This window comes from Anaerosporobacter faecicola, assembly GCF_012070565.1.
Classification (GTDB): Bacteria; Bacillota; Clostridia; order Lachnospirales; family Lachnospiraceae; genus Anaerosporobacter; species Anaerosporobacter faecicola.
This window is the reverse complement of the sequence record NZ_JAAQRO010000046.1, coordinates 57,672-106,026: the sequence shown is the minus strand read 5'-3', so window position 1 is coordinate 106,026 and position 48,355 is coordinate 57,672. Positions and strand designations below refer to the sequence as shown.

The 48,355-nt window shown below is 35.2% G+C and carries 36 protein-coding genes (1 of these 36 running past the window's edge); 8 read left to right on the top strand and 28 right to left on the bottom strand.

Features of this window, described 5'->3' with window-relative positions; genetic code table 11:
- Positions 1 to 52: 52 nt before the first annotated feature.
- From HBB17_RS18520 to HBB17_RS18505, 4 genes are all read right to left on the bottom strand, one after another.
- Positions 53 to 190 carry a hypothetical protein gene (locus HBB17_RS18520; RefSeq protein WP_167955289.1) on the bottom strand — a complete coding sequence of 46 codons (138 nt, stop codon included), beginning with the start codon at positions 188 to 190 and terminating at the stop codon, positions 53 to 55.
- Between the two features lie 529 nt (positions 191 to 719).
- Entirely contained in the window at positions 720 to 1,427 is a 708-nt protein-coding gene (locus tag HBB17_RS18515) for a CvpA family protein (protein WP_167958978.1), read from the bottom strand.
- Positions 1,427 to 2,617, bottom strand: coding sequence for a DUF5711 family protein (locus HBB17_RS18510; protein WP_167958977.1), 1,191 nt, complete (start codon positions 2,615 to 2,617; stop codon positions 1,427 to 1,429). The genes HBB17_RS18515 and HBB17_RS18510 overlap by 1 nt, the downstream gene beginning before the upstream one ends.
- Before the next feature lie 262 nt (positions 2,618 to 2,879).
- Positions 2,880 to 4,223 carry a LysM peptidoglycan-binding domain-containing protein gene (locus HBB17_RS18505; RefSeq protein WP_167958976.1) on the bottom strand — a complete coding sequence of 448 codons (1,344 nt, stop codon included), beginning with the start codon at positions 4,221 to 4,223 and terminating at the stop codon, positions 2,880 to 2,882.
- Positions 4,224 to 4,506: 283 nt separating this feature from the next.
- Between HBB17_RS18505 and yyaC the strand changes: the two genes are divergently transcribed.
- Positions 4,507 to 5,076 carry a spore protease YyaC gene (gene yyaC / locus HBB17_RS18500; RefSeq protein ID WP_238483801.1) on the top strand — a complete coding sequence of 190 codons (570 nt, stop codon included), beginning with the start codon at positions 4,507 to 4,509 and terminating at the stop codon, positions 5,074 to 5,076.
- Positions 5,077 to 5,597: 521 nt separating this feature from the next.
- Here yyaC and HBB17_RS18495 read toward each other — a convergent pair.
- Positions 5,598 to 6,854, bottom strand: a complete 1,257-nt coding sequence (locus HBB17_RS18495) for a hypothetical protein (RefSeq protein WP_167958975.1) — start codon at positions 6,852 to 6,854, stop codon at positions 5,598 to 5,600.
- Between the two features lie 370 nt (positions 6,855 to 7,224).
- Between HBB17_RS18495 and HBB17_RS18490 the strand changes: the two genes are divergently transcribed.
- From HBB17_RS18490 to HBB17_RS18480, 3 genes are all read left to right on the top strand, one after another.
- Positions 7,225 to 7,593: a zinc ribbon domain-containing protein gene (locus tag HBB17_RS18490; protein WP_167958974.1), complete on the top strand. Its 369-nt coding sequence runs from the start codon at positions 7,225 to 7,227 to the stop codon at positions 7,591 to 7,593.
- A 176-nt stretch (positions 7,594 to 7,769) separates the two neighbouring features.
- A complete protein-coding gene (gltX, locus tag HBB17_RS18485; RefSeq protein WP_167958973.1) occupies positions 7,770 to 9,239 on the top strand; it encodes a glutamate--tRNA ligase in 1,470 nt (489 codons plus the stop codon).
- A 171-nt stretch (positions 9,240 to 9,410) separates the two neighbouring features.
- A complete protein-coding gene (locus HBB17_RS18480) occupies positions 9,411 to 11,414 on the top strand; it encodes an ATP-dependent helicase (protein ID WP_167958972.1) in 2,004 nt (667 codons plus the stop codon).
- A gap of 63 nt (positions 11,415 to 11,477) precedes the next feature.
- On the opposite strand, the gene HBB17_RS18475 is transcribed toward HBB17_RS18480, so the two are convergent.
- The 12 genes from HBB17_RS18475 to HBB17_RS18420 all read right to left on the bottom strand — a co-directional run bounded on the left by HBB17_RS18475 (position 11,478) and on the right by HBB17_RS18420 (position 24,164).
- On the bottom strand, positions 11,478 to 13,301 hold the full coding sequence (locus HBB17_RS18475) for a DUF6382 domain-containing protein (protein WP_167958971.1): 1,824 nt from the start codon (positions 13,299 to 13,301) through the stop codon (positions 11,478 to 11,480).
- 2 nt (positions 13,302 to 13,303) lie between these two features.
- Positions 13,304 to 13,891: a TadE/TadG family type IV pilus assembly protein gene (locus tag HBB17_RS18470; RefSeq protein ID WP_167958970.1), complete on the bottom strand. Its 588-nt coding sequence runs from the start codon at positions 13,889 to 13,891 to the stop codon at positions 13,304 to 13,306.
- Positions 13,881 to 14,309, bottom strand: coding sequence for a prepilin peptidase (locus tag HBB17_RS18465; RefSeq protein WP_167958969.1), 429 nt, complete (start codon positions 14,307 to 14,309; stop codon positions 13,881 to 13,883). The genes HBB17_RS18470 and HBB17_RS18465 overlap by 11 nt, the downstream gene beginning before the upstream one ends.
- A 59-nt stretch (positions 14,310 to 14,368) precedes the next feature.
- The gene (locus HBB17_RS18460) at positions 14,369 to 15,277 is read right to left on the bottom strand and encodes a TadE family protein (protein ID WP_167958968.1); all 909 of its coding nucleotides are present in this window, start codon (positions 15,275 to 15,277) and stop codon (positions 14,369 to 14,371) included.
- 264 nt (positions 15,278 to 15,541) lie between these two features.
- Positions 15,542 to 18,121: a DUF5702 domain-containing protein gene (locus HBB17_RS18455; protein WP_167958967.1), complete on the bottom strand. Its 2,580-nt coding sequence runs from the start codon at positions 18,119 to 18,121 to the stop codon at positions 15,542 to 15,544.
- Entirely contained in the window at positions 18,111 to 18,305 is a 195-nt protein-coding gene (locus HBB17_RS18450; protein ID WP_238483800.1) for a Flp1 family type IVb pilin, read from the bottom strand. The genes HBB17_RS18455 and HBB17_RS18450 overlap by 11 nt, the downstream gene beginning before the upstream one ends.
- 17 nt (positions 18,306 to 18,322) lie before the next feature.
- Entirely contained in the window at positions 18,323 to 19,774 is a 1,452-nt protein-coding gene (locus tag HBB17_RS18445) for a hypothetical protein (protein WP_167958966.1), read from the bottom strand.
- 39 nt (positions 19,775 to 19,813) lie between these two features.
- A complete protein-coding gene (locus HBB17_RS18440; RefSeq protein WP_167958965.1) occupies positions 19,814 to 20,530 on the bottom strand; it encodes a type II secretion system F family protein in 717 nt (238 codons plus the stop codon).
- A gap of 64 nt (positions 20,531 to 20,594) precedes the next feature.
- Positions 20,595 to 21,920: a CpaF family protein gene (locus HBB17_RS18435; RefSeq protein WP_167958964.1), complete on the bottom strand. Its 1,326-nt coding sequence runs from the start codon at positions 21,918 to 21,920 to the stop codon at positions 20,595 to 20,597.
- A gap of 68 nt (positions 21,921 to 21,988) precedes the next feature.
- Positions 21,989 to 22,999 (bottom strand): hypothetical protein, encoded by a 1,011-nt coding sequence (locus HBB17_RS18430; protein WP_167958963.1) that lies wholly within the window; start codon positions 22,997 to 22,999, stop codon positions 21,989 to 21,991.
- A complete protein-coding gene (locus HBB17_RS20805) occupies positions 22,986 to 23,483 on the bottom strand; it encodes an A24 family peptidase (protein WP_408609355.1) in 498 nt (165 codons plus the stop codon). The genes HBB17_RS18430 and HBB17_RS20805 overlap by 14 nt, the downstream gene beginning before the upstream one ends.
- 405 nt (positions 23,484 to 23,888) lie before the next feature.
- Entirely contained in the window at positions 23,889 to 24,164 is a 276-nt protein-coding gene (locus HBB17_RS18420; protein WP_167958961.1) for a pro-sigmaK processing inhibitor BofA family protein, read from the bottom strand.
- 149 nt (positions 24,165 to 24,313) lie between these two features.
- On the opposite strand from HBB17_RS18420, the gene HBB17_RS18415 reads away from it, so the two are divergent.
- Positions 24,314 to 24,544, top strand: a complete 231-nt coding sequence (locus tag HBB17_RS18415) for a YaaL family protein (RefSeq protein WP_167958960.1) — start codon at positions 24,314 to 24,316, stop codon at positions 24,542 to 24,544.
- A gap of 177 nt (positions 24,545 to 24,721) precedes the next feature.
- On the opposite strand, the gene HBB17_RS18410 is transcribed toward HBB17_RS18415, so the two are convergent.
- The 6 genes from HBB17_RS18410 to malQ all read right to left on the bottom strand — a co-directional run bounded on the left by HBB17_RS18410 (position 24,722) and on the right by malQ (position 34,452).
- On the bottom strand, positions 24,722 to 26,506 hold the full coding sequence (locus tag HBB17_RS18410; RefSeq protein ID WP_167958959.1) for an alpha-amylase family glycosyl hydrolase: 1,785 nt from the start codon (positions 26,504 to 26,506) through the stop codon (positions 24,722 to 24,724).
- 192 nt (positions 26,507 to 26,698) lie between these two features.
- Entirely contained in the window at positions 26,699 to 27,562 is an 864-nt protein-coding gene (locus HBB17_RS18405) for a sugar ABC transporter permease (RefSeq protein WP_167958958.1), read from the bottom strand.
- Positions 27,562 to 28,938 carry a carbohydrate ABC transporter permease gene (locus tag HBB17_RS18400; RefSeq protein ID WP_238483799.1) on the bottom strand — a complete coding sequence of 459 codons (1,377 nt, stop codon included), beginning with the start codon at positions 28,936 to 28,938 and terminating at the stop codon, positions 27,562 to 27,564. Before HBB17_RS18400 ends, HBB17_RS18405 begins: the two co-directional genes overlap by 1 nt.
- A gap of 103 nt (positions 28,939 to 29,041) precedes the next feature.
- On the bottom strand, positions 29,042 to 30,394 hold the full coding sequence (locus HBB17_RS18395; RefSeq protein ID WP_167958957.1) for an extracellular solute-binding protein: 1,353 nt from the start codon (positions 30,392 to 30,394) through the stop codon (positions 29,042 to 29,044).
- Between the two features lie 157 nt (positions 30,395 to 30,551).
- Positions 30,552 to 32,891 carry a glycogen/starch/alpha-glucan phosphorylase gene (locus tag HBB17_RS18390; protein WP_167958956.1) on the bottom strand — a complete coding sequence of 780 codons (2,340 nt, stop codon included), beginning with the start codon at positions 32,889 to 32,891 and terminating at the stop codon, positions 30,552 to 30,554.
- A 61-nt stretch (positions 32,892 to 32,952) separates the two neighbouring features.
- Complete coding sequence (gene malQ, locus HBB17_RS18385; RefSeq protein ID WP_167958955.1) at positions 32,953 to 34,452, bottom strand: 4-alpha-glucanotransferase; 1,500 nt, start codon at positions 34,450 to 34,452, stop codon at positions 32,953 to 32,955.
- A gap of 542 nt (positions 34,453 to 34,994) precedes the next feature.
- Here malQ and HBB17_RS18380 point away from each other — a divergent pair.
- Complete coding sequence (locus HBB17_RS18380) at positions 34,995 to 36,071, top strand: LacI family DNA-binding transcriptional regulator (RefSeq protein ID WP_167958954.1); 1,077 nt, start codon at positions 34,995 to 34,997, stop codon at positions 36,069 to 36,071.
- Positions 36,072 to 36,193: 122 nt separating this feature from the next.
- On the opposite strand, the gene HBB17_RS18375 is transcribed toward HBB17_RS18380, so the two are convergent.
- The 4 genes from HBB17_RS18375 to HBB17_RS18360 all read right to left on the bottom strand — a co-directional run bounded on the left by HBB17_RS18375 (position 36,194) and on the right by HBB17_RS18360 (position 44,384).
- Positions 36,194 to 39,571 carry a DUF6240 domain-containing protein gene (locus HBB17_RS18375; RefSeq protein ID WP_167958953.1) on the bottom strand — a complete coding sequence of 1,126 codons (3,378 nt, stop codon included), beginning with the start codon at positions 39,569 to 39,571 and terminating at the stop codon, positions 36,194 to 36,196.
- 391 nt (positions 39,572 to 39,962) lie between these two features.
- Positions 39,963 to 42,179, bottom strand: coding sequence for a 1,4-alpha-glucan branching protein GlgB (glgB, locus tag HBB17_RS18370; RefSeq protein WP_238483798.1), 2,217 nt, complete (start codon positions 42,177 to 42,179; stop codon positions 39,963 to 39,965).
- An 83-nt stretch (positions 42,180 to 42,262) separates the two neighbouring features.
- Positions 42,263 to 43,648 (bottom strand): alpha-amylase family glycosyl hydrolase, encoded by a 1,386-nt coding sequence (locus tag HBB17_RS18365; RefSeq protein ID WP_167958952.1) that lies wholly within the window; start codon positions 43,646 to 43,648, stop codon positions 42,263 to 42,265.
- A 139-nt stretch (positions 43,649 to 43,787) separates the two neighbouring features.
- Positions 43,788 to 44,384: a TetR/AcrR family transcriptional regulator gene (locus HBB17_RS18360; RefSeq protein ID WP_167958951.1), complete on the bottom strand. Its 597-nt coding sequence runs from the start codon at positions 44,382 to 44,384 to the stop codon at positions 43,788 to 43,790.
- Between the two features lie 258 nt (positions 44,385 to 44,642).
- On the opposite strand from HBB17_RS18360, the gene HBB17_RS18355 reads away from it, so the two are divergent.
- Positions 44,643 to 45,005: an ArsR/SmtB family transcription factor gene (locus HBB17_RS18355; protein WP_167958950.1), complete on the top strand. Its 363-nt coding sequence runs from the start codon at positions 44,643 to 44,645 to the stop codon at positions 45,003 to 45,005.
- Positions 45,006 to 45,054: 49 nt separating this feature from the next.
- Positions 45,055 to 47,598, top strand: coding sequence for a heavy metal translocating P-type ATPase (locus tag HBB17_RS18350; protein ID WP_167958949.1), 2,544 nt, complete (start codon positions 45,055 to 45,057; stop codon positions 47,596 to 47,598).
- Positions 47,599 to 47,955: 357 nt separating this feature from the next.
- Here HBB17_RS18350 and HBB17_RS18345 read toward each other — a convergent pair whose 3' ends face one another.
- Positions 47,956 to 48,355, bottom strand: partial view of an NUDIX domain-containing protein gene (locus HBB17_RS18345; protein WP_167958948.1) — the 3' portion only. Its footprint extends 326 nt past the window's final position; 400 of the gene's 726 nt are visible here — the last part of the coding sequence; its start codon lies off the right edge, out of view; its stop codon occupies positions 47,956 to 47,958.

The window sequence follows — 48,355 nt, the reverse complement described above, 5'->3', positions numbered from 1 at the left end:
TCATCCTGAGCCAGGATCAAACTCTCATGTTTAAGTTTATTAAACAATTTGTTTAATCTTTTTCAGAATCAACTAACCAAACTGGCTTATTGTTTCCGTTTGTCTTTCGACATTTGGGTGTATCTTCTGTTATCTCTAACTTCCGATACGGTTTGTTCTTTATAAGAACTGAAAATCTTTTTGTGTTCATCTAAGTCAACGACTTGTGAACACTGGAATTTTCAAGGTTGTTTCACTGTTCAGTTTTCAATGTCCTCGCTGTACAAGCGCTTTGGCGTGTCAGCAAAATAGATTATAGCACTATACATATTTTATGTCAACAACTTTTTTTATCTTTTTTTATTTTTTTAAATTATTCTAATTATTTATTTAATTTACACTCTATATACTTTTGTATGTATGAACTTACTTCACTTGTTTTTCATGCTCTTTTTTATATTCTGCTTTATATTCTGCTTTGTGTTTCCTTTTTGGTTCTTACATAGTTCTTATACGGTTCTTGTATATTTTTTTAATAACTTCCTGTAAAAACAAAAAACAACCAAAAGAAATGTTAAGAAGAACGCTTCCTAGATCGCATTCTTTATTTCATTCCTTTTCGTTGTTTTTTAAGTTAAAACACAATTTTTATAGCATCGTATAATATGGTACATCAAGTTAATAATATTTATGAAGGTATTTTCCCCATCACCTACTTGTAAATCCCCCTATTTGTTACACTAAAATAACACCTTCGCCATATTGGTTACACAGCGCAACAAAAGATTATTGTTATACAAACTACTAAGAAATCTGCTTTCTTGGATTAGTTCAAACATGTTTTGCGCAGCCTGTGTACTACTGAATGCAGTCAGTATGATACATAAAAGCCAGATAACGAGTAATCCTTCAAAAACACCTACTAATAACCCTGCTGTTTTATTTAATCCATTAATAATTGGTAACTTACTAATAATATTAAGTGCTCCACATATAATAATAAGAATTACTGTAATTACTACATATGTAATCAAGAATGAAATTGCATTAATAACCAATGTTGCAATGTATCCATTTACATATTCCTTAAATGTATCTACATGAAGTGCCTTATATACTTCTGAATTGTTTTTATTTTCTTTCAGATTCTTTTTTATGGATTCTGGTAAGGAAAGTTTATCAATTGCTTCTGTCTGTTCAGATACTGTCGTCTTCTCTTTCTCTTCTACTTTTAGATTTACAACTTCCTCTACTCGATCATAGATGTAGTTATAAAACTTCTCATTTTCACGTAAAGTCTTACTAACATAAGGACTTACAGCGGATGATACAACGATTGCAATAATAATAGAAAATATGGAGAATACCGTTTTTATAAAACCTGTTTTTCTACCCTTATATGCAAACGCTGCTAAAACTGCAGCTACTGCGATTACTAACCAATTCACTATTTTTTCTCCTCCACTAGTTTGATATGATTAATATTCTTATCATCAATTATGATATATTCATCTTTGTTATTATATGGCATGATACTTACAATCGGATATTTTAAAGTCGTCTTTAATTTTACATTTCCATTCACTTCAATAATCCGTAATTCTGTTTCTGATTGAAAGATAATATCTTTTCCTGACATTTGAACAGATTGATAACCAAATGTAATATCTTTTTTAAGTACATTTTTCCCTTTTCGATTATATACGTACAATTGTCTTCCTGTTTCATCTGTACTTGAGCTGTCCTTTGTAATAAATCCAAAATAAGAACTTGTATAGAACATACTCTCAATCTCTTCTTCATATGTTTTACTTGTAATCATACTTGGTACTTCGTACATTTCATATAAGAAGAATCCTTTTTCGGAACATAATAATACCGTGTTGGAGTCTAAGAATGTAATATCATGTACCACGGACTGTTGGTCTTTAATAATTCCAACAAATTGATCTTGGTAGTTAGCTCCTACTTGTGTAAAGTTATAAAAGCCGACATCGGTCTCTAATACCCCATTCTCTATTCGTACGTAGGAACATGCCATCTTCTTTGCATCTATAGACAAACCAACATCTACCGGGTATCCATTGGTCTGTACAGAAGTTTGCTTTTGCACAAGCTCTGTTCCCGTTGTTGAGTCATATAAGAGAACTTGGTTGTAATCTTCTCCTTCCACTGTTACGCATAATACCCCTTGATGAGATACTGCAACATCAATGATTGGTAATGTAGTAGTCAGGTTGTATGTGGTTCCCTTACTATTGAATGTATATGCTTGCTTACCTCCAATATCTGCAACTGCTACGTATTTTTCGCAAACAACTACTTTTGGATTTTTCACATCGTAGGACGCATTCCATAAAACTTTTCCATCGGCTGATATTGCAGATATTCCATCTCTACTATACTTGAGTAATTTATGATCATAACTCATATATTGAACCGTATTGCTATCTTCTCGTTGTGTTGTATGTATAGTCTTGTAAGCATTGTAATTCTTTGTAAAATACTTATTTACAAAGTAAAAGCCTACTGCTAAAACGAAAATACAAACAAATGTTATGATGATAGCCTTACGTTGTTTATATCGTTTTAATTTTTTCTCATATCCAGAGTCTTCCTCTTTCTCGATTTTCTTCACTTCTCATCTCCATGTATCTATACGTCAATAGCACATGGCTCCTTTCCTAGTTTCTTTCTGCATTATACCTTATTTTGTCTATATAAGCAATATACGTCCTCATTGAAACGTTTTTCTTTTCCTTGAAAAAACAGCAAATACTACAAAAGAGTTGTTTCATTAAACGGGAAACATCCTAAATCCCATTCCTATGATCAACTCTTTTTGTAAATGTTTATATATCTATTGCAAGGTATTATTTCGTTACCTTTTGACTCTTTCCTCATTTATATGCTGGAATAATAATTTCCTGTCCCTCGTAGATCAAATCTTCATCTTCAATATTATTTGCATCCCGTATAGCTTCAACGCCTTTAATGGTACCATACATCTTGGTACTTATAGAGACTAAGGTTTCTCCCTTTTTCACGGTATATTTTTTTGTTGATGCCATTGTCTCTTTGGTTTTCGTTGTTGTTTCTTTTTTTGTATCTCCTGACTCTTTTTTTGTATCTGATTTCGTCGTCTCTTCTTCTGAATCCTCTTTCTGGGTATCATTCTCTTCTTTTTGGTCTTCTTGGTCTTCTTGGTCTTCATCATCATCCGAGTCAGTTTCCGTATCTTCTTTTGACTTTGCTGCTTCATTCTCTTCAATCATAGCTTGTACATCTGCGTTATCCGAATTGATATTCTGCATTTCTTGTGAACCATCGGTCTCACCAATTGTTGATGGTACTGTTTCCACTTGTGTGATTTTTGATGATTCAGCTGTTACTTCCTCTGCCTTCTCATCCTCTTGGATATTTGTAGCGGCATCTGATAAGACAGCGACTGCGTCCTCCGTGTCCTTCATTTTATCATAATTGCTAACCATGGTGGCTCCTATAACTAATACAACTACTGCCAGTAGTGAACTTGCAGTGTATACAAGTGGCATCATGCTCTTATCTTTATTGGTTTCCGCCTTTGCTTCTATTAGTTTACGTATTCTTTGTGTTGCTAAATCTTCATAGCCCTCATCAGTACTCGTATGGTCTTTATTTTCTACCATATAATTTTGCATTTCTTCATTACGATCATAATAGATGTAATATCCACTTTGGCGTTTTAATTTTCCCTTATCATAGAAATAAAATGCCTCTTCTTTCTCATTCGCATCATAAACTAATAAGGTCTTGTCCTGTCCTGAAAAATTATCTAAATGCATTTTTGTTATATGCTCGTCCAGATCAAATGGACCATCTTTTTTCGTAATATACCAACCAACAATCTCCACATTAGAGAAATATTTTTTTATACAATCATAGATTTCAGACCACACTTCATTAGAAAACATTGTATCATTGCCCGAATCCGATGATTCGATGATTTCTACTGCACCATTAATAAAGATATGCCTGCTTCCTTCAGATTTTATGTACTGTCCCAATAATACGGCCTTTCGCTCTCCTGTTGTTGCTTTTTCTGCTAACTGCTTGATATAAGTCATTACGTAATCTTCTGCATATATTTTTTTTGACATATCTACTTGTCCAATTTGTCTTATATTTTTAGGCATTTTGAATGCACTGCTGCCTTTTTCCTCTTTTGCATCCATTTCCTCACTACTATATATGCTCTGTATCATACCGAACTTCCTTTCCTTATTCGAACATTCCATAACTGTTTTTACGGTATCTTAGCATATCTTTAAAGCTATTTTTGTCAAAACACTAACCTGACAATCTATAACTTTTTTCTATAGAATTACAAATAGATTTCATTTTCTAATGTTTCTTATAAATTCCTTGAAGTATATAGTGGACAAGCAATGTTTTTTGTTGTATTTTGCGTTCAAAAGTTTGTCTATTTTTTCTGTCAACTGGTAATACTTTCTTTATACAAAGACTATATATGGTGGTGAATTTTATTTGATTACACAACAAAAAAGCAAAAAGAAAGTATACTATTTTAATTCAGCAGATGGTTATTGTGCCTATCAGTTTAGTCAGGCCTTAAGTGAACTGATTCGTTCTATAGACAAAACAAGTCGGGAAATCGTATTCTTATGTATTGGATCTGACCGTGCAACCGGTGATTCTCTTGGACCAATCATTGGATATAAATTATCGGAACTTAAATATAAAAATTACACGATTTATGGAACCCTTGATGAACCCGTTCATGCTAAAAACCTGAAAGAGACAATCACCAAGATTAAAACACTTCATAGAAACTCCATTATCATTGCAATTGATGCTTCACTGGGAAAGAGTAACCATGTAGGATTTATTACCTTAGGAGAGGGGCCCCTTAAACCAGGTGCAGGTGTTGCAAAAGATCTTCCCGCAGTTGGAGATGTATTTATTACGGGTATTGTTAACTTCTCTGGTCTACTCGATAATATGCTGCTTCAAACAACCCGATTAAATGTGGTAATGAAACTAGCAGATTGTATTTGTCTTGGAATTCGTTTTTGTCTACCTTTACGGACTAATTAAACAGTCGGTATCGCTTAGATCTTCAAGTAACAGACTACCGGAACCTCAAAAAGGAAGCATTGTAAAAGGACGAACTTATTTCTCCTTTTACAATGCCCCTTTTTTGTACTATCCTTATGCACTATATTTATGTACTATAATATTTTAAAAAAAGTTGTATTCCAAACAGTATATTGCTGCTTGGATACAACTTTTATTTAATCTACTGGAACTTCGCAGTTCAATTGTTGCCAAAAACCTATCACATAAAGGCGTTTTCAGCAATTAATATATCGAAACGCCTATGGAAATGTGCATATTTTTCATATGTCGAGGTTTCTGGCATTCATCAAAAAAGTGCAACTGTTTGACGAGCTTGCGAGGAGTTTTGCACTTTTTAATGGCTTTTTGCCAGAAAAGTCGATATTAGAAAAATAGCACATTGGAATCGAAGTGGAGATATATTAATTGCTGAAAATGCCTTAGGATAACCCTTCAGGGCAGCAATTGAACTGCGAAATTTGAGTAATCTACATTTTTTGCTACATATTTATGCTCTGGTTATGGTATTGCTTTAAAGCTTCAGAAATGACCATACCTTCTTTTCCATCCATTATTTTAATTAATTTATCTAACTTGTCCAAGTTCATAAACTCTTTTCCCAAATACGTTTCATAGGTAGAAGCTAATTGCATCTCTAATTCTTTTACCTTGTTGGAGTAATCTTTACATAACTCATGGACTTCTTCATGCTTTTGTTGTAGATTGGTTAGCTCAGGTTTATTCTTCTCCCAGATTTCTTTTGATATAATCTCTTTTGATGTGGTCTCAAATTCCTCCAATGCTTCCTTCTTCTTACTTGCAATTCGTTCCATAGTTTCTTCTAGTTCTTTAATCTCTTTGTTGAATTTCTCCAATCCGTAATTGCTTTCATCTTGATCCTTTTGCACCATCTTCTTAATTCGGCGCATTTCTTTATCATTCTTGTTCATCTTTCCACGAAGTTCTTTTACCTTCTGGTAGATCTCATGATAACGATTCTTAAGCAATGTATTAATTGTTATATATAAAGCACCAAATAGTACAATTATGATACAATAGATAAATCCAATTGCAATTGCATTCTTTGTATGAAAAACAAACCGGTAAACAATCGTTGGTAACAAAAAGAATGCAATCGCAACAACAAGCAAATCGATTCCAATGTCCGCTAATCCCTTTGGATAATAAAGCGCATGAAACAATCGCAGTTGCAATATCTTAGGAATCTCTCCTGTCTTCATTATATGCTTACTATCCTCTAGTAATTGTGCATTTTCTCTGCGAAGATCCGCTGTCTCATCCATAATTCGTTCGGAAACTTTTTTATTTTTCTTTTTTTCACGTCTCGAACGTACTTTTTTTACATCTGCTTTCGTATTATCCAATTGAGAATCAAAGGTAGAACTAACTTCTGCTTTTCTTTTCTTAATCACACTCTCTACTTCTTCGCCAATAGTTCGTTCCTTTACAACAATAATACGTTCTAAATCTTCATCCTCCGCTTCTAACTGCTTTACATTAGCCTTATAAATTTGCAAATCATTCAAGTGATTTTGAAGATCAATTAATTTATCAATACCAGAAGATAAGATATTCATATCCTCGTAAGACCATTTAACATCTTGGATTTGCAGATTTTGTTCCTGCATCCTCTCTATATTACGATCATCTGAAATGTTTTGTTGTGTATTCATCATTAACTGAGGTGATTGTTTTTCCTGTACAGTCTTCTCATCTTGTCGTGTATCATTTTCCATTTTGTCGCCTCCTTACTTCTTACGTTTAATACTAGATCGCAATTTTTATATGTTTATCATTATAAGCTTCCTTCCTATTGTTTGCAAGTATCTCTAGGGTATTCCTAACCTTCCTTATTGTGTATTCTATTTAAGTATACGGAAAGTGTCTAATACAACTATAGAAGTTATGTAGTCTAGATAAAATTGGGGAACCACAAAATGAGGTTAGAGCATTTATGAAAAAGTTTTCACCTGTATCACGAAGATTAACACTGTGGTTTACTTTCCTTGATATTATGCTATAATTACTAGATATTAAGGTATTGTAAACAATAATTATAAAAACTTGTGCCTTGGCAATATATCGATTCAAAGAAAGGATATTATCATGATCATATGCAAAGTATGTGGACGCCACATAGAAAATGACAATGCTAATTTTTGCGAAAATTGCGGGGAGTCCCTGCGAGAGCATTCCAGTTTTGAGTACCAAGAACCTGTTAAACCTGCCGTACAAAATACAATAGAAGGTGCTAGCAATGAAATCCCTTTCCGTACTTTTATGGGTGTATTATTACTTCAGTTAATTCCTGGTGTTGGATGGCTGATCTATGCAATCGTCCTTGTTACCTGGTTGTTAGGAAATCAATATAGCCAAACACATAAGAACTTTGCTAAGGCTTCTTTGATTATGTCCTTAATCTCCCTCGTCGGCGCAGTATTTCTTGTGTCCTCCGGGTATTTTCCTCTTTCATAATCATAGCATTCATATCGATGCAATCTAGCACTTATATATAAGGAATACACCCTTGTAAATTATACCTCTTCTAGAGTATAATAAAACTATTGTAAAAAGTTCTGGATTACGATCCGATTCGAATCGATTGCGAATCGTTAAACCAAATTTAGAAACTTAATTATAGGAGTGAAATTATGAGTAAAATAAGAACACGTTTTGCACCTAGCCCAACCGGAAGGATGCATGTAGGTAATTTAAGAACGGCATTATATGCTTATTTAATAACAAAACACGAAGATGGTGAATTCCTTCTTCGTATTGAAGATACAGACCAGGAACGTTATGTTGAAGGTGCTCTTGATATCATCTATCATACCCTTCAAAAAACTGGTTTAATTCATGATGAAGGACCTGACAAAGATGGTGGTTGCGGACCATATGTACAAAGTGAACGTCAAGCACAAGGTTTATACCTTGAATATGCCAAAAAGTTAGTTGAAAAAGGGGAAGCATACTACTGCTTCTGTACCAAAGAACGTCTAGAAAGTTTAAAAAGTGTTGTATCCAATGAAGATGGCAAGGAAATCGTACAATATGACAAACATTGTCTTCACCTTTCAAAAGAAGAAGTAGAAGCAAATCTTGCTGCTGGTATGCCATATGTTATTCGTCAAAACAATCCTACAGAAGGAACGACATCTTTCCATGATGTAATCTTTGGTGATATAACCGTTGATAATTCAGAATTAGATGATATGATCCTAATCAAATCCGATGGTTATCCAACTTACAACTTTGCAAATGTTGTTGATGATCACTTAATGAATATTACACATGTTGTTCGTGGTAATGAATACTTATCTTCTACACCAAAATACAACCGTTTATACGAGGCATTTGGTTGGGAGATTCCTGTATATGTTCATTGTCCAATCATAACCAATGAAGAACACAAGAAATTAAGTAAACGTAGTGGTCATTCTTCTTTTGAAGATTTATTGGAACAAGGATTTGTAACAGAAGCCATCGTTAATTACGTTGCTTTACTTGGCTGGAGCCCTTCATCCAATGAAGAGATCTTTACCTTAGATGAATTAGTAAAAGAATTTGATTACCACCATATTAATAAATCCCCTGCTGTATTTGACATGGGTAAATTAAAATGGATGAATGGGGAATACATTAAGAAGATGGATTTTGATGCATATTATAAGTTAGCGCTTCCATACATCAAAGAAGTCATCACAAAGGACTACGATCTTCCATATATCGCTGAATTAGTAAAATCCAGAATAGAAACATTCTTAGATATCAAGGATCACATTGATTTCTTAGAAGAGTTGCCTGATTATGATATTGCTATGTATACGCACAAGAAAATGAAAACAAATTCTGAGAATTCCAAAGATGTTTTAGTTGAAATGTTACCAATCTTAGAAGCACATACTGATTATACCGTTGCTTCTCTTGAGACTGTAATCATGAACTATATTCAAGAAAAAGGTATTAAGAATGGACAAGGCTTATGGCCTCTTAGAACTGCTGTTTCCGGTAAACAATCCACTCCAGGTGGTGCTTACGAAATCATGCAGATTCTTGGAAAAGAAGAATCACTTAGAAGAATCCGTATTGGTATTGAAAAACTTACGGCTGCATTACAATAGATAAATAGGGTGTCATAAGTTGCGATACTTGTGACACCCTACTTTTCAATCATTGTTTTTCGTGTTGTATGTTGTCGTTCTACACATTATGCACGATGTCGGATCTAAGTGGCTTCAACGTTTATATTAATTAATGTTACTACTACGTTATAGAAAGGATCTTATCTATTTATGAAGTTTAATGCTTCTCAATTATCGGCGATTCAGCATAAGAATGGACCTATGCTCGTCCTTGCCGGACCTGGGTCAGGTAAAACAGCTGTTATTACCAAACGAACCCAATATCTGATTGAAGAATGCGGCATCAATCCATTAAACATCCTAGTCATTACATTTACAAAGGCAGCCGCTTCTGAGATGAAAACTCGTTTTCATCATCTTATGAAACAGGTACATGCGCCTGTATGTTTTGGTACTTTTCATTCCATTTTTTTCACCATACTAAAATATGCCTATAACTATTCTTCTGCCAATATCATATCCGAAGAGGCTCGTCTTACTTTTATTCGTTCTCTAATCACTCACTTGAATATAGAAATCGATGATGAAAAAGAATTTACTACCAGTATATTAAATGAGATCAGTCTCGTTAAAGGTGATATGCTTTCTTTAGATCACTATTACTCTATTAATTGTTCGGAAGATATCTTTAAAAAGATCTATACGGCTTATGAGAATAAACTTCGACAGGAAAATCTAATTGACTTTGATGATATGTTAGTTTTCTGCTATGAACTTCTAAAAGAACGTCCTGACATTCTAGCTCTTTGGCAGAAAAAATTTCAATACATCTTAATTGACGAATTTCAGGATATCAATCGGGTACAGTATGAAATCATCAAGATGCTTAGTCTTCCGCAGAACAATCTATTCATTGTAGGAGATGATGATCAATCCATCTACCGTTTTCGTGGGGCAAAACCTGAGATTATGCTAAATTTTGAAAATGATTATCCTATTGCCAAACGTGTTCTTTTAAATATAAACTATCGTTCTTCTGAGAATATTGTTCGCTTTGCAGGACGACTAATCAAAAACAATAAAAAACGTTTTCAAAAAGAAATCATTGCTAATCGTATGAAAGGTTCCGATCCCATTATTCAAACTTTCAAAGATCTAACAGACGAAAATACGGAGATCATAAAAGCGATTCAGCATTACCATGACCAAGGGGTTCCCTATAATGAAATTGCTGTTTTATTCCGTACAAGTACCGGCCCTCGTGCCTTAGTAAATAAATTAATGGACTTTAACATTCCTTTTCGAATGAAAGATGCTCTACCGAATATATACGAACATTGGATTGCAAAGAACCTCCTTGCCTATATTAAGATTGCTCTTGGAAACTATGATCGTAACTTATTCCTGCAAATTGCCAACCGACCAAAACGTTATCTCGCTCGTGATATCTTTGATTCACCTACCGTTAATCTCGAGGATATTAAGGGGCGCTTTAGTGATAAAGAATGGATGTTGGACCGTATCCTAAAACTAGAGTATGATTTAGCAATGTTAAAAAAAATGACGCCGTATGCTGCTATTCAATACATTCGAAAAGCGATTGGTTATGAAGAATATCTGAATGAGTATGCTACATTCCGACGTATTAAAGTAGAAGAGCTACTTGATGTTCTTGATGAATTGCAAGAAGGTTCTAAACAATTTGAAACCTATGATTTTTGGTTTGCACATATTGAAACCTATTCCCAAGAATTAAGGGAACAGCTTCATGTCCGTAAGAAAGTTAACTACGACAGTGTTTCTTTATCCACAATGCACAGTTCAAAAGGGTTAGAATACACCGTTGTCTTTATTATTGATGCCAACGAAGGGATTACTCCTCACAGCAAAGCTTTATCTGATGCTGACCTAGAGGAAGAGCGTCGCATGTTCTATGTAGCCATGACTCGTGCCAAACAATATCTTCACATCTACTCTGTGAAAGAACGCTATAACAAAGAACTCTCCATCTCCCGTTTTGTCGGAGAATTATTAGTGGATGTAACAGAATTAAAAGAGCAGGCAAGAATTGAACACCGCTCTTATGGACCAGGTACCATCCTTAAGAATACAGACGGAAAACTGATTATTTACTTTGATAAGCTTCACAAGGAACGGGTGTTGGATCTGAATTTCTGTATAGGGAATCATCTGATTAAGGTGATAGAGGACTAGAACTATTCACAACAAACAAGTGTCAGGACCCGAAATTAATCCTGACACTTGTTTGTTTCTATTTTATACCTTATAATCCGACCGTTCTTCTAGTACATAGGAAATATTAGAAAACCGTACTACATCGCCTTCCTGAATCTTTCTTCTTGTGTGTGGTTGTAGCGTATCATCATTTACGTAAGTCCCATTCGTAGAACCTAAGTCCGTTAAATAAAGTTCTGTGTTCTCTTTTGTAAGTTTTGCATGCACTCTGCTAATCGTGGATTCTCGTATAATTCCATCTACATCCTCCTCATATTTACCAATATAAAAAGGCAACTCTTCAATAGCTATGCATTCATACCCCTGCTCTTTTGGAGTCAGGACATATCGTATTGTACTATTCTCCGTTTCTTCTATGCACTGAGCCCCTGTTTCCACTATTGCCAATAACTGCGTAGCTTCCACTCCCTCTTCGATCTCTTCATCAATCTCTTCATCGATCCTTGTATCTATCCCTGTATCTATCTCTACATCATGAACCAATACATTATTAGAGCGTTCTTCATCCATTATTCCAAATGATTCGCTGTACTGTTCCTGTATTGCAATGCTACAGCTACTTTCTTCACTTCCCATTTTATTCATCACTGCATCCTCCGTTTTTACATATTCTACAATAGGAACATACTTCTCAATTTTTCTTTTTGGATCAAAAAGCCGGCTTGCTACATACGCAGCAAGAGAAAGACCAATTAATGATAACGCTAACATATTCTTTGTTTCCACTTTCTTATATCTACAAATTACGATTATGACAAAGAATATGGCTACTATGCCACCTGTAATTAGATAGTTATATAATGGATACACCGAGTGCATCTCTTCACTCTCCTGTCGGTGTTCCATCACGGGGCGTTTGACTACCTGTTTTACCGTTCTTAGATTATAATTTCCCAATCTTGCATCCATAAAGTCTTGATTCCCTTGCTTCTTTTCGGCTACTTGATCTCTTGTATTTCTTAGATTCCTCTGGTTTCCTTGATTTATTTGATTTATTTGATTTCCTTGGTGTCTTTTGAATTTCTGTCCACTTATATTTTTCTGCTCTCTTTTGGTTTCCTGGCCACTTATGTTTTCCTGCTCTCTCTTGGTTTCCTGGCCACTTATGTTTTCCCGCTCTCTCTTGGTTTCCTGGCCATTTATATTTTCCTTCTCTCTTTTGTTTTCTTGATTCCTTTGATATCCTTGATCTCTTTGATTCTCCTTATCCTCATTAGCAGTAATTTGTTTATTATTTTTATGCTCTATACTACTGTAATCTTTGATTGTACACTCCCGACCCTCTTCCTTGGACTGTCCCTTTTCCATGAATACATGACGCAAAAGTGAAATTGACATTTCCTTTCTCTTACTTTGGTGATACATGGTATATACCAGATAAACTGCTTGTTCATCCTCATAATTAACCCGTTCCATAAGGTACTCGGAAAGTTCGCAGATTTGTCCAAGAATATCTTTGGAATACTCTAAATGATATAGAAAAAAATATTGCTCTTTTTCTAACTCTCTAAAAAGGAATTGTGGTTGCAAAACTATATGTGATTCCACTAATAGGTACTCCGTACATACCTCAATTGCAGAAAAAATACTATTATATAATCTTCTACATTCAGCCGAATTCAATTTTTTTCTTTCCAGACAATCAAATAACGTCTGTTTTCCGGAAATATCATACATATATTTTGCTTGTTCATTAATATAGATTACCTGAATACTCAATAGATCTGTAACCTCATTCTGAAGCAACATCTGTAGTTCATATGTACTTGTCTCCTGAGCATCTTGTCCATCAAATATCACATAATTATGATACCCCTCTCTTTTGTACACCGCTTGTAATTCCATCTCTATCCCCCATTCAAAATATCTCTTAATGCCTTTAAAGCTTTATCACCTAATTCCGTTCCTTCTCCAACTTCCAAGAATACACGATATTTTCTTACATATTCAGCTGGATTAAACACCTCTCTTCGTTGTTTATATACGTAGGTCATCTTATCTTCACCCAACAGAATTCGAATAGGTGCTATGGGAATCTGCACACTACATGCTACCTCAATTTGAATATTGGTTTGTGCTAAATTAACCATAATATCCCCCACCTGCGTAATATACAGTTTTTCTGCTACTCTATTCATTATTTTCTTTCGGATTACCTCTTGTTCTCTAGAGTAATCACATTGCAGTGAAAAAAAGATTCCTCTTGCATTAATATTTTCATAGCAGATCTGTTCTCCTGTATCATCTACTGGATATCGTACTGCATTGTTTGCTTGTATACTCATTTCATCCGTTATATTCTGTATAACTACCCGATCATGAAGATAGAGTCCTCCATACACAATTGAAAAAATGACATAAAGAACAATAGGAAACACCATGGACATCTCCACAGTAATACTTCCACTGTCCCCTTCTTTATCTTTATATCCCATTGCACAGTACCCCAATAAACCCTACAAATATAAATGGAACAAAAGCGACACGATACTCTCGTTTTACCTTCTTACAAATAAGTAATAAACCTGACAGTATGGCACATAGTGTCAAGGCATATAATAACACTAGACTAATCCGCGATATTCCTAAATAACCACCTAATACCATGATTAGATATGCATCCCCCTTTCCAATTTTCTCTTTCGTTATTACACTAAGAAGTAACAATACTATGCCCAACATAAGCCCTCCCAATGAACTTTGAATGCTAATAGGCTGATATAAAAGATAGTTCACCCCAACAAGAAGTATCATCAGAATAAGAACTTTCCTTGCAATCTCCTTCTTTCTATAATCAATAACTGCTATAAGCAACAATAATCCGATCATACCTACCGTCATTAAACTTTCCACATACGTCCCTTCTCTCTATCTAAATTTTCCATTTACTCTTACAACCTTATCAATACGCACTACTTTCCACCACACCTTGTACACGCTTTACGATTTCCAATATCGGAACGTTTGATCGTCTTAATGGTACGTTTTAACCCACTACAGTTTATATTGCAATGATATCGATTCCCCTGTGTTGTTATGTAGTAATAAGATTGGTTTGTGTCCTTCGGATTACAAACTTCACATGCATAATATTTTGCTCCAGCATAATTACGCGATCCATCAATTGCAGTAACATTCACTTGTTTAATGGATAGCTTCAAATGCGTACACTCCTTACTCTCGTGATAAACTGTTCCCGTTTCTGTTATATAGACATAGTCCTCGTCCTCCTCACCTTTCTCCTGTTCAGGTTCCTCTTTTGTCCCAACAAACGCTTTTACAGTAAGGTTCTGCTTTACCCAAAAATCATTAATTACCTTTAGGCCAATGGGAATATGCACTTGATATTGAACAATCAAATTTACTTCATCATTAGCTAGATCATAAGAGGAGAATGTAAAATTCAAACCCTTAGCACCATTTATTACGCAGGACTGCTCTATCTGTTCACAGTCTACCAATTCCATAAATTTTGATCGAATCAGAGAACTTGTTATAACATTTTGGGCAACTTTCTTAACGGTTCCACTTGAATTATTCGTTTGCGTTTCCTCTAATTCAGTACCATTTTGAGGAGCTGTCCCCTGATTAGATCCGTTCTCCTCATAATTCTCTATATAATCATATAGAAAACCAATCTTTTCACAGTATTGCGAGGTTTCCAATAACCCATTTTGTATGATACCATGTATATAAAGTACTTGAATAAAAAAGAGAAAGGTATACATTGCAAAAAGAAAGATTGGTAAAACCAATGCTGCTTCCACAGTAATTGATGCCTGCAATTTATTAGTTGTTACTTTTTTTGTCCAGCCCTTCATCTTCTATATCCTTTCCTTAGTAAGGGCAGAATGGGATATTCTTTCTTCTAACGTGTGATTTAGTAACCATATCTTATTGGAGTTTGCTTGAAGAGAGTTTCCTTTTATTCACGGCTAGGGATTGCCGATTTTATGGTTCTTAAATAAATAGAAGTGGTTAAAAATAATAATAATAAAATTAGATTTTTAGACTGGCGTAAGCCAAATAGACGTTTCTTTTAGATTTGTTAGAAGAAAGGACATCCCACTCTGCCCTTCTATATACTAGTACCCATTACTAATTGTCGTTTCCACTACATATCCACCCTCTGTTTTCCCCAGTATATCCTTTACGAACGGAAATGTAATAAATTTTTCTGGAATACTCATAACTGCATGTACTTTTATACCAAACACGCAGTGTTCTAATTGAAATGTATTCCCTATTATACCTTGCATATTAATTTGGATTAAATCCATTGTACGAAAACAGTTTTTCTTTTTATCACTCAAGAGTAAAAATATTCGAATATACTGTTCATAACTTAGATTTCCAATCTTGCTTGTTGTCTTTTCAAAGTTCTTTGCCAATGTTCCAATCTTTGCTTTGCTCATTGTAAGTAAATCTTTGTAATGCACTTGATACGTGGATTTTGTCTTAAATATTGGGACAGAGTATCCCGCCAATAATGCATAGGTATCCACCAATGCTTCTACCATTGCCCAGGCAAACAAGATTACGATCTTCACCAAAGTAATTAATGGAGGTAAACAAGTAAATCCAACGAGAGATGTTGCTGTAGTGTAAGCAGCTGCATTCTTTTCTTTATCCGTAAATAAATACAAAAAATTAAGTACTGTTCTCATCATTACTATCTTTGTTACAACACTGCTTAGATTATCCTTATCGCAATTATGCCCAGCAAGTATATACTCTTGCTCATATTCTAAAGATTTTGAATTGTTTGAATTCTCCTCCTTATTTGAATTCCCCTCCTTATTTGCCTCACTTTCTTTAACGGTTTGTACATAATTTTTGAAAAAATCAATTTGATACTGATTCAGTAACAGTTTCTCTGTCAAATTGGTTACTGCACTATGGTCAGCGGAAAATGAATCCGTAACTTGTGTACTATACTCATTATCCTCACATTCATCTATGATCCGTTTACAGTCGGCTTCCTGTTCATCCTCTTTAATATTAGCTGTGGTGGAAGGTAAATGTGCTTTGTCAATTGTTTGCTCAGAGATTACACTACTATCCTCTACAACCAATGCAAGCAATCCTGATTCAAGCAATGTTCCCACAGAATCTACCGGACTTTCTACTTCTTCTTCTACTTGTAAACTTGAATAATCAAACCGCAAGTTTTCTACATTATAGGAAGCTGCATATGCTTTACACTGTTGTAATTGATTTATGTCCTGTTCCAAAGAATTGGTATCATCTTTCTGAACTTGATCACTATTCTTATAAATCGACTCTAATAAATCTTGATTCTTTTGAAGTACCTTACGCATCTGTACTGCACTAGTTGCAGAAATTGTATCTGGGTTGTTCTGCTGCCCAAGGTATTCCCTCATCTGCTTTTTACTATTCTGAAACTCTTCATAGTTTTCTGTTGTCAGTTCACTTTTCTCCGCTTCAATAACCTGCTCATACTCATCTACTTTACTACCCAATTCCTCACTTTTACTTTCAATTTTATTAATTGTCTTCTGTGCCTTTTCGATCTTTGAAATTGTATCATTGATCTTTTGCAACATCTCTTTTTGCAGTTGTTTCTTTTCCTTTATTCTTTGTTCCTTCTTCTCTACTTGTGTCTTCCGCTCCTGATTCTTACTCTCAATCTCTTCCTCAATATGAGCCAACTGTTCCTCTTCTTCTGATACAGTATCTTGCTCTTCCCCCTCCTCCTCGTCTTCTACCACACTTTCTTCTTGTTCCTTATTAGCAATTGCACTTTCTAATTTAGAACGCTCTGCCTCTAGATCCGCTAACGATTTCTCTAATTCTTCTATTCTCTTATTACATGCAATGGCATCTTGGGCACAATGAATCTGTAGATCTAGTTTATTTGAAATATTATAGTACTTTTCTTTAAGAGAATAAAAAACCAATTCTTTATTAATTCCTACTGTTTGCATTGATGGTGGTTGTGATACGATTTTTTTTGCAAAAGAATCTTTTGTTTTCAATACGCCAGATTTGTTAAATCGAACTCCATTTTCATCTGTATCTACTCCCTCAACCTCTTCAATCAATTGCAGCATAAGCTTACTTAATTCGCCTAAAGATTCTTGTGTTTCTAGCTTTTTTTTCATGACTTTAGTTGTTTCCTCTGTTGAATCATATAGATTCCATCTCTCAAGCGTGTCTTTGATCAAATTAGCAGGAGCACTGTATTTCATATATGCATAAACTTGATTGAGAAATAGTTCTCCTTGATAATCCGTTAGCATTGCAATATCTTGTATCTCTACCTGATCTAACTGTAGTTCATATAAATCCATATATTGAAACACTTTTGACAATACATCTTTCTGTTCTATCTGGTCCTCCAGCCAATTTTTTGTTTCCACCGATTTTACAAAATTTTTTTGTACTACCGCTTCGAGTTCTTCCTCCACCATAAGATTATCATTAGTACAGGAATAAGCAAAAATTCCATATGTATCGAATAATTCCCGTTGGTAAGAAGAATATAAAGAATCCACACTTGCCTGCAACATACTTTGTCCAAGGTTTTTTGCTCCCTGTAACCTAGCACCTTCCACTACAGTACATAAAATTGCAGTTACCAGTAACAATACCAAACTTAAATATACCGTTATGCTCCCGCCTAATGATTTTTTATAATGCATCTGTTTTTCCTGTTGCTTTTTTGAACAAACCTTGAATAAACTTCTCTACTTCTCCCTTGAATAATATAACTAAGCCAATTAGGATAACTATGATTAACACAAGTTCTACAACACCTAATCCATCCTCTTCCTCTACGAAATCCAGCACTAATTTCTTTCCTGATTGCATTAACTCTTTTATCATATAAACACACCTTTCCGTTACATCTGCATAAATGCAGGAACCATAATAATTATTAATAAAATTAATAGCATAAAAACCATTGGTACTAATAATTTTGTACTTGCCTCTTCTCCTACCCGTTTTGCCATATCTTTTCGTTCTTCAAAAGATTGTACTGCTTCATATTCAAGTAGCTTTAATAAATCTCCCGTTCCTTTCGTCATATTCTGAACAAGCAAAGAACTTAACTTCATATATGGAATCAATTTAACACGCCTTCCAAAACGATCATACGCCTCCATTTCAGCCATCCCATTTTGTATTTCATGAATGGTAACGACCATCTCTTCATAGATATATCTTGTTTCTTCTTTCGTTCCAGCCTTTTGTCTTGTTCCAGCCCTTTGTCTTTTTCTCTCATATTCTCCGCAGATCATTCCCCAAGCATTTTTCACCGTCATACCAGCTCCAAGAAGTAGTACTAACTTATGTATGATATCTGGATAATCCAACAACATTTGTCTATCTCGCTTCTTTTTTTCCTTTTCTAATCTTGCTGTGTTCCCATAGAGCAGACATCCCATTGCCATTAACCCTAACATGGTAAGAAGAATAGGATCCTTTTCCTTCCTTTCATAATATATCAATTCTTGTCCTTCAATTGTTTTTGGTAGCTTAAGATATTCTTCTTCCGGCGCACTCTGTTGTTGCTGCCTGACTTCTTGTTGTACCAGTTCAATTAGCCGCTCCGTCTTTGTTTTTTCTTTTGGGTACAGGACAAGATTAATGGGATAACGTATTTCATTATCATAATATCTAATCACTGCGGTAATTGTTTGTATCACACCATCTCTTTGGTAATCCTCCACTGTAATCGAACCATCTTGATTAATACATCCGTCATATCCCAATTCCCAGTCTACCGTTACTGACAAACTTGGGATTTTGGTTACAAGGCATAAGGAACGATCAATGTGATCATAGGCTTCATTATTTCCTAAAATGGTATTATCAAGATACTGTTTTGCTTTATCAAAAATCTCCTTTAATTTTACAGGATCGGTGTACTGTCTTTCTTGTAACTCAAGTTCGATTTCTTCTTGATTTTCCTCTACCTGCATATAAAGTGGAACACTTAATGCAGATTCGCCGTAACCAGGCCTTTTAAGATAATACGACTGATACAACAGACTTGAGCCCGTTAATGCAACGATAATTGACAAACTATTACTTGCTAAAAGTACAAGTGTGATTAACGTTATTTGTTTGGTACAAAAAATAGTTGCTTTTTCTTCTGCATTTTCTCTTACATAAAGTATCCTCATTGCATTAACACTTTTTTGAAAGATTTCTTTTCCGACTCGCGTTTTTCTAATTCCCGAAAGCACAAACCGACTTACTGTATCCAGAGAGAGCGACCGTTTTCCATTCTGCTTATTTGATACTATATTTGCAACAATAATTAGGATCAGAATCACTCCTAGTATCATACAATTTGCTATTAAGATATGCATTCCCCCCTATCTACCTTATACTTCAATACTTAAGATTCGGTTCATAAGCACATAACTAAATAAATAGATCCCTAACGCTCCTGTCATTATAAAACCACCTAATAGATTGTGATATAAGGGATCTAAGAAACCCGGTGATGACAAGTCCATATATAGAATAATTGCAAGGGGAATCTTGGTCATGATGTTTGCTTCAAACTTTTTAGCCGACATCATGGTTGTTATCTCTCGACTGACCTCAATCTTGTCACCAATAATTTGATTTGTCGTTCGTAATATCTGAATTAAATTACCTCCGGATTTTTTTGCTGTCCGAAAAACTTCTGCCAAACTTTTAATATCATCAATATCACTTCGTTTTGCAAAATCCTCTAATGCCTGTTCAACTGGTATGTTCATTCGAATTTGGTACACAATATAGGAAAATTCCTGATGTATCATAGTATCTTCTCCATATAGGAGTTTTAAATCCTGTAATGCCTGCCGAAATGCATTTTCAATGGAGTACCCTGCACTTAATGCTGCCACTAGCGACTGTAATCCTTCTTTAAACTGTAATGTTAACTCCCACTTTCGTTCTTTACACCGTTTCTTTTCTTGCTGTTTTTTATATAGCAAAAGCAAAGGGCTCCCAAGAAGTAATACTATACCATTACGATAGAAGATCCATAAAAGAAAACCAAATATAATAGCACCCTTTGCATATACCACTTTTGCTTCCTTCCAACCCATATGATATTGATGATAGTCAACAGGATACGCGCTTTTTTTAGATTTTGCATTTATTCCGTTGGTATTACACAATTGTTTTCTCAACCTCCTCACTTTCCCTATGATTGGATTGTGGTATAGAGAGACCTGCACGCAATAACTTTTCGGTATTTACAAAAGAATTGGTCGTTCGTTTTAATACTCCTATTTTCATGGCATGCTTGTCCATTTGCATTTGATTCGTCTCACCCTTTGTAGCTTCCTCGTTTAATTCGAATTGAAATAAAGGATTAACTTGGATCTCATCATTTACTACATCTAATATTTCGCAAATTTCCAATACTTTTCTTGATTTATCGCGCATTCTCCCAAGATGGACAATAATATCAATTGCCGAGCTAATTTGCCTCCTTATTGCAGGTATTGGCATATCCACACCTTGTAAAACTAATGACTCTAATCGGTTCAGCATATCCTTGACAGAATTTGCATGTCCCGTAGATAAACTCCCATCATGTCCTGTGTTGTATGCAGCTAAAAGATCAATAGCTGCACTATCTCGAATCTCTCCTACGATTATTCGATCAGGTCGCATTCGCAAGCTTGATTTGATTAGATCACGAATACTTATAGCATTTTTACCTTCCACATTTGCATTTCTACATTCTAGACGTACTAGATTTGCAATACTGCAGATTTGTAGCTCTGCCGAATCTTCTATTGTAATGATTCGTTCATCCTCGGGAATAAAATTTGACAATACATTAAGAAAGGTTGTTTTACCCGATCCCGTTCCACCTGATATGAATATGTTATACCTTGCTTTAACTAACGTATGTAAAAACACCGCCGCTTCTTGCGTTATCGCACCAAGGTTAAGTAATCCTTCCATCGTAAAAGGGTGTTCCGGGAACTTACGAATCGTTACAATTGGTCCATCTAATGCAATAGGTGGTAATACCACATTCACACGCGACCCATCCATTAAACGGGCATCTACGATAGGTGAAGATTCATTTACGATTCGATTTGTCTCAGATACAATCGATTGAATTACTTCCTGTAATCGTTCCTCTGATTCAAATGCGGTATCCAATTGGGTTATTGCACCTTCTTGTTCTATGAAGATGTTCTTTGGTCCATTGATCATGATTTCTGTGATTTCTGGGTTTTCAACAAGCTCTTGAAGAACATCTAACTTCCTAAGTGCATTAAATAGTTCCTTTCGAAGTCGAACTTTCTGCTCAATTGTTAAAAACGATTGTCTCGTGTATTCTAAAATCTCCTTGTCAATCTGATCCATAAGTTGTTCATCTTCCAACTCAACCTGAGATGTAATCTGCTGAACCAAATGTTGTTTGATTTCTCTTTTATATTGATTCAACAACTCGATTTCGTTACCTTGTATCATGTCATTACTATTCTCCTCTCTCTTACCACAAAGTAAGTCATCCACAAGACAAATCTTACACAGATAAGTTATCCACTGGTGTAGGGATTCATCCACGGTGTTGTGAACAAGTCGAGATTCTCTTCCTGCCTAACCATTTCCTTTATACTCTTTCTATCCAATCTGCTAATATCCAGATACGGCAGTTTTATGATTTGCTCTTTTCTTACTATTTCCTTTTGCTCTAACATTGTAAGCAGTATTTTATTTTGTTCATCCAAGGGTTCTTCCCACGATGATTCCATATAGATTTGACTTGATGACTTTAGCAATACCTCTGTACACTCATTCATAATACGAACAAGAATAACTATCACTACATCTCCATATCTGCTCTTAACTTCTTCATAAAATCTTGTAAGATCTTCTTTCCGCATTGATAACAGATCGGTATAATGCTGAACCTTTTTTACATAATGGACATTTGCTATTTGCATAAAGGTTAGTTGTTTTCTTTGGGTATCCGTATGCTCTTGCCGATAATAATAGAGCAGCTCGCTAAGACCAATTCCTTCTTCCCCATTAATCTCAAGTAACTTTTCCATCGTATCAAAAGGATTTAGATTCACTACGATTACCTTTTTTTCTTTCGCCAAGGCTTGTGCAAATCGCATGGTCACTATAGTGGTTCCAACACCTCCAAAAGGCGTAAGAACACTAATCAATTGACTTTTGTTCTGTATTCCATTTGACTCCATAGCCTTAGATGTGCTCCTTATGAGTTTTTCTTCTAATAACGCAACTATGTCTTTCGCAGATTGATACTTATGTATGCTATGCTCATATTCACAATCAGGCATATTGGTTAGTATATAGATGGTATAATCCTCTTTTTCCTTTATCTCTAGAATCTCCGGATATATGGACTCTTCAACCAACAGATACGAAATTGTATTGTTCTTTATGTGTTCCAGGAATAGGGTTTTATCTGTAAACGCTTGTACTTCCCGAATATGGACTGCATTTATCTGAATATAATTAGCCAATGCTGACAGGTATTCTCGATCCATATCTAAAATTGCAATACTATATGCCCCCATATCCACCTCCTAACACCAAAATTGTACTGATTAATATTGGCAACGAAAAATGAATACAATTTTTTTTACTTTTTGAAAAATTCTTATAGGGTACTACTTTTTTGGTTTGATAAATATAAGAAAGATAGAATGCAATGGATTGCATTTGACGAAATAAGATATGTGTTCTTATTAGATAAATAATAGAAATAACTGCTCCCACTAAAAATGAAAAAACTACTACGACCATTCCCTGTCTGAATCCAAGGAAACAACTTACTACTGCTAATAACTTAATATCTCCAGCTCCTATTGCATGAATGAAATAGATTGGAAAAAGAAGAAGAATACAGAGTATTGCACTACATAGACCTCGTATACTAATAACGATAGAAGATGTAAATAAAGATAAAAAAAGATATAAACTCAGACTAAAGATAATTACTTGATTTGGAATTCGATAGGTTTTTAGATCATACATGGTTGCTATAACTAAGACTGCAATTAAAACAATGTATGCAAAAATATAAATAACACCTCCTGTTTTAAGTCATAATCCTATAAAAATCCTTCATATTCCATATTTTACCTTTCTGATATTGGTTTGTCAACAGTTTTTTATAATTTTTTCCATTTATTTTTATCTTTTTTGTCTTTTTCTGTTACTTTGCTGAATTGAGCTGGATTGGAAGGTGAGGTTCCAGTTTGGCTAAATCTTGTTTTATAGTAACAATAATTGGGGAAAATTCTCTCTCTAAACGTAGGTCTTTGGGCAGGGGATCAACAAAATCATTTTGTCGGCACAATCATTTGGGCTGACTTATAACTTTGCATTTTATAAGAAAAGCAGTTATAGATTTCCTAAATTTTATCATAATAAATAATAGACTATTTCCTTTTAGAAACAGTTTTATTTTCTTACCGAATAATAAATCATTACTGCGTACAGCAGGAATATTCCTGGCATGCCAAATAATCCAATGGAAGTTACGTTCACCCCATTAATACCAGGTACCTTCGTTACACCGAAGTTCACCAATACACTGTTAATACAATAAAGCAATACTACCCCTAATAAAGCGCGGAATACAAAATTAACAAGCCATTCAATCTTTTTAAATACAATGGCTAGAACAAGAACCAATAAACAAACACCTATGATTATAGCAAATGTCATGCTTTTCATAATTACCTCCCAAACCTGTCTTCTATATTAAATATATTATTATTTTCCAAAATTATTCAGAAAATTAGAATAAAATTACAAATATAATACTATAATATATAGAGTAGTAATATACTCTTTATTATGACTTATAAAGGTAGGTGTAATCATTGAAGAAGAAAGCGAAATTGAGACGGCAAGAAGAAGAATTGTTACGTCTTGAGATTCGAAAAGCAAAATTAGCATTAGAAACAGCTTATTCTAATTTTGAAAATGTTGTTGATCCCGATTTGATAGATTGCTACATTTATGAGGTAAATGCGGTGCAAAAGAGGTACAAGTATTTACTTAAACAGGCCAAGTTATTAACTGACGAAGATTTGGCAGAACAAATTATATGATACAAGAATACTAACGTCATATGCTTTATGCTTGCACAAAACATATGACGTTTGAATCCACAACACATGAACGACTACTATACTATGACATAGTGAAAGCGCCCAGGAACCCTCCTGAGCGCTTTCTTCGCATGCATATTTTATTCAATAAGACAAAGTTGCCTTAAGAATAACGAATTATTTAAGAACTACAATGGAATATGGAGGCATTGTAACGGAGTCCCCCTCCATGGTAACAGCAGCTCCATTTACCGATAGATAGCCACGTATTCCTTCAACATTCAGTTGAGCATCTGCTAAAGATACCGTTGTCTCTTGGTCAGAGATATTATAGAGCAATACAATACTGCTATCTTTATATGTTCTTGTTATTGCACAGAGATCACCTTGATTTAATGAATCAATTATTGCTGTAGTTCCTCTGGCAATTTCCGGATTTTCATTTCTTAATTGTATAGCACGTTTATAGTAATTATAAATGGATAATGGATCGTTTACTTGGTCCTCGTATGTGCCAAACTTATGTACCATCGTTTCCATTTTCTCTGGTCCCTTAGTCATACCTGTTGTATTCGTCTCTGACCAATACATTGGTACCCTCTTATTCTCATCAATACCACTTCCACTCATACCAAGCTCTTCCCCATAATAGATAAAACTATTGCCTGCCATCATGAGGTTTATACCAGCACCCAATTTAATCTTATCTTCATTATAGCTAAAGTAACCTGCTGAACGAGCTGTATCATGATTGGTTAAGAACGAAGCATCAATGGCATTTTCATTCAAAGAACGGAATTTGTCCTGAATGGTCACCATAGCACGACCAAGACTACTTCCCGAGTTCTTATCTCCTGTGTAATTAATCGTCGTTACGATTTTCCCCTGTTCCTGTGCAAATGGGAAATTAAATAAACTATCAATTCCACTTTCATAGTATTGAGACATTGTTCCAAAGGAATCCCAAACTTCTGCAACCAAATAATTATCTGGATTTAATCCCTTTACATACTTCGTCATCCAAGAAAGTACTTCTACATTTTTGTCGGTATTTCCTGTATAGAATTCTTTTGCTGCATCGATACGGAATCCACCAACCCCCATATCAAGCCAATACTTCATAATCTTTTCGAATTCACTTCTAACATTTTCATTTCCTAGATTCAAATCCGGCATCTGATCCCAGAAAACTGCTTCATAGTACCAGTCACCCACTCCAGTGGAATAATACTTTCCTGAGGTTGGTTGCCCCTCTACGAAGTTATAAAATTGACAATAAGGATTATGCTCTCTACATAGATCCTTTTCCTTACATTTTTTCTTTCCACATGGTTCAATCGCCAAGCTCTTCACTGCAGATTGAAACCACTCATTTTTTGTTGAGGTATGATTAAGGACAAGATCAATGATTACTTTAATCCCTCTCTTATTGCACTCTTCTATTAACTTCTGAAAGTCTTCTAAGGTCCCATACTCTGGATCAATATCATAATAATCAATTACATCATACTTATGGTACGTAGTAGAAGGCATAATTGGCATTAACCAAATTCCATTAATTCCAAGATCGGTATGCGTAGAGTCATCGCCATCATTTAAGTAATCCAGTTTCTCTATTAATCCATTAATATCACCAATTCCATCTCCATTACTATCGTAATAAGAATAAAGAAAAACTTCATAATAGGTACGGTAGATATCATCAATGATCTGTGGTTCCTGATCATATGCATAGTCCACATATGTAACGTTCTCAGCCTTTGTATCTTCTGTTTCCTCTGTCTTATTCTCTTGCGTATCTGCTGTGGTTTCTTGATTTTTTTGATCAGAAGCACCTTCCGTTACTGTTGATTCTATATTATCTGTTGGTTTATTCTTCTGATCATCTTTTTTCTTACAACTACAGCACAGAAGTAAACCACATAATATGAATCCAAGCAGAAACAATCTTTTCTTGTTCAAACAAAATACCTCCTCCCCATTTTTAAACGCCCTGTTTGCACTACGTATTCATGCTTACGGACATCTTTGGGTTTTATTAGCCTAATAAAGGCTGACAAAAAGACTTTCCTCTTTCCGCCAGCCTTATAGCATCATATTTTATCAAATTTGACTATTGAGATACCATACTGTTTAGTTATTTCATTTATAAGATTAGCCCTTTACAGAACCACCTGTCGCACCTTCTACATAGTACTTCTGCATGCAGATAAACAGTGCAGCAATTGGTATGGATACAAGTACAGAACCTGCTGCGTATCTTGTAAACCATTGGTTAATGAACTCACGTTCCAACATCTTAAATAAACCAAGTGCTACTGTGTATTTGTCATAATTATCACCCATGATAACACTTACGAAGATGTAATCCATCCAAGGAGCCATAAAACTAGTTAATACTGTATAAACAATAATTGATTTTGATAGTGGAATGGTAAGTTTTCTAAATACCTGCCATTTTGTCGCACCATCAATCCATGCTGCTTCATCAATTGCCTTAGGAACGGTATCGAAGAAGCCTTTTGCAACATAAAATCCTAATCCTGCACCACCTGAGTATACTAAGATCAATGCTAATAAGGATTGTGTTAAGCCAACACCTTTTAAGATATAGTATACGGCGATCATTGACATGAATCCAGGGAACATACCAAGGATCAATGCAATGTTCATTAATGGTTTTCTAAGTTTAAATCTCAATCTTGACATTACATAAGATGTCGATAATACAAAGAAAGTTGAAATGATACAAGAACAAATTGCTACAAAGAATGTATTAAAGAACCACTTTGCAAAATAGAACTGTTTTGTCTCTGTAAATAATCTTGTATAGTTGCTTAACGTATATCCCTTAGGGAAGAAATACTTTGAATACGTACCTGGTTCTGCACGGAATGAGGTTAATACTACCCATACAATAGGAATTAACCAGATGATTGATAGTATAATGAGGACTAGATACGAGAAAAAATTAGCTGTCTTTTTTGCCTGTGACATAGATCTTTGTTTTTTACTCATTATTGGAAATCCTCCTCACTCTTATAAGCTGACGTTCTTCTGTAAGCGATTAAGGATACCGTTGCAGAAAGAATGAACACTAAGATACCAATTGTTGCTGCAAAAGAGTAATCCTTACGGTTTACTGTTAATTTATAAAGCCATGTTACCAATAAGTCGGTCTTACCAGCCTGATAATAATCCAAGGAAGAAGGATTACCCGTTGTCAGTAAGTAAATAACATTAAAGTTATTAATATTACCAATAAACTGCTGAATCAGGTAAGGTCCCGTGACGAATAATACATATGGTAATGTGATCTTAACAAACATGATGAAAGGAGATGCACCATCGATTTTCGCTGACTCATAGATATCTTCAGGAATATTCATAAGAATACCTGTTGTTATTAACATAGAGTAAGGAACACCGATCCAAAGGTTAACAATAAGTACAGTCACCCTCGCCCATGTCGCCTGCGTTAAGAATGGTATAGCTTTTGATATTAAGCCTGCATTTAATAACATACCGTTGATTGGCCCTTCGGTTGCAAGCATATTTCTCATAATTAATAGTGTTACGAATTGTGGTACTGCGATTGATAATACAAAAATTGTTCTCCACAATCCTTTAAATTTGACACCTTTACGGTTAATAAGCATTGCTAATAGCATACCAAAGATATAGTTTAATCCTGTTGCTAAGATTGCCCATATAATCGTCCAACCAAGTACTGGCCAGAATGTCTTTGAAATTGTTTGTCCAGAAAATAGTACTGTTCTAAAATTTTTCAATCCAACCCATGTAAATAGATTTCCAGGTGGTTGATGTGTATTATCAAAGTTTGTAAATGCAATTAAGATCATAAACACTAATGGTAATACAGTAAATACTAATACACCCATCATAGGGAAAAATAACAATGTTCTATGTAACTTTGCATCAAAATGTGCACGTACATCGTCGATAAATGATGGAAGTTTACTTCCTTTTTCCTTTAACTTCTGTGCTTCAATAGCAGCTTTAATATTTGCTTTCCACATAAACAAAAATGTAGCGATAACAAATATTGCAACAACTCCATATAATAACATTAACATGGAGTTATCACCCTTTATAATTTTAATAAAAGGTGCTTTATCAATTACAATTTGCTCTTGTGTCTTTGTTCCAAGAGTACTTAGTCCTGTAAATGCCGTTAAACCAGCCATAATCATATAGAATATAAATCCTAGTTCCATAGAAAGGAATAATAGTCCTTTGATAATCTGGCCTCTTACTAAATTGGATAACCCCATAACAAAAAACGATAACTTAGTAAAAATATCTCCTTCTTTGAATGTTCGGCCAATGAACGTAAAAACATTATCAGACTTTGTTTTCTTATTCTTGTTCACAACTCTGCCTCCCTTATCTCTTGATAAAATATGCTATGCAAAATAATCTATTGTATTACAGGTACCCGAAGGGTTTCGGGTACCTGTATGTCAAACTTTACTATTATTCTAATGTAGCAAGAATGTTAGTTACGTAATCATCAAGTTTAGATTGTAAGTTATCCATTGTGATAGATCCGTCTAAAATTCCAGTACCAAATGCTTCAGATGGAGTCCAGAAGTTACCTGATTGAGGAATAGAAGTTTGAACAGTTGCATTTTGTGCTTGAGCAGATAAAGCAGCGATTGCTGGGTTAGATGCTAAAGCTTCTGTATCATTAGCTAAGTTAAGGTTTGTTGGTGCATAGCTGTATTTTTCAAAACGAGTTTTTTGACATTCTTCGCCTGTTAAGTATTCAGCTAAAGCCATAGCTGCTTGTGGGTTAGCAGTTTGTGAGTTAACACCATATAATTTAAAGTTAGCCATACCACCTAATTGGATAGTTTCACCATTAGATAATGTGATTGTTGGAAGTGGAGCAGTACCATAGTTTTCACCTAAAGATTTTTGGATAGGTTCTGCATTCCAAGTACCTGTAAATGTTGCACCAAGTGTACCAGCTTCGAAAGCTGCTAATAATAAACCGTCATCATGGTTAGCGAATTTCTTTGTTTCTTTTGCAAGTTTCATTAAGTATTCACCAACTAATAAACCACGATCGTTGTTGAAATCACATTGAGTTGCATCAGTTCCGTCTGGTCCAAATAATGTACATCCTGCACCAAAGAAGAATGATGATAAGTACCAACCATTATCGATATCAAATGAGAAGTTAGTAACTCCATCGCCTAAATCTTTTGCCATCATTGTATCAAGAGATTTAATTTCGTCTTCTGTGTATTTGCTCTTATCATAGTACATGAAGTATGTATCTGAAGATGATGGATATGCATATAATTGACCATCTACTGTACAAGCAGAAATTGAAGACTCTGTATTATTTGCTTTTATTTGATCTGCATTCATTGCTACAGGGAATAATGCACCTGCTTGAACTAATTCAGCAATTTGGTCAGATGCGAATGTGAATACATCTGCAGCAACTGTAGGGTCTTTTAGAACTTCTGATTTTGCATCAGCTTCTGAAACAACACCTAATTCAATTGTAATTTTATCTTCTGGGTGAAGTGCTACGAAAGCATCACACATAGCTTGTAATTCTTCTTGTTGTTCTTGTGGTCCCCATACTTTTAATGTAGCATCGCCAAGTTTTGTATCTTCTGCAGCTGCTGCATCGTCTGTTGCTACTGCGTCATCTGTTGCTGCTGCATCGTCTGTTGTTGTAGCTTCTTCTGTTGTAGTTGTTTCTGTTTCAGCTTTGTTATTATCATTGTTCTTTTTGCCACATGCAGTTAAACAAGATAATGCTAATACAGTTGTCAGTAGTAAAGCTATTACTTTTTTCCCTTTTCTCATAATCTCTACCTCTTTCTCCTTTTTTTAACCAAAAGTATTATGGTTTTCTATATGATAGAAGTTTAGATGCTTCTATCACATGACATAGAAAGAATTCTTAATCCTTTCTATGTCATGAATAAAATATGCTATGCATATTTATTCCGAACTTAATATCCTATTTGACTTTCCAAATCTCTGTTGCATAATCATGAATTGTACGGTCACTAGAGAATTTACCTGCATTTGCAGTGTTGATAAAGCATTTTCTTCTGAATGCATACGTATCAGAGTAATCTTTGTTTGCTTTTAATTTTGCATCAACATATGGTAATAAATCCTCTAACAGATAGTAGTTATCTGGTTTATGCCAGCTAGCTCCTTTTAATAAAGAATCATATAATTCTTTGAACATTCCTGTTCCATTGTCATCAAAAGTTCCATCGATTAATGTATCAACAACTCTCTTGATTCTTGCTTCTTTTTTGTAGATTACATTTGGATCATAAGAATCTTTGATTTTTTCTAAGTCTTCAACTCTTGCACCGAAGATATAGTTATTTTCTTCTCCAGCTTGTTGTACGATTTCTACATTGGCACCATCATATGTACCAAGAGTAACTGCACCGTTTAACATGAACTTCATGTTACCTGTACCAGAAGCTTCTGTACCAGCTGTTGAGATTTGTTCTGAAATATCAGCTGCTGGAGTAATCATTTCTGCATATGATACGTTATAGTTGTGAACGAATACAACTTGAAGTTTATCATTCACTGCTGGATCATTTGCGATCATCTCAGCGATCTCATTAATGAATTTAATAATTCCTTTTGCTCTGAAGTATCCAGGTGCTGCCTTTGCTCCAAAGATAAATGCTGTTGGATTAAAATCTTTAATTCTTCCTTCTTTTAATCCGTAGTAGATATCTAATATAGAGAATGCATTTAATAATTGTCTCTTATATTCATGTAATCTCTTAACCTGAATATCAAAGATAAATTCTGGATTTACTTCAATGCCTTCTTGCTTTTTAATATAATCAGCAAGTTGACGTTTTTTGATGTTCTTAATATCACCAAATTGTTTGATCACGTTTTGATCATCTTTGAATTTTTCTAACTCTTTTAATTTATCTAAGTCAGTAATCCATGAATTACCGATCTTATCTGTAATAAATCCGGACAACTCCATGTTCGCAAGTGCTAACCAACGACGTTGTGTAATACCATTCGTTTTATTATTAAAACGTTCTGGATAAATTTCATACCATTCATGTAATGCATCATTCTTAAGAATCTCGGTATGAATCCAAGCAACACCGTTTGTAGAATGGCTAGCATAAATTGCTAAACGTGCCATATGAATCAAATCATTTTCATCAATAATGTAGTATTTCTTTTGATCTTCTTCTGCAATACCAAGAGATTTTAACTCTTTAAGTAATGCTTTATGAATCATTACTACGTATTTGTATACGTTAGGAATAACAGCCTTGAATAACTTAACCCACCATTTTTCTAATGCTTCTGCCATAACGGTATGGTTTGTATATGCAAATGTTTCTCTTGCAATCTTAAATGCTTTTGCAAATGTCATTCCTTCTTGTTCCATGAATAAACGAATTAATTCAGGGATCGCTACAACTGGATGCGTATCATTTAATTGGATTGCATACTCGCTTGAGAAGTGACTGAAATCGTTACCGAAAACAGCCTTATACTTTCTAATTACATCTTGTAAAGATGCACTTGAGAAGAAATATTGTTGTTTCAGACGTAACTTCTTACCAGCATCTGTATTATCGTTTGGATATAATACATTCGTAATAGCTTCTGCATCAATTCTTTCTTTTACTGATTTCTCATATTTTGAATCATTAAATGCTTCAAAATTGAAGTTTTCCAATGCTTCTGCTTGCCATAAACGAAGAGTATTTACTGTTTGTGCACCATATCCAATTACTGGCATGTCATAAGGAACTGCATATACTGATTGATTCTTGAATTCAATCAAGATCTTTTCTTCTTCTTTTCTTACTGACCATGGATCTCCACATTTTAGCCAGTCATCTGCAGTTTCCATTTGGAATCCATCTTCGAAATATTGTTTGAATAACCCATATTTGTAACGAAGTCCGTATCCATTCAAACGAACATTGATTGTTGCACCTGAATCAAGGAAACATGCTGCAAGTCTTCCAAGACCACCATTACCAAGTGCTGCATCTTCAATATCTTCAAAGATTCTAATATCAATATTGTTTTCACTCATTAACTCTGAAAATTGGTTTAATAATCCAAGATTTAATAAGTTATTATAAACCATTCTACCAATTAAGAATTCTGCTGATAAATAGCATACTTTTTTACCTTCTGCTTGAATTCCTTCTTCTGGATTTACCATTTGCATTGCTGCTTTTGATACAGCATTATATAACTGAATTGTTGTTGCTTCTTTAACTGTTGTTGAATAATCTAGTTCAAGAATTGTTTTTACGTTTGTCTTAAAATTGCTCACTCGTTATTCCTCCTTAACATCTCGTTGTGGTTTGGTAATGTTTTATTTTGGTTGAGTATGATTATCTTCCATAAGTATCTGCTAACGTATGTAACCGCATGATATCTTCCTGGGATAATTGTCCTTTTGTCATTCTCCACTGCCAATTACCACCTAAGCTAGATGGTAGATTCATTCGCGCTTGATCATCAAGTTTGAGAATATCTTGTACTTGAAATATTGCAACTGCAGCATTACTTGCATATGCCAATTTTACAACTGCATCAGGGATATCATTCTTTCTCTTGACTCCCAAATATTCGCAAGCATATTGTTCTTCTTTCTTTTCCATGTTTTTGAGGTATCCAACCAAGGTTTGGTTATCATGTGTACCACCATAAACAACGGTATTACTTGTTTTATAGTTATGAGGTAAATATTCACTTTCTGGACCACTGTTAAAAGCAAATTGTAAAATCTTCATTCCTGGGAAGCCCGTACGTTCCATTAATTGTCTTACGGAAGGAATGATAACGCCTAAATCTTCTGCAATAATCTTTGCATCTCCGATTGATTCAACGATTACTTTTGTTAATTTGCTACCTGGACCTTTTTTGTACTTTCCTCGTTCTGCTGTTTCACATTCTGCAGGAATACGGAAATATCGAACAATTCCAATAAAGTGATCGATACGTACAACATCATAAAGTTTTGCTGATGCTGACATTCGTTTTCTCCACCAACTAAAATCGTCTTGTTCCATCTTGTTCCAGTCGTACAATGGATTTCCCCATCGTTGTCCTGTTACTGAGAAACAATCTGGTGGAACACCTGCTATATTGATTGGTTTCTTTCTCTCATCAAGTTCAAACAGATCACCGTGTACCCATACGTCTGAACTATCCATTGCTACATAAAGAGGAATGTCACCAATAATCTGAATTCCTTTTTTATTTGCATATGCTTTTAATGCAAACCATTGTTCATAGAACTTGTATTGACAAAACTTCCAAAAGTCTACATCATTCTTTAGTTTCTTTTGATAGCTTGCAACTGCCTCTGGTTTACGAAAACGAATATCTTCGTCCCATAGTAACCATTCTTTGCTTTCAAAATGATTTTTAATCGCCATATATAAGCTGTAATCATCTAACCAGTATTCATTCTCATTACAAAACTGTATGTACGATTTCTGCGTTTGATGCTTACTTCGTTCAAAAGCTTTCTTTAATACATGAAAGCGACTATTATAAATTGCTTCATAATCAACTTTCGAATCATCTTGTCCCCAATCATATGCCTCAACTTCTGACTTTTTCAGTATGCCCTCTTCGATCAAAGTATCAAGATCAATGAAGTAAGGATTTCCAGCAAATGCGGAAAAAGATTGATATGGGCTATCTCCATAACTAGTTGGTCCTAAAGGAAGCACTTGCCAGTAGATTTGTTTTGCTTCTACCAATGTATCTACAAAATCATATCCAGCTTTACCAAATGTTCCAATGCCGTATGGAGAAGGTAAACTACTTACTGGTAGTAACAAACCAGCTCCTCTTGTTAATTCAGTATTTTTATTTGCCATACTTGCTCTACACTCTCTTATATTTTCGATAAGTTTCGAAATACTAAAATAAGAATATCACTTTTGCTATACTTTGTCAATAGCGCTTTCGTTTTTTATAGTTATTATTAATATTATTTTTTAATTTTATTTCGTTTTATTTGTTTAGATTTACTTTTAACTACTATTTAACGTTCTAAACAGTACATAAAACTAGTACTTTTGTATAAAAAGCGGAATATTCTTATAAGCTTTGCACGGGGTGTGCACTTTGAAAAATGAGGTGCAATTAGCTCCTTTCTAAATATTTTTTCGGAAATTTTCGAAACCAATAAAAAAATTATAGCATTTATGGCTATTATTGTCAACTATACTGTTGCTTATTAGCTATTATTTCTTTTCTGTTTTTTTCGTGTGAAAACTAATTTTCTTTATCTCCTACATTAGTTCACAAATTTTATTACTTTTTTTTAACATAATCACGAATTAATTTATATTTATTGAAAACACAAGTTATCGGTAGTATACTTTTTACAAAAAGTACACTACAAAAGGAGGAGACAATGGCTACTATTAAAGACATTGCCAATAAATTAGGCATAGCTGTTAGTACTGTTTCAAAAGGACTTAACGGTGCCAGCGACATAAGTGATGAGATGCGCCAACTTGTTCTGGATACCGCTGTTGAGATGGGATATGCCTCTAAAAAAATGCGTAATCAAGGAAAACGCAAGGTTTGTATATTAATCGAAAATATGGATTACGAAAATATAGACCAATTTGGTTATGAAATCATTGTTGGTTTTAAACTCTCAGCTGCAAGACGCCATTGGGATGTAACGGTTATTCCTACAAACTTAAACATGCAAACAGAAGAGAAATTCGATACTTTTATGTTGAAAAATGGATATTGCGGTGCTTTCTTACTAGGTTTTGCTCTTCATGATGACTGGGTGAAACAGCTCTATAAAACTACTGTCCCAACTGTTCTTTTTGATAATTATATCGAAAACAATAACCATGTTGGCTATGTTGGAACCGATAGTTTTGAAGGAATTCATACTGCTGTAAATCATTTATATTCTCTTGGTCACAAAAAGATCGCATTTTTAAATGGATCAAAAAATTCTATGGTTTCTGATCAAAGATATCAAGCATTTGTTCAAAGTATGGAGTCATGTGGTCTTATTCCTAGTGATGAACTGATTGAATATGGATATTATGTACCCGATTGTGCCAAATACCATGTTCCTACCTTTCTAAAAAACGGAGCAACTGCTATAATCTGTGCCAGTGACTTGATTGCGTCTGGTGTTATCTCGGAAGTAACAAAAATGGGTCTTCGTGTCCCAGAGGATATTAGTGTAATTGGATTTGATGACCTTCCAATTGCTGTTCAATTAAACCCACCACTTACTACGGTAAGGCAAGATCGAATCGACCTTGGTAAAAGTGCTTTTCTTTTATTAGATGGATTAGTACATAATGTAACGATCAGTAAAATGTTATTACGCGCCAAATTCATTGAACGTTCCTCTACTGCTAAATGTTCCAAAACGACCATCGCACAGAACGTTGCCAAAAAGTCAACAATAGATATTACAACAACTCTCGAGAAGAATTTGCCTAATAGAGAATAGAAAAACTTCCTGAATCAATGTTAAGATAAGGCCTTCTGTCTACTCTAGAACATTCCATTCAGGAAGTTTTTAATCTTTTTACTTATTTTATTAATTAATTATCTTTGTTTATTATATTATCTTTATTCCACTTGTTCCATTTGTTTAATCATTACCACAAAGGATTTTGCAACCTGATATAATTCTTTCGTTGTCACTTTAGAATCTGTATCTTGTTGCTCCACTTGTTGATTATTTATTTTTCCTTTTGCTGTGTAAGATTGTCTACCAATATTCTCGATTCCTATATCCATTTGACTTAATTTTATATTTTGTTGTTCCAAATTCTTGCTTATAGCTTGCATACTTTCTTTCACCATTTCACTTGCTTCTTGATTCTGGCATAAGATCATTCCTTTTGCTTGTCGTTGGTTAATTTGGAACTGCGCTTCAATTGTACCATACTTTTCAGATTGTACCGACATGGACATCTTACTATCCTGTTTACCACTGCCACGAACAACGGTAAGGGATATATTTGTTATCTGATCTCCTACCTTTACTGGAATATCATAATACTCATTATGGTTCATTCTACTAGACAATCGAATAGCTCCACGCAAAATTTGAAGGGCATTTACTTCTTGTGCATCTATCTGTGGATTTTCCACTTCTTTTTCAAGTACATGTTCTGCTACTTCTGCGAATTCACTTAATTCTTTTTGCAATTCTTCTCGATTATCAAGGGATTCCACAATTGCATTCATCACACTGTCCATCTGTGCAATCCGATCGGTTTGATCAGTGTCCACATCTTCCTGTTCTGACTGCTGTTTTGCATAGTTTAATACTTGTTTGTATATAGTGTTTTCCTTATTTAGTAACACTTGTGCTTCCTGAATGGACTGTATGGTAATTGGAATATTTTGATCGGATAAAAATTGGATTGCAGTTTCGCTTTCTTCCGCAAGTTTTCTTAATTCTTTTACCTGATTTGAATAGTACGCTTGCTTTACCGTTTCATCCTCTGGTTGTTCATCCAACATTTCTTTAAGCTTCTCAAGAGATAAGTCTGACCACTCTTCTTTTTCCATAACCTGATTTAATTGTGATGGTGTAATCGTGGATAAGATTTCCTGTAAAAGCATCTGGTTGTATGAAGTAGTGGCTTGTCCACTCTCCTTTATCTTTGCATCTTCATCGGTAGGAGATTCCGTGAATCCAGTATTAATCTGTTGTGTAATCGTTTTTGATGTATAATTTAATTCAGAAAGCATACCAAAAGAATTGTCAATGGTTTGATCCACGCCTTTTCCTCGTTTTGTTCTTGCTTCTGTTAGCAAATTACCAAGGGTAATGTCCCGTCCCGACTTGACTAATGCACCAATTGCAGCGCCGTCTGTACGGTTCACGTTATTTAACAAACGATAGATACCAATATAAGCTTCTCTTTCTTGTTCTGTAATCCCCTCTTGTTTTTCTAATTTATATAGGTATTTTGCATAACCATCTTCCTGCGTAATTCCTTTTTCCTCTTTGAGCTGTTGCACCTGTACATTCAAATCATCTAAAGAAATATTCAATGGATTTTTATTTTCTTTAATAAAATCCATTGTCACGGATGGTGTAAGATTGGTCAGTAGTGTATTGACTTTTTCATCATATTCCTTCATTGATGCTATATTTTCACTGGTAATATCCATGCCGTTATATGCCAGCATTCGTACTGCCCTTTGATTTGCCTGTGTATCTTCAAGAGCTAGAGAACTCAAAATATCTGACATACTATTGCGAAATGCTTTCTGTATACTGTCACCCATATCTTGTCGTGGTGCGGTCATTAATGTCTCATAGGATTCATTCGCTGCTTCGTATTTTGATTTTGCAACGGAACCTGCATCATGTAATGATTGAAGGGTTGATTCTGCTCTCTTGGTAAATGTATCAGCCAGTAACGTATTTGGCATCCACTTTAATTCATTAATTTTTTGAGTTGTATCACGAAGTGTGGTTACATTCTCTGCTGTTTGTGCCGTTCCGCTTTCTTTTAAAAGGTTCTTATAATACTCGTCTTCTAAATTGCGTAACTCCTGTACTATCTTTTCCAAACTTGTAGTATTAATATCAATTCCTTTTTCCGCCATCTTTTGTCCAGCTTCCACTGTCATTTTTAAGCGAATTTCTTCTAATTGACGTTTTGCCTGTACTGCCTTAATATCAAACTCCGCAGCATTAGCACCCAGCATTTCTGTAATTACTGCGTTTGTAGCTGGTTGTATTTGTACATTGCTTGCTTCTGCACTGAATTGATTCAATTGCTCTTGCTCATTCTTAAGCATAGCAATGGTAATATCCTTTATTTCCTGCTTTTTCACCGTCTCTATGATTGCTTCATCAGAGATTTTATTAAGATCAGCAAGAACTTTCTTTACGTCTTCTTTCTGATCAACTAGCAACGTATCTTCCGCAGAATTCCCTTGTTCCATCGTACGAATCATTTGATCAAGCACACGACTTACCTGATAAGAATCTTTTAAATTTTCTAGTTCTTTTAACTTTTTAAAGGATTCTTCTGTCAACGGTAATTCCTGCTCAAGCATCCATTTTGCACTTGCCAGATTTTCTTCATTGGCTTCGTATCCCACATTCGTAATTACCTGCTCCACTTGTCCTTTTAATTGCTGGAACTCTTCTTCTGATATGGCTGTACTATTTTTTTGAAATGCACTATAGCTTGCTTTGTATACATTGCCAACTGTAAGATCCATATCGTTTTGAATGAGATATGCATATGACTCTTGTGACATTTCTGTTATTGCGCCTGCAAGATTCATGCCATTCACTAGTTTCGTAATATTGGACTCCGTAATCGGAAGATTGCCTGCCTCTAATTTATCAAGTATCTCGTTAGCATATGGTGAAGATTTTAAGATATGTAATGCCATTCTTTGTATATCTTCTTTGGATTCCCTGTTATTCTGAACTTGATTTTCCACACTTTCCTGTAGGTTTGCTCTCTGTTCCTTAATTCTAGTCAATGCACGTTCTAGACGTTCCAGTTCATACTTCTTATAATTATAGCCATCCGCTTCCAGATCTTCGCCATCTTCTCCTGTCATACGATCGGTTGAATCACGCAAGCTTCCGTTTGCCTCTCCATTCACTCCATCCTGTAAATGCTTATTAAAAGCAGCTTGATCCGTTTCAACTTTTGTGCAGAAGGCTTGAATATTTTGTGTAATCACTTTATTTACGCCAAGTTCTCGTAATACGACACGGCTTGGTGACAGTTCCATAATTTCAAAACGTTTGGTTTCTCCCTTGGTTGCACTTTGTACAGAACCCTTTGGCAGAGATAATTCTTTTCCACCAAAATTTATAGCAACAGAATCGGATACCTCTGTTACGATACCCTCAATTTCGTCTCCTACATTTCCCAATGATAAGAGGCTATCATTATTCTGATTATTATTCTGGATATTCGTACTGGTTACTTGTGAATTAACATTTTGTATATTCATCTTTTTTTCACCTCTTATAATTAATGTACATTACTACTATGTATTTCGACCACAATAAGTAAAAACTTAAGTAAAATCTATCTTTTTGCGCAACGAAATAGGACTTATTAAAAAGGTACACCCGCCACAAGCGTACGTTTTAATAAGTCCTATTACATAACAGTCTTTGCCCTCTTACGTTCCCCAACGTCAACAAATCCTTTAGTCATTTTACTGTTCAACGACCTTCTTTATATTATCAAATTTTGTAGGATTTGTCAATAGATAAGCATGTTTTTCTTAAATATTTGTGATATTGTCGAGCACATTCGATGTTTTACATTATTTTACACAGTTATTTGCGCTATCTTAATCATTTTTTACATATTTTTGAACAGTATTTCTTTCTTTTTTATTCATTAAATCGGAATACCATAAAGGACAATCCTGGTATTGTAACTTGAATTTTGTAAGAATGTCCTTCACAAGTCTCTTTTACAGCTTTTACTGATTGAACTATTCCATGATTTTTTCCTCCGTATAGTTGTGCATCGGAGTTAAAGATCTGCGTATACAGTCCTGGTGCATTTACACCAATTTGATAATTTTCTCGTTCCACTGGTGTAAAATTACAGATACATAAAAGATGATTCTTCTTTGTAGATCCCCTTCTTATAAATGTAACAAGGCTTAGTTCACTGTGAGAGCAATCCAACCACTCAAACCCAATTGGTTCACAGTCATTGGCATAAAATGCATCATATTTGTTATATAACTTATTTAAATCTTTCATATATTGTTGCATCTGTGCATGTCGTTCATAGCCAAGTATGTTCCAGTCAAGGCTTCTTGCCTCACTCCACTCCTGCCATTGGGCAAATTCCTGTCCCATAAATAATAATTTTTTACCAGGATGCCCATACATAAAACCGTATGCTGTACGAAGATTAGAGAATTTTTCATCATATTCTCCAGGCATCTTTTGAATCATGGAACCTTTTCCATGCACCACCTCATCGTGAGAAAGTACTTGAATAAAGTTTTCGCTATATGCATACATAAGACTAAATGTTATTTTATTGTGATTGAATTGTCTGAAATATGGATCTAATTTCATATACTCAAGGAAATCATTCATCCACCCCATGTTCCATTTATATAAAAAGCCCAAACCATTTAGATTTGCTGGTGCCGTTACCCCTTCCCATGATGTTGATTCTTCCGCAATCATTAATGCCCAAGGCATCTTGTCCTCTACAATGGCATTTAGATGTCGGAAAAACTCAACAGCATCTAAGTTTTCTCTTCCTCCATTTCTGTTTGGTAACCACTGTCCCGCTTTTTTCCCATAATCCAGATAAAGCATTGATGCAACTGCATCCACTCGCAAGCCATCAATATGATATACTTTTAACCAAAATAGTGCATTGGCAAGTAAAAAGTTTACAACTTCTTTTTTTGAATAATTAAATACATAGGTTCCCCATTCTGGATGTTCTCCCATTCTAGGGTCAGCATATTCATATACCGGTTCTCCGTCAAATCTGCTTAATCCAAACTCATCCTTTGGGAAATGCGCTGGTACCCAGTCTAGTATTACACCAATTCCTTTTCTATGTAGGTAATCCACAAAATACATAAAGTCTTCCGGCGTTCCATATCTACTTGTTGGTGCATAATACCCCGTGACCTGGTATCCCCATGAGCCATCAAATGGATGTTCTGCAATACCTAGTAATTCTACATGGGTATATCCCATTTCATGGACATAGTCTGCTACTTCATGGGCTAATTCTCGGTAATTATAAAATCCATCCTCGGTTCCATCGTCATGTTTTCTCCAAGAGCCTAAATGCATCTCATAAATTGATAATGGTTGTTTTCGCAAGGATATACGATTCAGTTTTTCTCTTTTTTTGATCCAAGTCCGGTCCCCCCATTTATATTCCGCTATATTAGCAATAACAGATGCGTTTTTGGGGCGTAGTTCCGAAGAGTTTGCATAAGGGTCCGACTTATAGAGTACATTTCCTTCTCTTGTTCGTATCTGGAACTTATAAACTGCCCCTTTTTTCACTCCTGGTATAAATAGCTCATGAATTCCAGAGTTTCCCAACATTTTCATTGGGTGAAGTCTTCCATCCCAGCAATTAAAATCTCCCACAACACTTACTTTTCTTGCATTGGGAGCCCATACAGCAAACTGTGTTCCTTCCACACCATGTATACTCATCGGATGAGCACCTAACTTTTCGTAAATCTTGTAATGTGTTCCATGGCTATAAAGATGAAAATCTAGTTCGCCAAACTGGGATGGGAAACAGTAAGGATCTTCAATTTCTACCACACTCCCATCCTGGTATGCTGTTCTTAATAGATAATCTCCAATTTCTTTGGCTTCATCCAGATATACATATAAACCACAATCTTCATACGGAGTCATTTCATATTCATTTTTGCTACGTTTGTCTATAATTGTTATACTCCTTGCGTTAATGCGATACGCAACAAATAGTTGTCCTGCATCAACAGAATGCACTCCTAATATTTTATGTGGACAATTATTAATTTCTTTATATAATTCCTCTACTTGAATCGGATTCATGTATTTGCTTATTGTTTCAATCATGCCACCATCGGCTCCCTTCCCTGATTACTGCTTAGATAAATGATATCTTTTGTTTGATGCGACAAGTCCCGTTGACTGTTCTATTATATACATTGATATATTCCGCCGTAGTTTGCCGGTATAGTTGCTTGAAAACAACCATTTTCAACGGATATTTCCTCATTCGTCAATAAGTTCTTTACCTTGTCACAGGAAACGGTAACCGCTATGGTTATGGTGGAAGGTTGGTCATCGTTATTTACTGCAACAATCGTTGCTTCTTCTTCACAGATTCTTGCAAACGCATATTGTCGATTTGTTAGGAACAGTTCCTGGTATCGTCCAACCTGCAAGGAAACTCGATCCTTATGAATTTGCGCCAATTTACTAAGTAAGCAAGTAAGTTTTGGATTATTTCCTCGATATCTTTCTTCTCTTCCAACTTCGATTGTAGCATCTACATAGTCTTCTAATTGGAGTTTTGGACGAACAGCATCATCGGAATTGTTATCCTTGTGTCCTTCAATGGCAAACTCTGATCCATAATAAATCGATGGTATTCCAGGAACGGTATATAAAAGTATGTGGACAGGATAGAGATGCTCTTTATTCTGCAACTTATTATAGATTCGGTCCACATCATGATTATCTACAAATGTATATAGATTACCATTCCGAACAAGTCCTCCATTGGGATCAAACAACCGTTTAATGGTATGGGCAATCTCAAAATAATTATGATCGTTATGACCAGAATATAAGCCCTTATGCAATTCATAATCTGTAACACTATGCAATGTTTCTTCATTTACCCAGCGTCCATAATCTCCATGTATTACTTCACCCATAAGCCAAAAATCTTCTTTTACTGTATTACAAAAAGACCTCATTTCCTTCATAAAATCGAAATCTAATACATCTGCACAATCCAGACGTATTCCATCTATATCAAATGTATCTACCCAAAATTGAATTACTTGTAATAGATATTGCTTTACCTCTGGATTTCTCTGATTTAGTTTTGCTAACAAAAGATATCCTCTCCAACCCTCGTAGGAAAAACCGTCCCCATACTCTGTATTTCCTCCAAAGTTCACATTACAATACCAGTCTTTATATGGAGATGCTTCTTTCTTCTCACGTAGATCACGAAAAGCAAAAAATTCACGTCCTGTATGATTAAATACTCCATCAACTACGACCTTGATCCCATGTTCATGGCACTCCTGAACAAAATGTACAAAATCATCGTTATCCCCCAAACGTCGATCCACTTTTTGATACTCTGTGGTTTCATAACCATGTCCTACCGACTCAAATAGAGGACCAATATATAAGGCATTACATCCTAACTCCTCCATATGCGGAATCCATTGCTCCAACTCTTTTAATCGGTGTGTTGTTGTAATTCCATCATTGTTTTTTTCTGCACCACATAATCCAAGTGGGTAGATGTGATAAAAAACTGCTTTGTCATACCATTTAGCCATAATAATCACCCTGTCCTTTTTGTTCTTTTGTATTCTATGATGTCCAGATAAAAAAATTATACTTTCCAACATCATTGTTTACGTTAAGCACTTGCTGCTCATGTCGTACGACCCTGTTCAAGTCCCTAACGAAATATACTTATACTACAATTCCATACATAAATTGATGAACCAACATATAGATCTTATGGTCATCAATAAGCCGTTTGCTTGTGTGTTCTTTTTCATAATATAGTAAGATATAGTGATTTAATATTCCTGAGAAACCAATTGCAAATTGTTCCTGACGTCCGTTCATATTTCCCAAAAAACCTGCTGCCTCATCAAATATGCCTCGTATTATGGAAAACTGTTTTTTTATGTAGGGCAGTACTGCTTTATATGTATCATTTTCTCTTGCAGAATAGAATAAAGATAAAAACAAATAATAAAACCGTAGGTCATCCTCTGCTATAGAAAAAAGCGCTTTTGCATACCTTTCTAACGTTACGATCAAGTCTCCCTGATACGTTGCCGCTTCTTGCAACCGTGTAATCATATGATCACAGCGTTCCTGTAGCAAGGCCTCTAATAGCCCATATTTACTTTTAAAATAATAGTATAACGTAGGCTTTGTTATACCTGCTTTCGTTACAATTTCCTGTACGCCAACTGCATCGTATCCCTTTTGGTAAAACAGATCAAGTGCACATTCCAGAATATTTTCTCTGTTATCCAATTCCTGATTATGCTCCACTTCACACCTCCCATATCCTTACATATTTTCAGTATACCTATCGGTATACAAACTGTCAATAGGCTTCCATTATTTTATTTTCTTTATACTAAAATTCACGATTTCCCCCGTAATTGTACATAAATCGTTCAATAAACACCAACTAAAATAAGTTATCTAACATTCTGAACGATTGTCCAAACTGCATTGACAGAATAGTCAAAATAAAATATAATTATACATGAACAATTATTCATATATTCAAAAGGAGTGTTAATTATGACTGATATCAAACATGCTGAGACTTGTGATTGTCAAAGCGTCCATGAAGATATACTTAATACAGTTAAACCAATTATGCCAGATGAAGAAATATTGTATGATTTAGCAGAATTATTCAAGATTTTTGGCGATACCACTCGCATTAAGATTTTATGTGCTTTGTTTGAATCCGAAATGTGTGTGTGCGATATTGCTGAGCTTCTTAACATGACGCAATCTGCAATTTCTCATCAATTGCGCGTTTTAAAAACTGCAAAGCTAGTAAAAAATCGAAAAGCCGGAAAAATCGTTTATTATTCTCTGGCAGATGAACATGTTAAATTAATCTTCGATCAAGGTCTTTCACATGTTCTTGAATAATTACCAATGAGAACTATGTATCCGTTATTGTAAGGAAGGAGCATAAATTATGAAAAAAACAGAATATGTTTTTCTTTTAGAGCATCTTGGTTGTGCAAACTGTGCAGCAAAGATGGAACGCAAACTGAATGCACTACAAGATGTAAAAACAGCACAAATCAATTTTGTGAACAAAAAATTACTTATTGAATATACAGAGCCAAAAGATGCAGAGGAAATAAGACAGAAGATTGAAAAACTTTGTCGTGGGATTGAAAGCGAAGTAACTGTTACATTATTAGAGAATTCTGTGATGAGAAATTCCTCCTTGAAGGGTGATGAAGAGATTCAAGGACACAGGGAAAGTTCTTGTGGTGAGCATCAGCATGAACACGTAGATTGTTCCTGTGGTGAGCACAAGCATGAACACGATGATTGTTCCTGTGGTGAACACCAACATGCGCACGAAGATTGTTCCTGTGATGAACACAAGCATGAACACGATAATTGTTCCTGTGATGAACACAAGCATGCTCACGATAATTGTTCCTGTGATGAACACAAGCATGAACACGATGATTGTTCTTGTGATGAACACAAGCATGCTCACGAGGATCATTCCTGCGGTGAACATCAGCATGCACACGGGGAGCATTCCCACAACCATGGTCATGAACACGGTCATTCTCATACGCATGGTTCTCTTGAAAACAAATCGGAACTTTATAAAAAGATTCTTTTTTTGTTCACAGGCTTAGTAATTGGCTTTATTCCAATTATTTTTGACCTCCCTACTCCTGCTACAATCGTACTACTACTGGCAGGATACCTATTGTTGGCATACGATGTATTGCTTACTTCTATAAAGAATATTTCACATGGTGAAATCTTTGATGAAAACTTTCTTCTGATCATTGCTACAATCGGTGCCTTTTACACAAAGCAATATCCAGAAGCATTAATGGTTATCCTTCTTTTTCAAATTGGCGAGTTGTTGCAGGATATTGCTGTAGACCATTCAAGAAAACAGTTAACTACCGTTTTAGGCATGAAGCCAGAATATGCAAATAAAAAAACCAAAGATGGCATCCGCGTTGTTTTGCCAGAAGAAGTATCTCCCCAAGATATTATCGTTGTAAAACCAAGTGAACGAATTCCGTTGGATGGAGAAGTTATTGAGGGAAGTTCTTTTCTTGATACCTCATCCTTAACGGGGGAATCAGTCCCTCGGAAAGCCTCTGTTGGTGATGCTGTATTAAGTGGTTGCATTAATGGAAGTGGAACCCTCTATATCCGAGTTACTAGCTCCTATTCCAATTCCACCATAGCGAAAGTACTTGATCTTGTAGAAAATGCTTCCAACCGCAAATCCAGTACCGAACATTTTATCACTAAATTTGCAGCGATTTATACACCTATTGTTGTGTTATTAGCATTGATATTAGCTATTCTTCCTCCAATTATAACAGGAAGTCATGACTTCTCCCAATGGATTTACCGTGCTTGTGGATTTCTAGTTGTCTCCTGTCCTTGTGCTTTAGTCATCTCCGTTCCACTTGGATTCTTTGGTGGAATCGGATGTGCTTCCAAACACGGAATATTAATAAAGGGAAGTAATTATCTAGAAGCTCTAAACTCCGTTGAAACGGCTGTATTTGATAAAACAGGTACACTTACAAAAGGTGTATTCACCGTAACCAAAATACAGGTGGCTAATTCCACATGCTTAACTTCCGTTCTCTCAAAAGAGGAACTTCAACTATACACAACTCCAACGGAACAATTACAGTACATTGCTGGTTTAGTTGAAAGCTTTTCCAATCACCCAATTGCACGATCCATTGTATCTGCTGCAAAAGTATCTGTTGCCTCTGACAAAATAACGGATTATGAAGAAATAGCTGGTTTTGGCATTACTGCGACATTAGCGGGACATAACGTACTTGCCGGAAGTTCTAAATTAATGAAGCAATTTCACATTTCCTTTCAAGAAGCACCTGTTAATACGTTAGGAAGTATTGTTTATATTGCCATTGATCAATCTTATGCAGGATACCTTGTAATATCCGACGAGGTAAAGAAAGATTCCGCCTCAGCAATGGAAAAACTACACAAACTTGGCATTCATACCGTAATGTTAACTGGTGACGTTGATGCCTCTGCTCAACTAGTTGGTAAACAATTGGGATTAGACCAAATCTATTCTGAACTGCTTCCAGGTGATAAAGTAGAGAAGATTGAAGAACTTCTTCAAAAGAAAACACCAGGAAAAAATATTATATTTACTGGTGATGGAATGAATGATGCTCCTGTACTAGCTCGATCAGATATCGGATTTGCAATGGGAGGTGTTGGCTCAGATGCTGCTATCGAGGCTGCTGACATTGTCATTATGACCGACGAGCCTACCAAGATTTCAGAAGCAATTAAAATAGCAAAAAGAACACGAAGAATTGTAACAGAGAATATCATATTATCCCTATCCATAAAAGCAATTGTCTTGCTACTATTAGCAAACGGAATGGGTTCCATGTGGCTAGCCATCTTCGCCGATGTAGGCGTAGCACTAATCGCCATCTTCAACTCCATCCGTACCTTAAAATACAAGGTGTAGCACCAGGTTCCAAAGTTATGCTTTTCATGCTTGCATGAAAATGCATAACCTTGGGAACCGCCTTAACATGAGAAAGTAGCCCGTAGGGCGGATTTCGAATGTTTCCTGATTGCGGGAGTTCTTTTTACGGAGCAATCAGGTGCTACACCTTTTTTCCCATGTTATGCTTTTCATGCTTGCATGAAAATGCATGACCTTGGGAACCGCCTTAACATGAGAAAGTAGCCCGTAGGGCGGATTTCGAATGTTTCCTGATTGCGGGAGTTCTTTTTTACGGAGCAATCAGGTGCTACACCTTTTTTCCCATGTTATGCTTTTCATGCTTGCATGAAAATGCATAACCTTGGGAACCTATTGCTACACCTGTTTGTCTAATCCAGTAGCTATATACAGCAACGCTTGTACAAGAAATCTAGGATGGTCGAACGCTAATTGGTCCTTCTCTAGCACTTGATATTCATATGCTTTTATAATGCCATCTCTATTATAACTAACTTCAACTTTCGCATGTAAATTCAGACTTCTTTCTGCATTCGTTAAGGTTAGTTTATACTGATCTACTAATCTTGTTTTTCCCACTTCACTAACCACTTCTTTTTGCATCTCTTTTTCTAAATGCATGTCAAACCAATCTGCATCCGCAGCATCATCTCCCGCTTTAACTTCTTTGTCTTCTCCTATTAAAGCTAAGTATGCAACCGTTACAATTCTTGCTCTCGGATCTCTCCAGGCTTCTCCCCAGGCATAAAGTTGTTCT

Bases quoted from the DNA above. Each gene is read 5' to 3' on its own strand.
- HBB17_RS18520 (WP_167955289.1), bottom strand. From the start codon at position 190: ATGAACACAAAAAGATTTTCAGTTCTTATAAAGAACAAACCGTATCGG.
- HBB17_RS18505 (WP_167958976.1), bottom strand. From the start codon at position 4,223: ATGATACAGAGCATATATAGTAGTGAGGAAATGGATGCAAAAGAGGAA.
- HBB17_RS18495 (WP_167958975.1), bottom strand. From the start codon at position 6,854: ATGGAAAATGATACACGACAAGATGAGAAGACTGTACAGGAAAAACAA.
- HBB17_RS18490 (WP_167958974.1), top strand. From the start codon at position 7,225: ATGATCATATGCAAAGTATGTGGACGCCACATAGAAAATGACAATGCT.
- gltX (WP_167958973.1), top strand. From the start codon at position 7,770: ATGAGTAAAATAAGAACACGTTTTGCACCTAGCCCAACCGGAAGGATG.
- HBB17_RS18480 (WP_167958972.1), top strand. From the start codon at position 9,411: ATGAAGTTTAATGCTTCTCAATTATCGGCGATTCAGCATAAGAATGGA.
- HBB17_RS18475 (WP_167958971.1), bottom strand. From the start codon at position 13,301: ATGGAATTACAAGCGGTGTACAAAAGAGAGGGGTATCATAATTATGTG.
- HBB17_RS18470 (WP_167958970.1), bottom strand. From the start codon at position 13,891: ATGGGATATAAAGATAAAGAAGGGGACAGTGGAAGTATTACTGTGGAG.
- HBB17_RS18460 (WP_167958968.1), bottom strand. From the start codon at position 15,277: ATGAAGGGCTGGACAAAAAAAGTAACAACTAATAAATTGCAGGCATCA.
- HBB17_RS18455 (WP_167958967.1), bottom strand. From the start codon at position 18,121: ATGCATTATAAAAAATCATTAGGCGGGAGCATAACGGTATATTTAAGT.
- HBB17_RS18450 (WP_238483800.1), bottom strand. From the start codon at position 18,305: ATGATAAAAGAGTTAATGCAATCAGGAAAGAAATTAGTGCTGGATTTC.
- HBB17_RS18445 (WP_167958966.1), bottom strand. From the start codon at position 19,774: ATGATACTAGGAGTGATTCTGATCCTAATTATTGTTGCAAATATAGTA.
- HBB17_RS18440 (WP_167958965.1), bottom strand. From the start codon at position 20,530: ATGGGTTGGAAGGAAGCAAAAGTGGTATATGCAAAGGGTGCTATTATA.
- HBB17_RS18435 (WP_167958964.1), bottom strand. From the start codon at position 21,920: ATGATACAAGGTAACGAAATCGAGTTGTTGAATCAATATAAAAGAGAA.
- HBB17_RS18430 (WP_167958963.1), bottom strand. From the start codon at position 22,999: ATGGGGGCATATAGTATTGCAATTTTAGATATGGATCGAGAATACCTG.
- HBB17_RS18420 (WP_167958961.1), bottom strand. From the start codon at position 24,164: ATGAAAAGCATGACATTTGCTATAATCATAGGTGTTTGTTTATTGGTT.
- HBB17_RS18405 (WP_167958958.1), bottom strand. From the start codon at position 27,562: ATGAGTAAAAAACAAAGATCTATGTCACAGGCAAAAAAGACAGCTAAT.
- HBB17_RS18395 (WP_167958957.1), bottom strand. From the start codon at position 30,394: ATGAGAAAAGGGAAAAAAGTAATAGCTTTACTACTGACAACTGTATTA.
- malQ (WP_167958955.1), bottom strand. From the start codon at position 34,452: ATGGCAAATAAAAATACTGAATTAACAAGAGGAGCTGGTTTGTTACTA.
- HBB17_RS18380 (WP_167958954.1), top strand. From the start codon at position 34,995: ATGGCTACTATTAAAGACATTGCCAATAAATTAGGCATAGCTGTTAGT.
- HBB17_RS18375 (WP_167958953.1), bottom strand. From the start codon at position 39,571: ATGAATATACAAAATGTTAATTCACAAGTAACCAGTACGAATATCCAG.
- glgB (WP_238483798.1), bottom strand. From the start codon at position 42,179: ATGATTGAAACAATAAGCAAATACATGAATCCGATTCAAGTAGAGGAA.
- HBB17_RS18365 (WP_167958952.1), bottom strand. From the start codon at position 43,648: ATGGCTAAATGGTATGACAAAGCAGTTTTTTATCACATCTACCCACTT.
- HBB17_RS18355 (WP_167958950.1), top strand. From the start codon at position 44,643: ATGACTGATATCAAACATGCTGAGACTTGTGATTGTCAAAGCGTCCAT.
- HBB17_RS18350 (WP_167958949.1), top strand. From the start codon at position 45,055: ATGAAAAAAACAGAATATGTTTTTCTTTTAGAGCATCTTGGTTGTGCA.